Here is a 57671-nt window from a genome sequence, read left to right as displayed (position 1 = left end):
GGGCCATGCCCGCGGTGCCATCGAGCTGGAACACCGCAAAGTACTTACCGTCCTCGCCCGCCGCGACTTCCTGCGGCGTGCGGTACAGCCGCGCCTGGCAAGCATCGACGAAGCTGAGCTTGAGGGCATCGCTGCGGTGTTCGCGAATCTGCCCGGCAAAGCCGGTTCCCAGGGGTTGGGCGTTGAAGGCGCCACAGATCTGGTTGATCTGGTGGATCCACTGATCGAACCCATCCTGGCGCTGTGCGGTTGTAGAAATCATGTCGGGCCTCACGCAGGCTTATTTTTATTGTCTACGTCAATCAACAGGTTCTCCTGAACAGCGACTCTCCCTGACCGTCGACGGGCTATTTCAGCCCGCCAAACCGTCGATAAAAACTCTCGCCTACATCCGGTAGCGGTCCGTCGGCGGTTTCCAGTGCACTGTTCAGCCATTCCTCGGCCTTGGCGTAGATCAAACGGTAAATGTTGCGGCACAACTGCCGGGCTGCTCGCCCTTCCCAGTCGCCGGGCAACAACTCGTCCGGCAATTGCGGGTCGCGCAGCAGCAGTTTGCGGTATTCGTGAATAAGCAGGATCCGCGCCAGGAAGCAGTCGGCTGGCTGCAGGTTTTCCTGTTCGCGCAGGGCTTGCCACAGCGGCCGGAACAGCTGGATGAATTCGCTGTAGTGGGTCGCCAGCTCCTCGATGTTCCAGCTCTCGCGCACCTGCAGGCGCAGGGCCTTGGAGGCGAGTACGTCTTGAGCGGTGGTTTCGAAGACGATGGTTTCTTCCTGGGCGCCGAGGTCCAGCAGCGTCGCGTTGACATCCGTGCGATCGCTGCGCGGACAGGCCAGCACCACCGGCGAAATCGCACCAAAACCTTGCCATTCCAGTTCTTCGCGCACTTGCTTGCGCTTGTCCTGGGTCAGTTGCGACAGCATCACCAGGCACCAGGAACCATCCCAGGCCGGCATGCTGGTGCTGTAGACCCGTTTGAACGCCTTGTCGAAACGCCGGCGACCGGTGCCGGTCAGGCTGTAGTAACTACGACGCCCCACCTTCTCGGCGGTCAGCCAGCCTTCCTTGGTCAGGCGAAAAATCGAGGTACGGATCAGCCGCTCGTTGATGCCGATCGGTTCGAGCAACTGGATCAGGCTGCCCAGCCAGACGGTCCCGCCGTGGGGTTCGATGGCATCACCGTACAGGGTGATGATCAAGGAACTGGCACGGATCGGTGTCTGCTCTTGAAAGCGTGTAATCAGATGGTTCAAGGGTATCAGGGACGACATGGGCGTACCGGGCTGAAAAAAGAAAAGGAATATACCGAAAACCTGCCTGTTAATCGCAGCTCCCCTTGTGGGAGCGAGCCTGCTCGCGAAAGCGGTGTACCAGTCACCATCAATATTGGAGGTCAGACCGCATTCGCGAGCAGGCTCGCTCCCACAAAGGTTGTGTTCACAAGGTATTGCCTTTCGGTCGAAGGCCACGGTCGCTGATTCGCGGCCGATCCGGCTCCGGCTCCGCCAGCGGCTCGCACACCTGCATCTGTGTGAGGCAACGCTTGGCCAGCTCCTGATACTCACGAGTACCGGCCTGCTTCCACGCCACTTCCTGATCGCTAAGCATGCGTTTGACACTCGCCGGCGCGCCCATGACCAATGATTGCTCGGGGCATTCGAAGCCGGCCTTGACGAAGGCCGCCGCCGATACGAAGGACCGCGGGCCGATGCGTGCGTTGTCCATCACCACCGCATTCATCCCCACCAGCGCATCGGCGCCGATCCGGCAACCGTGCAGCACGGCACCGTGGCCGATGTGGCCATTGCGCTCGACCACGGTGTCGCTGTCGGGGAAACCATGCATCACGCAGGTGTCCTGAATGTTGGCACCCTCCTCCAGCACGATCCGCCCGAAATCACCGCGCAGGCTGGCCAGCGGCCCTACATAACAGTGGGGGCCGATGATCACGTCACCGATCAACACGGCGGACGGATGCACATAGGCGCTCGGGTCAACCACCGGGGTCAGGCCATCAAGGCTGTAGCAGGTCATGGCAGGTTCCTTGGCAAAGCGATGCATATATTGACTTATTTTGTATCACATCGCTTTTACCAGCACAAAGATTAAAAAGCGTATCACTTGATGGCGGCGTTCCAACGGGGTGCATTTCAACCGCCACAACCCTCGACAACACCAATAAAATCAATACTCATAGCGTAATAGCCTGCTTCATTCACACCACCTTTGGAAATCACAAATCCGACAATAGGACACATTAAATCGTTTTTTATGTTGATTTTACGTATCACGTTATAGGTATACTCCGGCAAAACCGGCCCCTGCGGTCGATCCAATAACAAGCCGGCCTCAGCGCCGAGCGTTCACCGTGAGGGCATCCGCCATGCCTCAAACCCTTGCCGTCGAATTCATCGAGCCTGGCGTACGCCTGATTACCCTGCAGCGCCCACAAGCGCTGAACGCCCTGAACACCCAGTTGCTGGGTGAGCTGGCGGATGAGTTGAGCATCGCCCAAGCCGACCCCGAGACCCGCGCCGTGGTCATGACCGGCAACCGCAAAGCCTTCGCCGCCGGTGCCGACATCAAGGAAATGGCCGAGCGCGACCTGGTCGGCATCCTCGATGACCCGCGCCAGGCCTCATGGCAAGCCATCACCCGCTTCAACAAACCGCTGATCGCCGCCGTCAACGGCTTCGCCCTCGGCGGTGGCTGCGAACTGGCCATGCACGCCGACATCATCATTGCCGGCGAAGACGCGCACTTCGGCCAGCCGGAAATCAACCTCGGGATCATGCCCGGCGCGGGCGGCACCCAACGCCTGCTGCGCGCCGTCGGCAAATCCATGGCCATGCAGATGGTCCTGACCGGCGAGCCGATCGACGCTCGACAGGCCCAGCGCGCCGGGCTGGTCAGCGAAGTCACCCAGCCTGAATTCACCGTCGATCGCGCTCTGCAGGTTGCCCGCCAGATCGCCGCCAAGGCACCGCTGGCGGTACGCCTGGCCAAGGAAGCGCTACTCAAGGCCATGGACACCGACCTCGCCAGCGGCCTGCGCTTCGAGCGCCATGCCTTCACCGTGCTGGCCGGCACCCGCGACCGCGACGAAGGCATTGCCGCCTTCCAGGAAAAACGCACACCGACTTTCACCGGCCAGTAACCCGGTTACCCGCCTTACGAATTCCACGAGAGCGCCAAGACCATGAACTTCGAACACATCCTGTTTTCCATCGAGGCCGGCGTCGCCCTGCTCAGCCTCAATCGCCCGGATCAGCTCAACAGCTTCAACACCCAGATGCATGGCGAAGTGAAGGAGGCGCTCAAGCAGGTGCGGCAAAACCCCGACGTGCGCGTGCTACTGCTGACCGGCGAAGGCCGTGGCTTCTGCGCAGGGCAAGACCTGAGCGACCGCAATGTCGCGCCGGGCAGTGCCGCGCCGGACCTGGGCGAGTCCATCGAGAAGTTCTACAACCCGCTGATCCGCCAACTGCGTGACTTGCCGATGCCGGTGATTTGCGCGGTCAACGGCGTGGCCGCTGGTGCTGGCGCCAACATCCCACTCGCTTGCGACCTGGTGCTGGCAGCGCGTTCGGCCAGCTTCATCCAGGCCTTCTGCAAGATCGGCCTGATCCCTGATTCCGGGGGAACCTGGACCCTGCCGCGCCTGGTCGGCATGGCCCGCGCCAAGGCACTGGCCCTGCTCGGCAATCGCCTGAGCGCTGAACAGGCCGAACAATGGGGGCTGATCTACCGCTGTGTGGAAGACGCCGAACTGCGCGATGAAGCATTGAAACTGGCACAACACCTGGCCACCCAGCCGACCTACGGCCTGGCGCTGATCAAACGCAGCCTGAACGCCAGCATGAGCAACAGCTTCGATGAACAGCTGGAGCTGGAGCGCGACCTGCAACGCCTGGCCGGGCGCAGCGAGGACTATCGCGAAGGCGTGGGCGCCTTCATGGAAAAACGCACCCCAAGCTTCAAGGGACGTTGAGTCATGAGCGCATTGAACACCTCTGCACGCATCGCCGTGATCGGCGCCGGCGCCATGGGCGCCGGCATTGCCCAGGTAGCCGCACAGGCCGGGCATCCGGTGTTGCTGCTGGACAAGCGCCCCGGCACTGCGGCCCAGGCCATTGAAGGCATCGACCGGCAACTGGGCAAACGGGTCGAGAACGGCAAGCTGTCCGCCGAGTCGCGCAGCGCAACCATCGCCCGTCTGCAGGCCGTGGAAGCCATCGAAACCCTGGCCGATTGCGATTTGATCATCGAGGCCATCGTCGAGAACCTCGAGGTCAAGCGCGCGCTGTTCCGCCAGCTGGAAGGCATCTGCAGCGCGCAATGCATCCTGGCGAGCAACACTTCGTCGCTGTCGATCACCAGCATTGCCGCGCAGCTGCAACGCCCGCAACGCCTGCTCGGCCTGCACTTCTTCAACCCGGCACCCGTCATGGCGCTGGTGGAAATCGTCTCGGGCCTGGCCAGCGATCCGGCTTTGGCCGAATGCCTGTACGACACCGCCAAGGCCTGGGGCAAAAAACCGGTGCACACCCGCTCCACGCCGGGTTTCATCGTCAACCGCGTGGCCCGGCCGTACTACGCCGAAAGCCTGCGCCTGCTGCAGGAAGGCGCCGCCGATTGCCCCACCCTGGATGCGCTGATGCGCGAGGCCGGCGGCTTTGCCATGGGCGCCTTCGAGCTCACCGACCTGATCGGCCATGACGTTAACTACGCCGTGACTTGCTCGGTGTTCGATGCCTACTACCAGGACACGCGCTTCCAGCCGTCGCTGATCCAGAAAGAGCTGGTAGACGGTGGACGACTGGGGCGCAAGAGCGGACAGGGTTTCTACGCTTACGCCCAAGGCGCCGAGCGCCCGCAAGCGGCTGAAATCAGCAGTGCGGCGACCGTCGATGTTTGCGTTGTCGAAGGTGACCTGGGGTTCGCCCAAGGCCTGCTCGTGCGTCTGCAAGAGCAAGGCGTTGAAGTCCTCCAGCGAGATGGCCGCGGTTTGCTGCGCGTGGGTGATGCCGTGCTGGCCCTGAGCGACGGACGCATGGCGTGTCAGCGAGCCCGGGAAGACGGGTTGCGTAACCTGATTCTGCTGGATCTGGCGTTCGACTATGCCAAGGCCCAACGTATCGCTATCAGCCATGCAACCGGCATTGATCCGCAGGCACTCGAACAAGGCGTTGCGCTGCTGCAACGGGCCGGGCTCAAGGTCAGCCTGCTCAGCGACAGCCCGGCCCTCGCCGTCCTGCGCACCGTGGCGATGCTCGCCAACGAGGCCGCCGACGCCTTGTTGCAAGGCGTGGCCTCGGCCGCCGACATCGATCTTGCGATGCGCGCCGGGGTCAATTATCCCCAAGGTCCGCTGGCCTGGGCCGATGCCGTGGGTCTGCCGCACATCCTCAAGACGCTGGACAACCTGCAAGCCGCTTATGGCGAAGAACGCTACCGGCCATCGCTGCTGCTGCGCCGCCGCGTAGCCGAAGGGAGAAACTTCCATGACTAACCACGAAGCGATGAACCTGGCCAGCGCCTGCGCGCAAGCGTTGTTCCAGCGCGACAACGCCAGCCAGGCCATGGGCATGCGCCTGCTGTCCGCCGGCCCCGGCACCGCTCGCGTGGGCATGACCGTGCGCGAAGACATGGTCCAGGGCCACGGCACCTGCCACGGCGGCTACCTGTTCGCCCTCGCCGACTCGGCCTTTGCCTTTGCCTGCAACAGCTACAACGAAGCCACCGTGGCCATCGGCTGCAGCATCGACTACATCGCCCCGGCGCGCCTGGGCGATACGCTCAACGCCGACTGCATCGAGCAAAGCCGCTCCGGGCGCACCGGCAACTACGACGTACGCATTGAAAACCAGCAGGGCCAGTTGATCGCCCTGTTCCACGGCAAGTCCTACAAAGTGCGCGGCCCGGTGCTGGCGCAGGAGACCCCCAATGAATGACGCCCTGATCATCGACGCCGTTCGCACCCCGATCGGCCGCTACGCCGGAGTGCTGAGCAGCGTGCGCGCCGACGACCTCGGCGCGGTGCCGCTGCGCGAACTGCTGCGCCGTCACCCGCAAGTGGACTGGAACACGGTGGACGATGTGATCTACGGCTGCGCCAACCAGGCCGGCGAAGACAACCGCAACGTCGCACGCATGTCGGCACTGCTGGCTGGGTTGCCGGTCAGCGTACCCGGCACCACCCTCAATCGCCTGTGCGGCTCCGGGCTGGATGCGGTCGGCACCGCGGCGCGGGCGATTCGCAGTGGCGAAACCGGGTTGATGCTGGTCGGCGGCGTTGAATCGATGTCCCGCGCCCCACTGGTGATGGGCAAGGCCGAACAGGCGTTTTCCCGTTCGGCCGAGACCTTCGACACCACCATCGGCTGGCGTTTCGTCAATCCGCTGATGAAAAAGACGTACGGAATCGACTCCATGCCGGAAACGGCAGAGAACGTTGCCGAACAGTTCAATATCTCCCGGGCCGATCAGGACGCCTTCGCCCTGCGCAGCCAACAACGCGCCGCCGCTGCCCAGGCCAACGGACGCCTGGCGAAAGAAATCGTCGCGGTGCAAATTCCCCAGCGCAAAGGCCCGGCCAAAGTGGTCGAGCACGACGAGCACCCACGCGGCGACACCACCCTTGAGCAGTTGGCCAAACTGGGCACGCCGTTCCGTGAATGCGGCAGCATCACCGCCGGCAATGCCTCGGGCGTCAACGACGGTGCCTGCGCGCTGCTGCTGGCCAGCCCCGAAGTGGCCAAGCGTCATGGCCTGACCGCTCGTGGCCGGGTGGTGGCGATGGCGACCGCGGGCGTCGAGCCGCGCATCATGGGTATCGGCCCGGTTCCGGCCACCCGCAAGGTGCTGGAGGTTGCAAACCTGAGCCTGGCGGACATGGACGTGATCGAGCTCAACGAAGCCTTTGCCGCCCAGGGCCTGGCCGTCCTGCGCGAACTGGGCCTGAGCGACACCGACCCGCGGGTCAACCCCAACGGCGGCGCCATCGCCTTGGGCCACCCGTTGGGCATGAGCGGCGCACGCCTGGTGACCACCGCCCTGCATGAACTGGAGGAGCGCAATGGCCGCTACGCCCTGTGCACCATGTGCATCGGCGTGGGCCAAGGGATCGCGCTGATCATCGAGCGTCTATCCCAATAAAGAATCGCGATTCCCGGGGAGCCGAGAGGTATCCTTGGGGCATGCACTCAAAGCCCCTGCATGCAGGGGCTGGAACACAAAAACAATTCGAGTGAACACATGAACATGCCAATTGCCCAAGCCGTGCTAGATCCCGTGCTGGACCCGCTGGAAACCGCCAGCATCGACGAGCTGCGCCAGCATCAGCTGGAGCGCCTGCGCTGGAGCCTGAACCACGCCTACAACAATGTGCCGCTATACCGTCAGCGTTTCGATGCCCTGGGCGTGCACCCGGACGACATCAAGTCCCTCGACGACCTGGCGAAATTCCCCTTCACCACCAAGTCCGACCTGCGCGACAACTACCCCTACGGCATGTTTGCCGTGCCGATGCATGACATCGTGCGCCTGCACGCGTCCAGCGGCACCACCGGCAAGCCGACCGTGGTCGGCTACACCCAGAACGACATCGACACCTGGGCCAACGTGGTGGCGCGCTCGATCCGCGCGGCGGGTGGCCGGCGTGGCGACAAGGTGCACATTTCCTACGGCTACGGACTGTTCACCGGCGGCCTCGGTGCACACTACGGTGCCGAACGCCTGGGTTGCACGGTGATCCCGATGTCCGGCGGCCAGACCGAAAAACAAGTGCAGCTGATCAAGGACTTCCAGCCGGACATCATCATGGTCACGCCGTCCTACATGCTCAACATCGCCGACGAGATCGAGCGCCAGGGAATCGACCCGCACAAACTGGCCCTGCGCCTGGGCATCTTCGGTGCCGAGCCATGGACCGCCGAGCTGCGCAGTGCCATCGAGCAGCGCCTGGGCATCACCGCGCTCGACATCTACGGCCTCTCGGAAATCATGGGGCCCGGTGTCGCCATGGAATGCGCCGAGACCAAGGACGGCCCGACCATCTGGGAAGACCACTTCTACCCGGAAATCATCGACCCGGTCACCGGCGAAGTGCTGCCGGACGGGCAGATGGGCGAACTTGTGTTCACGTCCCTGAGCAAAGAAGCGCTGCCGATGATCCGCTACCGCACCCGCGACCTGACGCGCCTGCTGCCGGGCACTGCGCGGCCGATGCGGCGGATCGACAAGATCACCGGACGCAGCGATGACATGCTGATCATCCGCGGGGTCAACGTGTTCCCCACGCAGATCGAGGAGCAGGTACTGAAAGTCAAACAGCTTTCCGAGTGCTATGAGATCCATCTGTATCGCAATGGCAACCTGGACAGCGTTGATGTGCACGTGGAGCTCAAGGCCGAGCACCAGCACCTGAGCGAAGAACAGCAGAAGGCTGTTTGCGGGGAGCTCGGCAAACACATCAAGACGTACATCGGGATCAGTTCGCGAATCGTCCTGCAGCCTTTCCATTCGATCAAGCGATCCGAGGGCAAGGCCTGCCACGTCGTGGACAAACGCCCTAAAGCATGACTGCTGCACCCCTTTGAGCCCCGCTGATGCGGGGCTTTTTTTTGCCCCTTCACCGCCCTGCATGCACCTGTGGGAGCGAGCCTCTGTGGCGAGGGGATTTATCCCCGTTGGTCGCGCAGCGGCCCAGGAGAATGGGACTGCTGCGCAGTCCAACGGGGATAAATCCCCTCGCCACAAAAGCTGCCCCGAAACCACCACTCATCCCAAAGCGATACAAAAACAAATACGACACGTCATTTTCTGTTTGATATTAGTTTCTGTATCGCTTATAAAGTTCTCCATGCCCTCGAACAGATTCACGGCGGGAGACCCCCATGTACGCACAGCTCGTAGAAACAGGCGTAAAGCGCATCAAAGACCTCTCGGAGATGTCCGATGAGGAGCGTGCCTTCCAGGAAAAAATCGATTCAGAAATCAAGATCGAAGCCAAGAACTGGATGCCAGATGCCTACCGGCAAACCCTGATCCGGCAGATTTCCCAGCACGCCCACTCGGAAATCGTCGGCATGCTCCCGGAAGGCAACTGGGTCACCCGTGCGCCAAGCCTCAAACGCAAATTGCAATTGATGGCCAAGATCCAGGACGAAGCCGGTCACGGCCTGTACCTGTACAGCGCCATGGAAACCCTGGGGGCCGACCGAGATGAAGAGATCGCCAAGCTGCACAGCGGCAAGGCCAAGTACTCGAGCATCTTCAATTACCCGACGCTGAACTGGGCCGACATGGGCGCGGTGGGCTGGCTGGTGGATGGCGCGGCGATCGTCAACCAGGTGGTGCTGCAGCGCACCTCCTACGGCCCCTACTCCCGGGCGATGATCCGTATCTGCAAGGAAGAGAGCTTCCACCAGCGCCAGGGCTACGAAATCCTCCTGACCATGATGCGTCACGGCACTCAGGCGCAAAAGGACATGGTCCAGGACGCGATCAACCGCCTGTGGTGGCCGTCGCTGATGATGTTCGGCCCAAGCGACGAACACTCGCCAAACAGCGCGCAATCCATGGCCTGGAAAATCAAGCGCCAGAGCAACGACGAACTGCGCCAGCGCTTCATCGACCAGACCATCCCGCAGCTGGAACTGCTGGGCTGCACCTGCCCCGACCCGGACTTGAAGTGGAACGCCGAACGCGGCCACTACGATTTCGGCGAGATCCAGTGGGACGAATTCTACGAAGTGCTCAAGGGCAACGGCCCGTGCAACACCGAACGCGTCGCTACCCGCCGCAAGGCGATTGAAGACGGCGCGTGGGTTCGTGAAGCCGCCGTCGCCCACGCCCGCAAAAAACAAAACAAGAACGCCGCCTGATTGATCTTCGGCGGCTTCCATGCCGCCAAAAGATCGCAGGCTGCGCCAGCTCCTACAGGAGCCGGTGATCCCATGTAGGAGCTGCCGAAGGCTGCGATCTTTTGATCTTCAGCCCCGTCAGCAAAAAACCGAACAGATGTGGAGTAACTGAAATGTCCGAATGGACCCTCTTCGAAGTCTTCGTGCGCAGCAAGCACGGCCTCAACCACAAGCACGTCGGCAGCGTGCATGCCGCCGACACCACCATGGCGATCGAGAACGCCCGCGAGCTGTACACCCGTCGTAGCGAAGGCGTGAGCCTGTGGGTCGTACCCTCAAAGCTGATCACCGCGTCGTCGCCGGATGAGAAAGACCCGCTTTTCGATCCATCGGACGACAAGGTTTACCGCCATGCCAGCTTCTACGAGCTGCCAGCCGAAGTCGGGCACATGTGAGGTCGACCATGAATAACAAGACCGATCTGATCGAATACCTGCTGCGCCTGGGCGACAGCGCCCTGATCCAGGGCCAGCGCCTGTGCCAGTGGTGCGGCAAGGCCCCGGCGCTGGAAGAAGAGCTGGCACTGATGAACGTCGGCCTCGACTTGGTGGGCCAGGCGCGCAACTGGCTGGACTATGCCGCCGAGTTGCTGGACGACGGCCGCGACGCCGACGACCTGGCGTTCCGCCGCGACGAGCGCGCCTATCGCAACCTGCTGCTGGTGGAACAACCTAACGGCGATTACGCGGTAACCATCCTCAAGCAGTTCCTGTATGACGCCTGGCACCTGCCGGTCCTCCAGGGCCTGAGCCAGTCCAGCGATGACCGCATTGCCGGGATCGCCGCCAAAGCGGTGAAGGAAGTCACCTATCACCTGCGCCGCTCCGGCGAGTGGGTCGAGCGCCTGGGCGACGGCACCGAGGAAAGCCACCAGCGCATGCTCGCGGCGATTCCCGAGGTCTGGCGGTTTACCGTTGAATTGATCGCCGCCGATGACAGCGAACAGCGCCTGTGCGAAGCCGGCATCACCCCGGACATCGCCAGCGTGGCGGCGCAGTGGCAAGCCAAGGTCAACGACATTTTCGCCAGCGCCACCCTGCCCGTGCCGGCAGCACCGAGCTATTTCTACCTGAATGCGCGCAAGGGCCTGCACACCGAGCACCTGGGCATTCTGCTGGCCGAAATGCAGTTCCTGCCACGAGCGTACCCCGATGCAACCTGGTGAATTGATCGCCAGCGACCAGGGCGCCCGGCCGGTACAACCGAGCGACTTAACCGCCGCCTGGGTGATCCTGGCCGAGGTCATGGACCCGGAAGTGCCAGTGGTCAGCGTGGTGGACCTGGGGATCGTCCGCGATCTCGACTGGCAGGCCGGGCATTTGCACGTGGTGGTCACCCCGACCTACTCCGGCTGCCCCGCCACCGAAGTGATTGAGGGTGATATCCGCCAGGCGCTGGAACAGGCCGGCTTCCAGGCACCGAACCTGGAACGCCGGTTGACCCCGGCCTGGACTACCGACTGGATCACCGACAGCGGCCGCGAACGCCTGCGCGCCTACGGCATAGCACCACCTGAAGGCAGCACCAGCAAACGCAGCCTGCTCGGTGAGAGTCCGGTGATCGCCTGCCCGCAATGCGGCAGCGTCCACACCGAAGTGCTCAGCGAGTTTGGCTCCACCGCGTGCAAGGCGCTGTATCGCTGCATCGAGTGCCGGGAACCGTTCGACTATTTCAAGTGCATCTGAGCGGCGTGTGCCGTCCAGCTGGAGAACAACAATGAGCAAATTTCACAGCCTGACCATCAAGGATGTGCGCACCGAGACCCGTGACGCGGTGTCCATCGCCTTCGAGATTCCGCAGCACCTGCAGGACAGCTTTCATTACACCCAGGGCCAGCACCTGGTGATGCGCACCCAGCTGGACGGCGAGGAAGTGCGCCGCTCCTACTCGATCTGCACCGGCGTCAACGACGGTGAACTGCGGGTTGCTATCAAGCGCGTGGCAGGCGGTCGTTTTTCCGCGTTTGCCAACGAACAGCTCAAGGCCGGGCACAGCCTCGACGTCATGCCTCCCGCCGGGCATTTCAGCGTGGAGCTCGATCCTGCGCGCCACGGCAACTACCTGGCCGTCGCCGCCGGCAGCGGTATCACGCCGATCCTGTCGATCATCAAGACCACCCTGGAAACCGAGCCCCACAGCCGCGTCACCCTGCTCTACGGCAACCGCTCCAGCTCCGGTGCACTGTTTCGCGAACAGCTTGAAGACTTGAAGAATCGCTACCTGCAACGCCTGAACCTGATCTTCGTGTTCAGCCGCGAGCAGCAGGATGTCGACCTGTACAACGGCCGGATCAACGCCGAGAAATGCGAGCAGCTGTTCAGCCGCTGGCTCGATGTCAAAGCCCTCGATGCCGCCTTCATCTGCGGCCCGCAGGACATGACCGAGACTGTGCGCGACAGCCTCAAGGCCAAGGGCATGGCGCCTGAGCGCATTCATTTCGAACTGTTCGCCGCCGCTGGCAGCCAGCAGAAACGCCAGGCCCGCGAAGCCGCCCGCCAGGTCGATGCAGCGGTCAGCCAGATCACTGTGATCAGCGATGGCCGTGCCCTGGCCTTCGACCTGCCGCGCAACAGCCAGAGCATCCTCGATGCCGGCAACGCCCAGGGCGCCGAACTGCCCTACTCGTGCAAGGCCGGCGTGTGCTCGACGTGCAAGTGCAAGGTCATCGAAGGCGAAGTGGAAATGGACAGCAACCACGCCCTGGAAGACTACGAAGTGGCCGCCGGCTATGTGCTGTCGTGCCAGGCCTTCCCGATCAGCGACAAGGTGGTGCTGGATTTCGATCAGCTCTGAAGATCACCACAACCCTTGTAGGAGCCGGCTTGCTGGCGATGAGGCCCTTGAGATCACCAGTGAACATCACGCCGCCATCGCCAGCAAGCCGGCTCCTACAGGGGAAAAACCGTGTTCACCCAAAAAAACAAAAAAAGGACGCTACCCATGACACCCCAAGACATAGAACTCATCCACCAGCACCCCGACTTCCTCCAGCTGGTACGCCGCAAGCAGGCGCTGTACTGGTCCCTGTCGCTGATCATGCTGGTGATCTATTTCGGCTTTGTCCTGCTGGTGGCGTTCTCCCCCTCCACACTCGGCCAGTCCCTGAGCGGCGGCGTGACCACCGTGGGCATGCTGGTGGGCGTGGTGATCGTGGTGCTGGCCTTTGCCTTGACCGGTTTCTATGTCTATCGCGCCAACAACGTGATCGATCCGCTGAATGAAAAGCTCAAGCAGGAGTGCGCCCGATGAGCCGTCCTCTCGCGTTGTTCCTGCTGCCGCTGGCACTGATCACCGATCTTGCGGTGGCCGCCGAGGGCGCTTCCCGTCCACTGAACTGGAACGCCATCGGCATGTTCATGCTGTTCGTCCTGTTCACCCTCGGCGTAACGCGCTGGGCCGCGTTGCGCACCCGCTCGGCCAGTGACTTCTACACCGCTGGCGGCGGCATGACCGGCTTCCAGAACGGCCTGGCGATTGCCGGCGACATGATCTCGGCAGCGTCATTCCTCGGCATTTCCGCGATGATGTTCCTCAATGGGTACGACGGCTTGCTCTATGCATTGGGCGTCCTGGCCGGCTGGCCGATCATCCTGTTCCTGATCGCCGAACGCCTGCGCAACCTCGGTAAATACACCTTCGCCGACGTGGTCTCCTATCGCCTGGAACAGACGCCCGTGCGCCTGACTTCGGCCTTCGGCACCCTGACTGTGGCGCTGATGTACCTGGTGGCGCAGATGGTCGGCGCCGGCAAGCTGATCGAATTGCTGTTCGGCATCGACTACCTCTACGCGGTGATGCTGGTCGGCGTGCTGATGGTGTTCTATGTCACCTTCGGCGGCATGCTCGCCACCACCTGGGTGCAGATCATCAAGGCGGTGATGCTGCTGTTCGGTACCAGTTTCATGGCGTTCATGGTACTCAAGCATTTCGGTTTCAGCACCGAAGCGATGTTCGCCGGTGCCACCGCCGTACACGCCAAGGGCAGCGCGATCATGGCCCCCGGCGCCTTGCTGTCCAATCCGGTCGATGCCATTTCCCTGGGGCTGGGCATGATCTTCGGCACCGCCGGCCTGCCGCATATCCTGATGCGTTTCTTCACCGTCAGCGATGCCAGGGAAGCGCGTAAAAGCGTGTTCTACGCCACCGGTTTCATCGGCTACTTCTACTTGCTGCTGATCATCGTCGGCTTCGGCGCGATCGTCATGGTCGGCACCGATCCGGCGTACCGCGATTCCAGCGGCGCGATCATCGGCGGCGGCAACATGGTCGCCGTGCATTTGGCCCAGGCGGTCGGCGGCAACCTGTTCCTCGGTTTCATTTCGGCGGTCGCCTTCGCCACCATCCTCGCGGTGGTTGCCGGGCTGGCGCTGTCCGGCGCCTCGGCGGTGTCCCACGACCTGTATGCCTGCGTGATGCGCAAGGGCCAGGCCAGCGAGCAGCAGGAAATGCGCGTATCGCGAATCGCCACCCTGTGCATCGGTGTGCTGGCGATCATCCTTGGCCTGCTGTTCGAATCGCAAAACATCGCCTTCCTGTCCGGGCTGGTTCTGGCCATCGCGGCCTCGGTGAATTTCCCGGTGCTGTTCCTTTCGATGTACTGGAAAGGCCTGACTACCCGTGGCGCGGTCAGCGGCAGCCTGATGGGGCTGGTGTCGGCAATCGTCTTGCTGGTGTTGAGCCCGGCGGTATGGGTCAACGTGCTGCATCACGACCAGGCACTGTTCCCCTATTCCAACCCGGCACTGTTTTCCATGAGCCTGGCCTTTTTCAGCGCCTGGCTGTTTTCCGTCACCGACCGTTCGCCACGTGCCGCCCTTGAGCGCGGCCGTTACCTGGCGCAGTTCATTCGATCCATGACCGGCATCGGCGCTTCGGGCGCCAGCCAACACTAATTCTTGACTTGATGACCAAACCCGGAGCATTTGCAATGTCCCACGCCCCTACCCTGCAAAGTTTCATCGCCGGCCGCTGGATCGGCCAACAAGGCGCGCAAATCCTGCGCAGTGCCATCGACGGCCATGAAATCGCACGCACCCATGAAGAGCGTCCGGACTTCGCCGAAGCCATCGAACACGGTCGCCGCCAAGGCATCAGTGGCCTGATGGCGCTGGACTTCCAGCAACGCGCCCAGCGTCTCAAGGCCCTGGCCCTGTACCTGGCCGAACGCAAGGAACAGCTCTACGCGATTTCCCACCACAGCGGCGCGACCCGTGCCGATAGCTGGATCGACATCGAAGGCGGCAACAGCACGCTGTTCACCTACGCCAGCCTTGGCTCGCGTGAACTGCCATCGGGCAACGTCGTCCACGAAGGCCCGGCGCTGCAACTGAGCAAGATGGGCACCTTCGCCGGCACCCACATCCTGGTGCCACGCGGCGGTGTCGCGGTGCACATCAACGCCTTCAACTTCCCGATCTGGGGCATGCTGGAAAAATTCGCCCCGAGCTTCCTCGCCGGCATGCCGTGCATCGTCAAGCCAGCCAGCGCCACCAGCTACCTGACCGAAGCCGTGGTGCGCCTGATGGACGAATCCGGGCTGCTCCCGGCGGGCAGCCTGCAATTGATCATCGGTGGTACCGGCGACCTGCTCGACCGCCTGCAAGGCCAGGACGTGGTGACCTTCACCGGTTCCGCCGACACCGCGGCCAAGCTGCGGGTCAACCCGAACCTGATCCGCAACTCGGTGCCGTTCACCGCCGAAGCCGACTCGCTGAACTGCGCGATCCTCGCCCCGGACGTCACCCCGGACGATGAAGAGTTCGAGCTGTTCATCAAGGAAGTCGCCCGTGAAATGACCACCAAGGCCGGGCAGAAATGCACCGCCATCCGTCGCGCCATCGTGCCGGCCAAGCACATCGATGCAGTCGCCACGCGCTTGCGTGATCGCCTGGCCAAAGTGGTGGTCGGCGACCCGTCGGTGGAAGGCGTGCGCATGGGTGCGCTGGCGTCCCACGATCAGCAGAAAGACGTGGCCGAGCGCCTGGAAATGCTGTTGCAGAGCAGCGACCTGCTGTTCGGCGCCCGCGACGGTTTCGAACCGCGCGGCGCGAACGTCGACAAGGGCGCGTTCTTCGCCCCGACCCTGTTGCAGGCCCGCGATCCGCACGCCGAAGGTGGCGCCCACGACATCGAAGCGTTCGGGCCGGTCAGCACCCTGATGGCTTATGACGATCTGGACGAAGCACTGGCCCTGGCCGCACGCGGCAAGGGCAGCCTGGTGGCCAGCCTGGTGACCAAGGACCCGCAAATCGCCGCCAAAGCAATTCCGGTGGCCGCTGCCCTGCACGGTCGTCTGCTGGTACTGGACCGCAACTGCGCCGGTGAATCCACCGGCCACGGCTCGCCCCTGCCGCAACTCAAGCACGGCGGCCCGGGTCGTGCCGGTGGCGGCGAAGAACTCGGTGGCCTGCGCGCGGTGAAACACTACCTGCAACGCGCGGCGGTACAAGGCTCGCCGACCATGCTGGCGGCGGTCACCGGTGAATACGTGCGCGGCGCCAAGGTCATCGAAACCGAAGTGCACCCATTCCGTCGCTACTTCCAGGACCTGCAGATCGGCGAGTCGCTGCTGACCCACCGTCGCACCGTCACCGAGGCGGACCTGGTGAACTTCGGTTGCCTGTCGGGCGACCACTTCTACATGCACTTCGACGACATCGCGGCCAAGGAATCGCAATTCGGCAAGCGTATCGCCCACGGTTACTTCGTGCTGTCGGCGGCGGCCGGGCTCTTTGTATCCCCTGGCGTCGGCCCGGTACTGGCCAACTACGGCCTGGACACCCTGCGTTTCATCAACCCGGTGGGCATCGGCGACACCATCCAGGCGCGCCTGACCTGCAAACGCAAGATCGACCAGGGCAAGAAGAGCCCGCAAGGCGTTCCGCAAGGGGTCGTGGCGTGGGATGTGGAAGTGACCAACCAGCTCGGCGAGCTGGTGGCCAGTTATGACATTCTGACCCTCGTGGTAAAACGCGAGGATTGATCAGGCCTCTTGGTTGACCACAGCTCTTGTGGTCAACCTGGATGAAATGTGGGAGCGGGCTTGCTCGCGAAAGCGGAGCACCAGTCAATGAAAATGTCGACTGACACACCGCTTTCGCGAGCAAGCCCGCTCCCACAGTTGGTTCTGTGTTCGGCTGAAATACTCAATGCCCGCGCAACCACTCGATAAACAACGCAAACAACTCCGACTGCGAGCCCACCCCCAGCTTCAGATACAGGTTCTTGCGGTGCATGCGCACGGTTTCCGGTGAGATGTTCATCTGGCTGGCAGTGGATTTCACCGAGTGCCCCCGCAGCACCATGTGCGCCACTTCGCGCTCGCGTTCGGTGAGCAGGTCGCAACCGAATTGCTCGAACGCCGCTTGCACCCGGTGCTTGAGATCATCGCTCAGGCCTTGATCGTCATCGCCCTGGTTCTCGCTCCTGCGCAGCAGGCCACGCCGGCTGAATTCGCTGATGAATTCTCGCACCAGTGGTTCGACGGCGCGCAGCAGGTTCAGTTGATCGACCCGCAGGCATTCACCGCCGAAACCTTGATAGAGGCTGACGGAGATCTTGGTGTCATTGCCGGTATCGACGATGTAATAGCTGTCTTCCGAACAACCTGCATTCAGGTAGTAAGCCTTGTAATAGTCACTGTCGAAGAAGTTGTCCGGGGCAATTTCTTCCAGGTGATAGAAGCCTTGCGCCAAACCCTGCTCCACCGCCAGGCAGAAGGGATCGAGCAAGTACCCACCGGCAAAATAGCGCTCAAGAATCGAGACCTGATACTCCTGGGCAATCCCGCGCTGATACAGCAGCTGGGGCGCGCGGTCCTTGCGCTCCAGGCTGATCATCATCGACTCGATGGACACCAGCTGCGCCAACGCCGTCGCCAGGTATTGCAAGGCATCAGGCTCATCGATATGGGCGAATGCCTCGCGCATTCCCCCATGCCATTTATGCAGTGCCCCGAAGGGCATTGCGATCAGCGTTTCGTCGTTTGGTTGGCTCATGACCCGCAGTCTAGCGGGTGAACAGGGTCTTGGTAACAGCCTGACCGATGAAGTCATTGGCCGGCGTACTGGCCGCTTGCTTCAAGCTCGGCCGCCACTTCCAGGATGCACTCGCGCAGGATGTCGACGATCTCATCGACCTGTGCATAAGTCAGGATCAGCGGCGGCGACATCACGTTAAGGTGCATGATCGGCCGCACCAATAGCCCCCTCGCTTGTGCCCGCACATGGATTTTCTCACCAATGTTGATCGCGTCGGCGAACAACGCCTTGGTGCGTTTGTCGGCGACGAACTCCACGCACGCCATCAATTTCAGGCAACGCACATCACCCACCAGGGGCAGATCGCGCAACGTGGCCAGGCGCTGCTCCAGGTAGCCGCCAACATCCTCGACGTGGGCCAGCAGGTTTTCCCGCTCGATGATTTCGATGTTCTTCAACGCCGCCGTGCAGCACACCGGATGGCCACTGTAGGTGAAGCCATGGGTGAAGCAGCGGCCCTGGCCCGGCTCGGCAATGACCTTCCAGATGCGGTCGGAAAAGATGCACGCGCCCAGTGGCAGGTAAGCCGAAGTCAGGCCCTTGGCGGTGGTGATGATGTCGGGCTGGACGTCGAACACATCCTTGGAGGCAAAGAACTTGCCCAGGCGGCCGAAGGAAGTGACCACTTCGTCGGCGACGAACAGGATGTCGTAGCGCTGGCAGACTTCCCACATGCGCTTGAGGTAACCCTTGGGTGGAATGATCACCCCGCCTGAGCCCATCACCGGCTCGGCAAAGAAACCGGCGACCTTGTCTGCGCCGATCGACAGGATCTTGTCCTCAAACTCCTCGACCAGGAACTCGAGGAACTGCGCCTCGTCCATGCCCTCCGGCGCGCGGTAGGGATTGGGGTTGGACACGTGGTGAATCAGCGGGTTGGCGTAATCGAATTCCGGCACCCGGTCGGCCGCTTTATTGCCAATCGACATGGTCAGGGTGGTGGAGCCGTGGTACGCGTTGAAACGGGCGATGACATGTTTCTTTTCCGGCAGGCCGCGGCAATTCTGGTAGTACTGGATCAGCCGGTACGCGGTGTCCACGGCGGTTGAGCCGCCGGTGGTGAGGAACACGTGGTCGAGGTCACCGGGCGCCAGGCTGGCGAGTTTTTCGCACAACTCGATGGCCACGTTGTTGGACATGTCGGAAAACGGGTTGGAATAGGCCAGCTGTCGCACCTGATCGGCAATGGCCTGGGCCATTTCCTCACGTCCCAGGCCAATATTGGTGCACCACATGCCGCCCACGGCATCGAGAAAACGGTTGCCCTGGGTGTCGTAGATATAGGCGCCATCACCGGCGACGATGTTCAAGGAGCCTTGTTCGGCATGTTCGTCGAACATGTGATAACCGTGCATATGGTGGGCCTTGTCGGCCTTGACCAGCCGGGACTCGTCCGCTGGGGAAAAAACGCTGCGTGTTGGCGTCGCCATAAATAAACCTCTAACCGGATTGACTAACGAACGAACGAATCAGATGCCGCTTTTCACCGTGCTCCAGACACGGGTCATGGCGCGCATGTCCTTGGCGTCCTGGGTCTTCTGCGGGAACAGGCGCTCGCGGGTGGCGTCATCGGGGTAAATCGCCGGGTTATTGCGCACGTCGGCATTCAACAAAGGCGTGGCCGCCGCGTTGCTGTTGGCGTAATGGATGTAGTCGGTGACGTCCGCCATCACCTGCGGTTGCATCAGGTATTCAAGGAATTTGTGCGCATTGGCGACATGGGGTGCGTCCGCCGGGATGTACATGTTGTCGAACCAGATCAACGAGCCTTCCTTGGGGATGAAGTAGGACAGGTTGATGTTCAACTTGGCTTCTTCAGCGCGGGCCATGGCCGTCGCGTAGTCGCCGGACCAGGTCATGGCCATGCACACATCGCCGTTGGGCAGGCTGGTCAGGTAATTGACCGAGTCGAACTTGCGGATGTACGGCCGCACGGACAACAGCAGTTCCTGCGCCGCCTTCAGGTCATCCGGCTTGGCGCTGCGCGGATCGCGGCCCAGGTACTTGAGCGCCAGGGGAATCACTTCGGTGGGCGCATCGACCAGGGTCACACCGCAGTCGGCGAAGCGCGCGACGATCTTCGGATCGAAAATCATCGCCAGCGAGCCGATCGGCGCATCCGGCATGCGCTCCTTGATCTTGTCGACGTTGTAGGTGATGCCGTTGCTGCCCCAGGTATAAGGTGCCGAGTAGGTTGGGCCCGGATCGAATCCTTGCAGGTCGTGCAAGACTTTCGGGTCCAGGTTGCTCCAGCCCGGCAGTAGATTCTTGTCCAGTGGCTGGAACACCTTGGCCTGGATCAGTGGCGGCGCGAGGGATGCGTTCAGCACGATCAGGTCGTAACCGGAGTGGCCGGTGAGCAACTTGGCCTGCACCGTTTCATAGGCATCGAAAGTGTCGTAGATCACCTTGATACCGGTGGCCTTTTCAAAATCGGCCAGGGTTTTCTCACCGATGTAGTCCGCCCAGTTGTATAGCCGCAGCGTATTGGCGCCGTCCGGCTCCCCAGCGTGGGCACTCAGGGTCAGCGGTACAACAAACAGACTGGAAATCACCTTAAGCAGTGTCTTGCCCATAGCAAATGCACCTTATCCAGCGAGTTCGGCTCTGGATGAGCGGATGAACCTACTATTGGTGGATTCGCCAGGCGGCACCATACCCCGAATGGGTGTGTGGGCGGTTTTGCCGACGCCATATGGCAAAAAGCATCAGCTCGGTTGACCCGTTTTGTCATAGCTGCGGGGTTCGCCTGCCGCTTAAAGTGACCGTCGAACCGACTCTGCAAGAGCCCGCAATGACCGACCTGATCAAACAAGACTATCGCGATGGCGTGCTGACACTGACCATCGATCGTCCCGACAAGCTCAACGCCCTGACCAACGCCATGTACACGCGCTTGGCCGACCTGCTGTTTGCAGCTGACGAGAACGACGAAATCGGGGTGGTCATCGTGACCGGTGGCCCGAACTGTTTCACCAGTGGCAACGACCTGGTGGATTTCCTGCAAGAGCCGCCAACGCACCTGGACAGCCCGGCATTTCGCCTGATGCGCGCCGTGACCCACCTGCAAAAGCCATTGATCGCGGCGGTGTGCGGAGCCGCCATCGGCATCGGCACCACCCTGCTGCTGCATTGCGACCAGGTGCTGGTGACCCGTAATGCCAAGCTGCGCACGCCGTTCGTCAATCTGGGCCTGTGCCCCGAGTTCGGCGCCAGCCTGCTCCTACCACGCCGACTGGGCCAGGCCCGCGCGGCACGTCTGCTGTTGTTGGGCGACAGCCTTGATGGCAGCGAAGCGGTGGCCTGGGGCCTGGCCAACGAAGCCTTCGATGACGGCGAGCAGTGCCTGGCCGCGGCGGCAAAAATTGCCCAGCGCTTCCTGGCGATGCCCCAGCAAGCCTTGCGCCAATCCCGGCAACTGATGACCCAGGCCGGCATGGCCGAACTGCAAGCCACCCTGCGCGAAGAAAACCTGCTGTTCATCCAGCGCCTCAACACCGTTGAGGCAAAAACGGCCTTGAACGCCCTGCTCAATCGCAGTACAGATAAGAATCCAGCAAAAGGAACACAGCCATGAACACCCCGGAAATTTACGTCGTCAGCGCCGCCCGTACCGCCATTGGCACCTTCGGCGGTTCACTCAAGGACGTGCCACCGGCCGATCTCGCGACCACCGCCGTGAAAGCCGCCCTGCAAAAGGCCGCCGTTGACCCGGCGCTGGTCGGTCATCTGGTGATGGGCCATGTGATCCCGACCGAAACCCGTGACGCCTACATCTCCCGCGTTGCCGCCATGAACGCCGGCATCCCGAAGGAAACCCCGGCCTACAACGTCAACCGCCTGTGCGGTTCGGGTTTGCAAGCGATCATCAGCGCCGCGCAGACCCTGCTGCTGGGCGACGCCGACATCGCCATCGGCGCCGGTGCCGAGTCCATGAGCCGTGGCCCGTACCTGCTGCCATCCGCCCGTTGGGGCGCGCGCATGGGCAACGTCCAGGCCGTCGACTACATGCTCGGCATCCTGCATGACCCGTTCCAGAACATCCACATGGGCATCACCGCGGAGAACGTTGCCGCACGCAACGGCATCACCCGCGAAATGCAGGATGCCCTGGCCCTGGAAGACCAGAAACGCGCAGCCCACGCGATTGCCAACGGCTACTTCGTTGATCAGATCGCGACCGTGGAAATCCCGGATCGCAAGGGCACCAAGCTGTTCAACGTCGACGAGCATCCACGCGCCACGTCCCTGGAACAACTGGCTGCAATGAAGCCGGCGTTCAAGAAGGACGGCTCGGTCACCGCCGGCAACGCCTCCGGTCTCAACGACGGTGCTGCCGCACTGGTCATGGCCACCGGCGCTGCGGTCCAGGTCAACAACCTGCGCCCACTGGCCCGCCTGGTCAGCTACGCCCACGCCGGCCTCGAACCGGAACTGATGGGCCTGGGCCCGATCCCGGCCACGCGCCTGGCGCTCAAGCGCGCCGGCCTGACCGTCGCCGACATGGACGTGATCGAAGCCAACATTGCGTTCGCCGCACAGGCCTGTGCCGTCAGCCAGGAGCTGGACCTGGACCCGGCCAAGGTCAACCCGAACGGCTCGGGCATCGCCCTGGGTCACCCGGTGGGCGCGACCGGCGCGATCATCGCCACCAAGGCCATCCACGAACTGCAACGCATCAACGGCCGTTACGCACTGGTGACCATGTGTATCGGCGGTGGCCAGGGCATCGCGGCGATTTTCGAACGCGCCTGACCCCTCCCCTGCAGGACCTGTTGGATCTGAAGGACCTGTAGGAGCTGTCGAGTGAAACGAGGCTGCGATCTTTTGACCTGAACAATCAAGGTCAAAAGATCGCAGCCTGCGGCAGCTCCTACAGGGTTGTGTCTTTCCAAGCACCGATAGTTCAAGAATGCGCATGCATCTTGCAAACGTCCCCTATCCGCCACTGTTTCATTCATTTTCTCCTCGATAACTACCTGACAGCCGGCAGCAAAAATCATTTGCGACAAAATATGACATGCGTCATATTACGTTCGTAATTTAACGGCTTCCACAGGTAATCCTCCATGACCAGCATGCCCACCGTAGAGCCCGACCTTGCTGTCCCGGTGAACACTCGCAAGCCTCTGCTCAAACGCCTGCTGCTGCCGACACTGGGCATCGCCGCGTTGGTACTTGCTGGTATGTACGCCGCACACTGGTGGACCGCCGGCCGGTTCATCGAGGAAACCGACGACGCCTATATCGGTGCTGACGTGACGGTGATCGGGCCGAAGGTGGCGGGTTATATCGATCAAGTGCTGGTCACCGACAACCAGCAGGTCAAGGCCGGCGATGTGCTTGTCCGCCTCGATTCGCGCGACTATCGCGCCAACCTGGCCAAGGCCGAGGGTGCGGTGGCCGCTGAAGAAGCCCTGCTCGCCAACCTCGACGCCACCGAACAGCTGCAACAGGCCGTGATCGGCCAGGCCCGTGCCGGTATCGATGCCGCCGGTGCCGAAACCGCCCGTTCGCGCGATGACGATGCACGCTACAAAAAACTGGTCAGTACCAACGCCGTCTCGGTGGAAAGCGCGCAACGGGCCAACGCTACGTTCAAGACCGCCCAGGCCCAAAGCAACCGCGCCCAGGCTGAGTTGCTGGCGGCGCAACGGCAGTTGAACGTGATCGCCACGCAAAAACAACAAGCCCGCGCGGCCTTGATTCAGGCCCGCGCCGAGCGCGACCTGGCGCAGCTGAACGTCGGCTACACCGAACTTCGCGCACCGGTGGATGGGGTGATCGGTAATCGACGGGCACGGGTTGGCGCTTATGCCCAGGCCGGTTCGCAGTTGCTGTCGGTGGTACCGACCAGCGGCCTGTGGGTCGATGCCAATTTCAAGGAAGATCAACTGGCGCGCATGGTGCCGGGGCAGCGAGTAATCATTCACGCCGACGTGCTTTCGGGCCAGGAATTCCATGGTCATCTGGACAGCCTGGCACCGGCCAGCGGTTCGCAATTCAGCGTGCTGCCACCGGAAAATGCCACCGGCAACTTCACCAAGATCGTCCAGCGGGTACCGGTGCGCATCCATCTCGACCCGGCCGACAGCGTGCTCGGCCACCTGCGCCCCGGCCTGTCGGTCACCGCCGAAGTGGACACCCGCAAGGAGCCTGAAACGCCAGCCGTGGCCAGCGCGCCATGAGCCGCGCCCTCGCCGCCCCGGCACTACCGTTCGATGCCGCGAGCATGGCCACGGCGACCAAGGTTTTCGCCTTCGCCAGCATGTGCATCGGTATGTTCATTGCGTTGCTGGATATCCAGATCGTCTCGGCGTCGTTGCGTGACATCGGCGGAGGGCTTTCCGCCGGCACCGATGAAACCGCCTGGGTACAGACCAGTTACCTGATCGCCGAAATCATCGTGATCCCCCTCTCCGGCTGGCTGTCCCGGGTGTTCTCCACGCGCTGGTTGTTCTGCGCCTCAGCGGTGGGTTTTACCGTGACCAGCCTGTTATGCGGCGTGGCCTGGAACATCCAGAGCATGATCGCCTTCCGCGCCTTGCAAGGGTTTCTCGGCGGCTCGATGATTCCGATGGTGTTTACCACGGCGTTCGTTTTCTTCACCGGCAAGCAGCGGGTGATTGCCGCCGCAACCATTGGCGCGGTGGCGTCCCTGGCGCCGACCCTGGGGCCGGTGATCGGTGGCTGGATCACCGATGTATCGTCCTGGCACTGGCTGTTCTACATCAACCTGGTGCCGGGGATTTTCGTCGCCATAGCGGTGCCGATGCTGGTGAAGATCGACCAGCCTGAACTATCACTGCTCAAAGGCGCCGACTATTTAAGCATGGTGTTCCTGGCGCTGTTCCTCGGCTGCCTGGAATACACCCTCGAGGAAGGTCCGCGCTGGAACTGGTTCAGCGACCGCACGATCCTGACCACGGCGTGGATCAGCGGTCTGGCCGGCCTGGCATTCATTGGGCGCACCTTGCACGTGGCCAACCCGATCGTCGACCTGCGGGCCTTGAAAGACCGCAACTTCGCCCTCGGTTGTTTCTTCTCCTTCGTCACCGGCATCGGCCTGTTCGCGACCATTTACCTGACACCGCTGTTCCTTGGCCGCGTCCGTGGCTATGGCGCGCTGGACATTGGCCTCGCGGTTTTCTCCACCGGCGTGTTCCAGATCATGGCGATTCCGCTGTACGCCTTTCTGGCTAACCGCGTCGACCTGCGCTGGATCATGATGACCGGCCTTGGCTTGTTCGCCTTGTCGATGTGGGATTTCAGCCCGATCACCCATGACTGGGGAGCCAAGGAATTGATGCTGCCGCAAGCGTTGCGCGGGATTGCCCAGCAATTGGCGGTGCCGCCTGCGGTGACATTGACCCTCGGCGGCCTGGCGCCAGCGCGGCTGAAACATGCGTCGGGGCTGTTCAACCTGATGCGAAACCTGGGCGGCGCCATCGGCATCGCCGCCTGCGCGACCATCCTCAATGACCGCACCAACCTGCATTTCACACGGCTGGCGGAGAACCTCAACAGTACCAACGAAGCGCTCAATCAGTGGCTGTCCCAGGTCGGCCACAACTTCGCCACCCTCGGCCAGAGCGGCGACGTGGGCGTCACCGCCAGCCTGCGCCAGCTCTGGCTGCTGACTTACCGCGAGGCGCAAACACAAACCTACGGCGACGCCTTCCTGATGATCATGGTGTGCTTCATCGTCGCCACGGCGATGGTGCCCTTGATGCGCAAGGTGCAACCTCCGGCAGCGCCGAGTGCGGATGCGCATTGATGGACTACGATAGCAGCGTATTTATCACATCAATGAAAATCGCAGTAAATCAAATGAAAGCGTTCAGATCAGGAGGGAATGATTATTTGATTGAACCCCAAGATACCAAGCTCAATGTTCACTGTGAACTCTGATTGATCAGGCGCACGCACTACATAATCAAGGGTGGCGGAGAATTCCTGTTTGGCGCGATTAAAAATCAAATCAATGAACCCACTGACCCCACGCCAATTTTCAACTGCCTCGCCACCATAACGGTGAATACCGAATGCCCTTGCATAGCCGTCATGTTTACCGGTTTGAATATTAGCGGGTAGTTCAAAAATTACGACCTGACCGGAAACTGGCGTATTTCCTGTATGAGCCTCAAATCGCAAAAGTCCTGAATGATCGATCATCATTATTTTATTGGGTACCAAGGGGCCCAACGGACCAAGCTCTCCGTTGCACCAGCCACTTGCATTAATAATCTTGTCTGTTTCAATCATGGTATTTCCCTATTATTCATCTGTCTCACCGGTATTCGGAGAGTGAGAAAAAGCATAGCGCCTTGCATCACTCCTAACACCTGTTACATCTGACAGGTTTAACCTGAAATAGACAAACGCACGACTGACAATGAACAATTCACTCATTGCCGAACTGCATTTTCATGGTCTTGATCCAGATAGAATAATTGGGTTAATCCCTCACTGTATTGTTGATATCCCTGCAATGCGAAACACCACTGGCAGAGACATCAACAATGAACGCCAATCAATCAGGCCTGAGGCGTCTTGCGAAAGCCCACCGCCAGGCGGTTCCAGCTGTTGATGGTGTTGATTGCAACGGTCAGGTCGACCATTTCCTTGGGGGTGAATTGGGCGGCGACCACTTCGTAGTCTTCATCGGGCGCATGGGTCAGGCTGAGCTGGGTCAGCGATTCGGTCCAGAGCAGTGCGGCGCGTTCGCGCTCGGTGAAAAAGGGTGCTTCGCGCCAGGCCGTCACGGCAAACAGGCGGCGCGGGGTTTCGCCGCCCTTGATCGCGTCGGCAGTGTGCATGTCGATGCAGAAGGCGCAGCCATTGATTTGCGAAGCGCGCAGCTTGACCAGTTCGATCAGGGGCTTTTCCAGTGGCAGTTTGGAAACGGCGGTTTCCAGGGCGATCATGGCTTTGAGGGCGTCAGGGGAAGCGGTGTAGAAATCGACACGTTGTTGCATGGCATGCTCCTGGGCAAGTGGGTGTGTCACTACGTTAGCTCCGTGGCCTGTATGCACAAATAGCCAATCCGGCAGAAGTCGAGGAGGCCAATGACCCGCTTAGCGACCATGCCCCCCGTCACACCCGACTGCGTAACCACTGCAAAAACCCTTTCTTCGGCACCACGGGGGGTACATCGGCGATCAGTGACTGTGCCTTGTTCAGTCGGAAATCCAGCAAAGTCTTCATCGCATCGTTGATGTCCTGGCGGGCATCCAGGCAAGGCTTGAGGTACTGCTTTTCGATGCGATAAAGCGTGCAGGGGGTTTTCGCGGCGAATTGGGCGGGCAACGCACTGTCGGTGAGAATACCGGCCTCACCGATCACCTCCCCCGGCCCCATGCGTCCGGATTCGATGGGCGTGCCGTGACGGTTCAGCGTGACCGAAACCACCCCGGACTCGATGATGAACAAGTGATCACTGACCTGCCCCGCCTCCAGTATCGTCTCGCCGGTGCGGAACGATTGCAGGGACATGTTCTGGCTGAAGGTTTCTTTCTCATCGTGGCGCAGGCTGGAGAACAGCGGCGAGGTATCGAGCAGCGCCCGTGGCCGTGTGAGGTCGCTCGCCGGGTTGGCCTCGACGCTCGACAGCAAATGGATCCCGGAGGCGCGCAAATGCCGGTACGCCAGATCGAACAGTTGATTACGTACCGAGCGCTTCTCGCTCATCGAGGCGACAAACCCGCTGATTTCGTATTCGTTGCCGGCAGCACTGGAGCTTTTGAGCGCTACTTTGCCGCCGGGCGAAGTCAACAAGGTTCGGCAGCCCTGCATCGCTCGCTCAAGGGCATCGATCACGATTTGCGGACGGACATGGGGGCTGACCTGCAGGCTGATCGAAAGGCCGAACATATCGCTGGGACGGCTGAAGTTGGTGATCTTGGCCTTGGCCGCCAACGAGTTGGGAATCACGATCATGCTGCCTTGGGAAGTCTGCAGGCGCGTGGCCCGCCAATCGATATCGATGACCCGGCCTTCGGTGCCGTCGATGGCGATCCAGTCATCCAGTTGATAGGGCTTGGTGGTGTTCAGCACGATCCCGGAGAACACGTCGCTAAGGGTGCTTTGCAAGGCCAGGCCAACGATGATCGCCAATGCACCGGAGGTAGCCAGCACACCTTTGACCGGTAGATTGAGCACGTAAGCCAAGGCTGCGATGACCGCGACCAGGAAAATCACGGCTCCGAGCAGGTCCTGCAACAGTCGCCCGGTGTGCCCTACCCGCTGCATCATGCCCGCACCGATCAGCACGGTCAGGGTGCGCGCAGCGAACAGCCACCAGCCGATCTGCAAACCGGTGGCCGCCAGGTGCAACGGCACGTTGTCATCCCAGGGCGCGGGTTCCAGCGGGTTCATGCCTTCGTTGAACAGTACCAGGCTGAACAGTGAGAAAATCGCCACCCGCACCAGCAGTTTCACGTTGTGGCCACGGGTACCGATCAAGCGCCACAACACCAGATCGGTCAGGATCAGGAGCAAGGCGCAAACCAGCGGGTGTTCGGTCAGTAACGACAGCATCTAGCAGCTCCGGCACGGGTGATTAACGCAAATATCGCACACATTGTAGGAGCTGCCGCAGGCTGCGATCTTTTGATCTTCGGCGATTTGCAAATCATGCAAAATCAAGATCAAAAGATCGCAGCCTGCGGCAGCTCCTACAGGGGGCGATATGTCCGGGTTACTTGGTCAGGGTGTTGTAGCCCGATGTCGTTGCGCCGGTCGCGGTACAGCTCACAGGCCAGGCCGAACGGGTCCGCGTGTGTTATCGATGCCGAAAAAGTCGGCGTGGGTACCCCGGTTAGCGCTGCGAATCCAGCGCTTCATGTTCGTTCGCCACTTGTTGAGCCTTGAGGTAGCTCTCGATCAACAATTGTAGATCTGGAGTGGTTGCCCGAGGCATCAACCGTGCATCTGGCCGAAGCGACCGGATTGGAAGTCGGCGAACGCCTGGTGGATTTCCTGCTCGGTGTTCATCACGAACGGACCGTGGCCGACGATCGGCTCGTCGATCGGTTCGCCACTGAGCAGAAGCACCACAGCGTCTTCGCTGGCTTGGAGGGTCATCTGATCGCCCTTGCGGTCGAACAACGCCAACTGCCCTTGACGCACCGACTCCAGGCCGTTGACTTCAATCGTGCCGCGCAAAACCACCAGTGCGGTGTTGCGTCCTTCATGCAGATCCAGCGTAAGCAACTTGCCGGCATTCAGGCGCAGGTCCCAGACGTCGATTGGGGTAAAGGTGCGCGACGGCCCTTTGTGGCCTTCAAATTCACCGGCGATCAAGCGCAAGCTGCCGGCGTCGTTCTTCAGGGCAATGCTCGGGATGTCGCCATCGACAATGGTCTGGTAACCGGCATCGGCCATTTTGTCCTTGGCCGGCAGGTTGACCCACAACTGCACCATTTCCAGGGTGCCGCCGCTCTTGGCGAAAGCTTCGGAGTGAAACTCTTCATGGAGAATCCCCGAGGCGGCGGTCATCCATTGCACGTCACCGGGGCCGATCTTGCCGCCACTGCCGGTGGAGTCGCGATGTTCCAGTTCGCCCTTATAGACGATCGTCACGGTTTCGAAACCACGGTGTGGATGCTGACCAACGCCGCGTCGCGCGGTGGTCGGGGTGAATTCAGCGGGGCCGGCGTGATCCAGCAGCAGGAACGGGCTGATGTGCTTGCCCAGGTTGTCGTAGGAAAACAGCGTGCGGACCGGAAAACCATCGCCAACCCAATGGGCTCGTGGGCTGGTGTAGATACCGATGATATTTTTCATGGTGTCTCCTGATGAGGTGGGTGAAGCCATGGACAGAGCTTAAAACCGTGACCTTTGCTGCGCTAGACTGCAAAAATCAGCTTTAGCGTTCTATCTGGAGAACGATGGTGGAAGACCTCAACAGCGCCGCCGAACTGATCGAACGTAACCGTTCCGAACCCGATGGTTACCGATGACCTGTTGGCCTTGCGCCACGCGGCGGTAGCTGGCATCGGCATTGCCCACCTGCCCGGGCATTCAGATAGCCCGCGTTATCGTTAACGTCCATCGCGACGGTGCGACGATTCGACATGCTCGCTCCTACAGGGGAATGCATTCCAGACCACGCGCCATCGATTCTTGATTTCCAGTAAACATTGCTTTGCCCATCCAGCGGTTTTTCTCACGGATGCGGGCGCGGATACTCGCGTCCATTCCCACTGCAACCTCTGGAGTCTTCATGTCCATCCCCGCTTTCGGCCTGGGTACGTTTCGCTTGCAAGGCCAGGTGGTCATCGATTCGGTGAACACCGCCCTGGAACTGGGTTACCGGGTCATCGATACCGCGCAGATCTACGAAAACGAAGCCGAAGTCGGCCAGGCTATCGCTGCCAGCGGCATTGCCCGCGAAGACCTGTTCATCACCAGCAAGATCTGGGTCGCCAATTTTGCCAAGGATCGCCTGATCGACAGCCTCCGGGAGAGCCTGCACAAACTGCAGACTGACTATCTGGACTTGACCCTGATCCACTGGCCGTCGCCGCAAGACCAGGTGTCGGTCGAAGAGTTCATGGGCGCCTTGCTTGAAGCCAGGGACTTGGGCCTGACCCGGCAGATCGGTGTCTCCAACTTCACGGTCGACCTGATGAAACAGGCGATAACCGCTGTCGGCGCGCAGAACATCGCCACTAACCAGATCGAATTGCACCCCTACCTGCAAAATCGCCAGGTCGTCGAGTTCGCGCAAAGCCAGGGTATCCAAATCACCTCGTACATGACCCTGGCTTACGGTGAAGTGCTCAAGGATCCGGTGATTACGCAGATTGCCGATCGTCTGCAAGCGACCCCGGCACAAGTCACCCTGGCCTGGGCCCTGCAACTGGGTCATGGCGTGATTCCTTCGTCGACCAAACGCGCCAATCTCGCCGGCAACCTCAAGGCTAGCGCCATCACGTTGAACGATGCCGACATGGCATTGATCGCCAGTCTGGATCGCGGCTATCGACTGACCAGCCCCAAGGGCCTGGCGCCGGCCTGGGATCAAGCAGCCGGGTTCAAGCCTCAGCCCTGACCAAGGGTTTTTTCCAGGCGCGTCATCGCCTTGTGCAACTGATCGACGGCTGCGTCGATCAATGCGGCATCGCGCTCGGCACAAGCACGCTCCAGTTGCTCGCAACACGCCACCAGTGCCTGTGCCCGGACCATTTGCGCCCCACCCCTGATGCGGTGCGCCAGGTCTTTCAAGCCATGGCGATTACCGCTGGCATGTTCTTGCAGAAGACGCTCACGATCTTCGCGGTTGGTCACGGCCAGATCGTGCAGCAGTTGCACGATCAATTCACTGTCTGCCCCGGTGTAGCGTTGCAACCCGGTTAAATCGATTTCAGTGATGGGGGGCGCTTCGGGCACGCCTGCCGATTCGACGGGAAATCTGCTGCTCAACCATGCGCTCAGGTCGACCAATCGAATGGGTTTGAACAGACAATCGTCCATGCCCGCTTCAATGCAACGCATTTTTTCCTCGGGTTGCGCGCTGGCAGTGAAGCCTAGAATCAACGTCGGCGGCCCCACCTGGAAACGCTCCTCATCGCGGATCGCCCCCGCCAGTTCATAACCGCTGACCACCGGCATGTTGCAGTCGGTGACGACCAGATCGCAGACGTGTTTGCGCCATTGCTCGAAGCCTTGCTGGCCGTCCTCTGCGAGCAGAACCTGGTGCCCGAGGTAACTCAGTTGCCGCGAAAGCAGCAACCGATTGGCCGGGTAATCGTCCACCACCAGAATCGTCAGCGGGCGGGTCCTTGCCGGCGGTTCGCCCGGCGCCATTTCACCGGCGGGCAACGTCTCCAATGCCAGCAGTTCCAGGCTGATGTCCAAACGGGTACCGCGCCCCAGGACACTGGCGAGTTGCAATCGCCCTCCCATCATTTCGCACAGCGTGCGGCTGATCACCAGCCCCAGGCCGGAGCCCTGCCGGCCGGATACCTGGCGATTCCCGACCTGCACGAACGGACTGAACAAGCGTTGCTGGTCAAAGTCGCTGATACCACTGCCGCTGTCCTCGATACACACATTGACCGTGACACGGTCCGGCGATACGGGCACAACCTGCAACTTCAGGCTAACTTCGCCTTTGTGAGTGAACTTGATGGCATTGCTCAGCAGGTTGGACAGCACCTGCTTGAAACGCGTGGGGTCGATCAACACATCGCGGTCGCTGTGCTCATCCAGCTCGATGCGCCACAGCAGGTTCTTCTGCCGGGCCAGGCCTTCGAAGACCCGACACACCGACACCACCAGCGCGTGCAGATTGGTGCGCTCTGGCATCAGGGACAAATGTCCGGATTCGATTCGGGCAATGTCCAGGATGTCGCCGATCAACGCCAGCAACTGTTGCCCGGCACTTGACGCCACCTCGATGGCCGCGCGGTCGGTGATGCCCTTGTCGGCGGATTTGAGTGCCAGTTCAAGCATGCCGATCAAGGCATTCATCGGCGTGCGGATTTCATGGCTCATGGTCGCCAGGAACGTGGTCTTGGCGCGATTCGCATCGTCGGCGGTGTCCTTGGCCTCCTGCAATCGGGCAAGCCATTGCTGGCGCTGGCGGATCTGCCGGCGCTGCCAGGCTATCCACACCAGGGCAAGGAGAAGCAAGGCGCCCGCGGCAGCGAATGCCTGGAAAATCGTCTGTCGATGACGCAGCCAGTAACTCTGCTCCACCATCAGGTCATTGCGCCAGGGCATTATCAGGTCGTCGATTTCTTCGGGAGGGATACTGAACAAGGCCTTGTCCAGGATCGAATGCAACTCGGTGTCGTCGCGACCGGTCGCCAGGGTACTGCGCGCGGGATCGATGCCCACGGTACTGGTGACCTGGAGGCGGTCACGGTACTGCCGGGAAATCAGGTAACGGGCACTGATCAATGAGTTGATGCCACCTTGTGCCTTGCCTTGGGCAACCATTTCCATGGCATCGGCCGACAGCGGCGCGTCCACACAACGGATCGACGGGAAGTATTGGCGAATGAACTCGCCAGCGATATTGCCCTGGGTCAGCGCCAGGGTTTTCCCGGCCAGATCATCCAGGGTCCTGGGGCTGTCCGGCGCCAGGCGCGTTACCAGCACGGAAGGGCTGGTCAGGAACGGCCGGGTAAACAGCAAGTCTTCCTCACGCCGGGAACTCAGGCCGATGCCGGCCAACACATCAACCTGGCCGCTCTTGATCGCCTGCAGCATCTCGGCGACTGAGCGCATGCCCCGGATGTCGAATTGCAAGCCGGTGCGCAGGCTGATTTTCGCCAACACATCGACCCCGATGCCGCGAAACTTGCCTTCACTGTCCACGAACGTTATCGGCGGGATGTTCTCGTTGATCGCCACACTCACGCGCGGGTGACGGTCGAGCCAACGTTGCTCGGCCACGCTCAATTGCAGCGACTGCGTGCCCGGCATGGACACCCCGCTCGCACCCCAGCGGCGCAGTATGTTCATTTGTTCGTTGGCCGTTATCGCCGTCAGGGCCTTGTTGACAACGCGCAGCAGCGCCGGGTTGTCGCGGGCCATGGCAAAGGCGAAGCGCCCCGGTTCCATGGGCGAGAAGTCAGCCAGTTGGACGTTGTTCAGGTAGTTTTTGCTGATCAGGTAATGGGCGCTGATCGCATCGCCCAGATAGACATCCGCCTGGCCAAAGGCGACTGCGCCGACCGCTGCCAGTGTCGAGGGGAAAAGCTGGACCTGCGCTTCAGGATAAAACTGCTGCACGCTTTGTTCAGGCAAGTAGTGGTAGAGCGTTGCCAGGCGCTTTTCAGCCAGCGTCGGGTCCAGTGCCTGGTGCGAGTCAACTCGGGTCACCAATACCGGCTGATCCACCGCATAGGCGTGGGACATTTGTAATTGGCGGTCCTGGGACTCGTAGCTGTTGGACGTTCCCAGAAGGTCTGCCGCCCCTTGTTTGACGGCTCGAACGGCGTCTTCGCGGGCGGGATAGCGTTGGACTTCGATCTCCACCTGAAGCAGTTGGCGCAGCAGATCGGCATAGTCGGCCGTCACCCCCTCAAGCGTGTGATCGGTGGTGATGTCAAAAGGTGGATAATCCGGGGCTGAGACGGCAAGCACCAAACGGGCTTTCTGCTGCAACCAGCGCGAGTCGGCCACCGATAACGGCAGCACCTGGCCTTCCGCGCTGGAACGGCCCAACAACGCCAATGTCTGCGGCTGCGCAAAGACACTCGATGCCCCCAGGCAAAGAGCCAACAGCAGGTATCGAATAGCGTTCATTCAGACCAAAGCATGACGCTGGGCAAGGTCACGCAGATGCACCGACGACTTCACGTTGAGCTTTTCAGTCAAGCGGGTTTTGTAGGTGCTCACGGTCTTGTGGCTCACGTGCAGGATTTCGGCGATTTCCTTGTTGCTCATACCCTGGGCCAGATACTGGAAAATCGACAACTCGCGGTCCGAGAGGCTGTCGATCATGTGTTTTTCACTTCGTAGCGCCTGGCTCACGGACACCGAGCTCGAGGGCAATCGGGTGAAAAAGGTGTAGCCGGCCATCACGGCACGCACGGCTTTGTGCAGATGCTGCAGATCGTTGGTCTTGGGGACGTAGGCCACGGCACCCGCGCGCATGCAACGATCCTGGAAAAACGCTGGCTCCTGGGCGGTGAACACCACCACCCGGCAGTACACCTCTTCCATCTGGATCCGTGCCAGTACCTCAAGACCGTCGAGTTTCGGGAGTTTGAGGTCCAGCACCAGCAGTTCAGGCTTATGTTCGCGGATCATCGACAAGACTTCGTTACCGCTTGCCGCTTCAAAGATGTGCTTGTATCCCTCCAGCTTGAGTACGATTTTGACTGCACCGCGAATCACCGGATGATCGTCCACAATCAACGCGCACTTCATGGCAACTCCCTATGCATAAACACAACATTCGGACACTGATGGTCCATGGGCAAGAGCCCGCACGGGACACAGTAGCTGCGCCTGAACTCTTGCACATATAACTCGATTGAACTACCTGACAGAAATGACAGTCCCGACGAACGGTCGGGGCCGATCGACGATTGCCATAAAACGCTGGATCGTCGCCAGGTCCGGCACCAAGGCGTGGCTCACCTGCACCTTGTGCCGCTCACAGGCCGCAATGACAGGGAGTCGTGCGCGCTGACCATCGAAGATCAGAGCGTGCGCAAGCTGCTCGTTGTCGAGACAGAAATCCAGCAGGTCCAGCTTGCCATGCGCAAGGCCAGCATTGATGACCAGCAGATCGAATGGCGCGCAGCCATATTCGACCAGGTTCAGAAGCTCGTCGAGGCTTTGCACCGGCGCCACGCGAAAGTAATCGAGCTGGTTGAACAACCGCTCTATTTTCATCCGGTTGAAGTGTTGTTCGTCGGCGATCAGGATGCGAAAGGACTTGCTGGGCAACGTGCCCCCCCGGGTCAGATTGATGAGGGGGCAAGGCTACGGAAGACCTACGACGCATTCTGTAGGAAAAATCCGAAATATCACCCGAAAAGTCTGACGCGAGGCGCGGGTTTGCGACGAAGGCGACCTCACAGCCGCCGAAGATTTCAGCTGGCAGTCGCCAGGAGCAGATCCGCCATCGATCGATGCCCGCGCTGCTTGCCATGGTCATACAGCGAACCGGCGATCTCGTGCGCACGAATCGGCAGGATCGACAGCAGTGTGTCGCTCAAGCCATGGCTGGCCTGGCAGAAGCCCTGCATATAGATGCCGGCCTTGCAGCGCTCATCGGTGATCAATTTGTAGTTACGATCCACCTCGAAATCACCCAGGTACTGTTCCAGCGGGGCCAGCAGCTTGCGGTGCATCTGCCGCTCGTAACCGGTGGCCAGCACCACCGCGTCATAGAGACGGACCGCGACTTCGCCAGTGGCGTTGTTGCGCAGGGCCAGCTCGATGCCAAGCTCGGTGGCGCTGGCGCTTTCAAGGGTGGTCAGGGTACGGAACGCATGGCGAGCAATGCCCGAGACTTTCTGCCGGTAGAAAATTCCGTAGATGCGTTCGATCAGGTCAATGTCCACCACCGAATAGTTGGTGTTGTGGTATTCGTTGACCAGGCGCTCACGCTCGCTGCTGTCCTGCTGGAACACCAGGTCGGTGAACTCCGGCGAGAACACTTCATTGACGAACGGGCTGTCGTCCGCCGGTTTCAGGGCAGAACCGCGCAGGATCATGTCGACCTGCACCGACGGGAAGCTGTCGTTGAGGTCGATGAAGGCTTCCGCCGCGCTCTGCCCGCCACCGATGATGGCAATACTCATCGGCTGGTTGTTCACGCACGGCTGCCTGGCCATCTGCGCCAGGTACTGCGAATGGTGGAACACGCGATTGTCGCCCTTTAGTCCCTTGAACGCCTCGGGGATGCGCGGCGTGCCGCCCGCGCTGACCACCACCGAACGGGTGGTTCGAAGCTGTCGATGTCCAGCGCTATCGCGAGAAATCACCCGCAGCGCTTCGACTTGCTGGTTGTGCAGTACCGGTTCGATAGCCAGCACTTCTTCGCCATAACGGCTCTGTTTCTCGAATTGCGCAGCCACCCAACGCAGGTAGTCGTTGTACTCCATGCGGCAGGGATAGAACGTGCCCAGGTTGATGAAGTCCACCAGGCGACCGTGAGCCTTGAGGTAATTGACGAACGAGTAAGGACTGGTCGGGTTGCGCAGGGTCACCAGGTCCTTGAGGAAGGAAATCTGCAGCTCGCTTTGGGTCGACAGGGTGTTGCCATGCCAGCTGTAGTTGGCCTGCTTGTCGAGAAACAGTACATCCAGCTCGCCCTGGGTCGGCCCGCGTTCTTGCAGGGCGATGGCCAGGGCCAGGTTCGAAGGGCCGAAACCGACGCCGATCAGGTCGTGAACGATGGGCGATGCAATTGCCTGTGTCATTTCCAGTGTCCTCTGGATGAACCCCGAGCGGCGGGGAGATAAGCCTAAGTGACCTGGCCGGCCTTGAGCACGACGGCAGGTCGTCTGTTGATTAGGAACGAGGACAGTGAAATAAAATTTAACAAGAACGGATCAACGCGAGGATCAATGCGCATCCCATTGGCGCATCCGCACGCGGCAATGCTTCATGGCGTTGACGATGTGCTTTTCTACCAGAGCCTTGGAGATGCCCAGGTGTTCGGCGATCTGCGGGTGTGACAGGCCTTCGATCTTGCGCAGCAGGAAACTCTCGCGGCACAGTCGGGGCAATTCCGCCAGGGCGCGCTGGAGCATGTCCAGGCGCTGGCCGTGATCGAGGCTGCTCAAGGGTGAGGGGCTGAAATAGCGCTCTTCGTTGTCGAGCACCTCCAGCGACTCGACCTGGCGCAATGCATTGCGTCGGTGATCGTCGATCACCAGGTTCAATGCCGTGCGATACAGGAACGCCCGGGGCTGCTCGATCGGCGTATCACTGGAGCGTTCCAGGACTCGCAGGTAAGCGTCATGCACCACATCTTCAGCCACCTGGCGGTTGCCCAGCTTGGCGTTGAGGAAACACACCAGCTCTCGATAGTAGTTTTCCAACATGACTCCCGTCCGCACGGGTGCGGTTTCTGTCCTTGAAGCAACCTGTCGGCCACAGTGGCACGGTAGTGGCAATTTGAGATGCGTAATTTATAGTAATTCTCATGTAGATTTAAAGTCTTGCTTTGTCTTGCCCGACAAATAGTAGGAGCTGCCGAAGGCTGCGATCTTTTGATCTTCTGCTTTTAGGCTCTTGCTCTTGGGCAAACGGGGATGCGCTAAAGATCAAAAGATCGCAGCCTTCGGCAGCTCCTACAGGTGTTACGCCATATGTCCGGGGCTAAATTCCCCAGCAGTTTCCTCGTTTACTGGACAGCTCCCCGTCCCTATTCAGCTGTTTTGAACGACGGGCCAAAATCCTTTGGCCGGAACCCCGCATGAATCGTCCCCGTCACACCCGACGCGCCCTGCTGGTAGCACTCAGCCTGATCCCTCTTATCGCCGTCGCCGCCTGGCAACTCATCCCGCCCGGGCGCGACCGGTTCGCCACCGTGCAGGTGACCCGCGCCGACATCGAAAGCAGCGTCACGGCCTTGGGTACCCTGCAGCCCAGGCGTTACGTGGACGTCGGCGCCCAGGCGTCCGGGCAAATTCAAACGATCCACGTGGAAGTCGGTGACATGGTCAAGGAAGGCCAACTGTTGGTGGAAATCGATCCCTCCACGCAACAGGCCAAACTCGATGCCGGGCGTTTCTCCATCGAAAACCTCAAGGCGCAGCTTCAGGAGCAACGCGCGCAACACGACCTCGCCCAACAGAAATTCCAGCGCCAGCAACACCTCAAGGCCGGCAACGCCACCCGCGAAGAAGACGTGCAGACTGCGCAGGCCGAACTGCGCACCACCCAGGCGCGCATCGACATGATCCAGGCGCAGATCCGCCAGGCCCGGGCCAGCCTGCGCAGCGATCAGGCCGAGCTCGGCTACACCCGGATCTATGCGCCCATGTCCGGCACGGTGGTCGCACTGGATGCCCGCGAAGGCCAGACCCTCAACGCCCAGCAACAGACACCGCTGATTCTGCGCATCGCCAAACTGTCGCCGATGACCGTCTGGGCCGAGGTCTCCGAAGCCGACATCGGCCACGTCAAACCCGGCATGAGCGCCTGGTTCACTACCCTCAGCGGCGGCACCCGGCGCTGGAAAAGCACCGTGCGGCAGATCCTGCCCGTGCCGCCCAAACCCCTCGACCAGACCAGCCAGGGCGGCGGCAGTCCTGCCAGCTCAAGCAAAAACGGCAGCGCTCGGGTGGTGCTGTACACCGTGCTGCTGGATGTCGATAACGCCGACAACGCGCTGATGGCGGAAATGACCACCCAGGTATTTTTCGTCGCAGGCCAGGCGCAAAACGCCCTGACCGCGCCGATCGCCGCCCTGCAGGCCGGCGTGCAAGCCGACAGCCAGACCGCACAAGTGGTGGCCAGCAATGGCCGCATCGAACAACGCAACGTGCGCACCGGCATCAGCGACCGCCTGCGGGTGCAGATCCTCGACGGCCTTCAGGAAGGCGATCACTTGTTGATCGGCCCGGCCGACGGGAGCGGCGGTTGAATGCACACGCCCCTGATCGACCTTTCAGACATCCGCAAAGCCTACGGCGGTGGCGACACCCCTGAAGTCCATGTATTGCGCGGCATCGACCTGTCGATCCATGCCGGGGAATTCGTGGCGATCGTCGGCGCCTCCGGTTCCGGCAAGTCGACTCTGATGAACATCCTCGGCTGCCTCGACCGTCCGACTTCGGGCGAATACCGCTTCGCCGGAGAAAACGTCGCTGCCCTGGACAGTGACGAGCTGGCCTGGCTGCGCCGCGAAGCCTTTGGTTTCGTATTCCAGGGTTATCACCTTATTCCGTCCGGTTCGGCCCAGGAAAACGTCGAGATGCCGGCGATCTACGCTGGCACTCCGGCCGCCGAACGCCATGCCCGCGCCGCCGCCCTGCTCGAGCGCCTCGGCCTGGCCACGCGCACCGGCAATCGTCCACACCAGCTCTCCGGTGGCCAGCAGCAACGGGTGTCCATTGCCCGCGCCTTGATGAACGGCGGCCATATCATCCTCGCCGACGAACCCACCGGCGCCCTCGACAGTCACAGCGGCAAGGAAGTCATGGCGCTGCTCGACGAGCTGGCGAGCCAGGGCCACGTGGTGATCCTCATCACCCATGATCGCGAAGTGGCGGCGCGGGCCAAGCGCATCATCGAGATTCGCGACGGCCTGATCAGCAGCGACAGCGCCCGGGACAATTGCGCCGCGCAAACCTCTGCCAATCCAGGTGCATTGCAAGCAGTGGACCTGCGCAAGCGCCTGACTGAAGGCGCGCGACCCAGCGGTGCCTGGAAAGGCGAATTGGTCGACGCGGTGCAAGCCGCCTGGCGGGTGATGTGGATCAACAGGTTCCGCACCGCGCTGACCCTGCTGGGGATCATTATCGGCGTGGCGTCGGTGGTGGTGATGCTCGCCGTCGGCGAAGGCAGCAAGCGCCAGGTCATGGCCCAGATGGGCGCGTTCGGTTCCAACATCATTTACCTCAGTGGCTCGTCCCCAAACCCGCGCACACCGCTGGGTATCGTCACCCTGGACGAAGTCAAGGCAGTGGCGAACCTGCCCCAGGTGATGCGCATCATGCCGGTCAACGGCCAGGAAGCCGGAGTACGCTTCGGCAACCTCGACCACCTGAGCTACGTTGGCGGCAACGACACCAACTTCCCGGCGATCTTCAACTGGCCGGTGGTGCAAGGCAGCTACTTTACCGAGGCCGATGAACGAAATGCCGCGGCGGTCGCGGTGATCGGCCACAAGGTGCGAACCAAACTGCTCAAGGACGTGGCCAATCCCATCGGCCAGTACATCCTGATCGAAAACGTGCCGTTCCAGGTGGTCGGCGTGCTGGCGGAGAAAGGCGCCAGCTCCGGCGACTCCGACAGCGACGACCGCATCGCCATCCCCTACTCCGCCGCCAGCGTGCGATTGTTCGGCACCCACATCCCGGAATACATCGCGATCGCCGCCGCCGATGCGCGCAGGGTCAAGGAGACGGAACAGGCCATCGAGCAGTTGATGCTGCGCCTGCACAACGGCAAGAAGGATTTCGAGCTGACCAACAACGCGGCGATGATCCAAGCCGAAGCGCGCACGCAAAACACCCTGTCGCTGATGCTCGGTTCGATTGCCGCGATCTCGCTGCTGGTGGGCGGCATCGGCGTGATGAACATCATGCTCATGACCGTGCGCGAACGGACCCGCGAGATCGGCATCCGCATGGCCACCGGTGCCCGCCAGCGCGACATCCTGCGCCAGTTCCTCACCGAAGCGGTGATGCTTTCGGTGGTCGGGGGCCTGGCCGGGATCGCCCTGGCGCTGATCGTCGGCGGCGTGCTGACCCTCAGCGAAATCGCTGTCGCGTTCTCCTTGATAGCGGTGCTGGGCGCCTTCGGCTGCGCCCTGGTCACCGGTGTTGTCTTCGGCTTCATGCCGGCCCGCAAAGCGGCCCGACTCGACCCGGTCACGGCCCTTAACAGTGAATGATCTTTCCATGAAGCCGCAACTGAGTTTGCTGACCCTCTGCCTGTTGCTCGGCGCCTGCGCCAGTCCCGCCCAGCGTCCGGACAGCGGCATTACGCCGCCGGCCGCCTGGCAATCACCCCACACCTCGGCTGCCAGCCGCGACAACCAGCAATGGTGGAACCGCTTTGGCAGCCCACAACTGGGACGCCTGATCAAACAGGCCCGAGTCGGCAGCTACGACCTGGCCGCGGCCATTGCACGGGTGCGCCAGGCAAAAGCCGAAACCGTGGTCGCCGGTGGTTCGCAGTTACCAGGAGTCCAGGCGGGGGCGAACGCCAACCGGCAGAAGTTGCTGCGCGGCAATGGCTACAGCCAACTGGATGCCGACAGCGACAACAGCGCCGTGGACTATTTCAACGCCAACCTGACCGCCACTTACGAAATCGATTTCTGGGGTGGCCAGCGCGCTTCCCGCGACAGCGCGCAATTCGCGTTGCAGGCCAGCGAGTTCGATCAGGCGACGGTGGAGCTGACGTTGCTCAGCGGGGTCGCCAACACCTATGCGCAAACCCTTTCGCTGCAGGAGCAGGGCCGTATTGCCGAGCTGAACCTGGCAAACGCGCAGAACGTGTTGAAACTGGTACAGACTCGCTTCGATTCCGGGTCCGCGACCGCACTGGAACTGGCCCAGCAAAAAAGCCTGGTGGCCGCGCAGCAACGCCAATTGCCGCTGGTGCAGCAACAGGCCAGGGAGGCGCAGATCAGCCTCGCCACCCTGCTTGGCCGCCCGCTGCAGGAACTGGTGCTGGGCCGGGAACATTTCGATCAATTGTCTTGGCCCGCCATTGACGCGGGCGTACCCAGCGAACTGCTCAGCCGGCGCCCGGACATCGCCCGGGCCGAAGCGCAACTGGCCGCTGCCCAGGCCGACGTCACCGTCGCCCGCGCCGCCATGTTGCCGACCCTGACCCTGAGCGCGGAAATCGGCTCCGGTGCCGACCGTGCCGGTGACATCCTGCGCAGCCCCTTTTATAACCTCACCGCCGGGTTGCTGGTGCCGGTGTTCAACAACGGGCGCCTGGGCGCCGAGCGCGACAAGGCCACAGCGCGCCAGGAAGAGCTGCTGGAAGCCTATCGTGGTGCGATCATCAACGGTTTCGCCGACGTGGAAAAAGCCCTCAACAGTATTCGTGGGCTGGACGCACAACGGCAGTGGCAAAGCGAGGAACTGAACCAGGCGCAGACCGCGTTCAACATCGCACAAAGCCGCTATGAAGCGGGCGCCGAGGATTTACTGACGGTGCTGGAAACCCAGCGCACGTTGTATGCGGCGCAGGATTTGAATGTGCAGCTAAGGCTGTCACGGATGCAGGCGAGCATAGCGTTGTACAAGGCACTGGGTGGGGGGTGGCAGGTTCTATAAATACGGCGCCTGTCAGGCCGTCTTCGCGAGCAAGCCTGCACCCACAATGGACCTGTGTTTGCAGGACCAATGTGGGAGCGGGCTTGCTCGCGAAGAACGATAACACGGTCGTCAGGCCTGACTTTGCTTGGCCTTCAAATTCCGCGCATACCAAGGCCGCTGCGGTACCTTCCTGAACAAATTCACCAACTTCTGCTCATCCTCGCCAAAGGTAATCCGCAACGCCAGCTTCATGGTCTCCGGGTCCATCTCCACCGACTTGCCCACCTGCAACCCCGGCATGGTGCTGCAACCATGGGTGCCCGGCCCCAGCCACGGGTCGTCGATCTCGACCCAACGCCCCGGCGCGAACCACTGCACGCCATTGACCTCAAGCCGACTCACCTGCCCCGGATGAAAGCGCTCATGGGCGCGGAACCAGTCTTCCAGGCGATCGTCGATCCAGCCATGGAAGTGCCAGAACACCGGGTTTACATGGGACGAGAACGGATCGCCGAGGAAGTCGTTTTCCGGCGCATACCAGCGCGCGGAAAAGTCCGCCGGATCCCGGGCGAACGGCACTGGCTGGCCGTTGGAAGGATCGCGCGGCACCGAGGCCCAACGCATGTGCAACCAGTCATGCAAGCCCAATTCGACCTCTGAGCCAAACTGCCCCAGGGTCAGCTTCGACAGGTAACGCGGGTCGCGGTATTGCGACTCCCAGACCTGGAAATTGCTGTGGTAGGTCTCGGCAGTCTTGATGTCGCTGACCCATTGCGAGTACTCGTCATCGTCTTCGGCCAGCCAGGTGGGCGGCAGCGCCGTGCCGTCGTGGTTGTCGAAATACCGGGCGAAGCCGATGCGGTCCCGGACCAGCTCCGGTTGCGGCAAGGGGAACTGCGTCCACGACGGCAAGTGCTGCATCGAACGCGCCGTGCCGAGCATGTGCCGGTGCATGAAGAAAAAGTCCACGCCCGAGCCGTTGCGATCCTTGCGTGTGCCACGGGCGTCACGTTCCTTGTCCCGGGGTCCGGGTTGCCAGCCAATGCCGCGCAAGGCGTCGCGCTTGTCTTCGGGCAAGGTGTGCCATTTATCCCGGGACGCGTGCCACAGTTGATGGAACAAGCGATGCTCCGGGGACGTCAGCCAGGCCAGCAGCGGTGGATTCAGAGCCGTGCGCTCGCGGGCTTCGGGGAACACCTTCTTGACTGCGACAAAGCGATTGTCCTGGGTCGTCATCATCAAGGGGCGATCCAGATCCAGCACGCGACCACTGAGGCTGCCGCTGCCGGCATTGCCGAAACCGGCCCAGACTTCATCCAGCGCCATGCTGAACTCGTAGTCACAGCTGCCTCGGGCGCTGAGCAGGCGCCAACTCAGCTGCGCCGGCTTGACCCCGGCCACATCGCCCAGCACCTGATATCGCGGTGCTTCGTTTGAACGCAAGCGCTCGGCGGTGTCGAGAAAACCCACCAGGCCACGACCCTTGTGGCCGATGTCGAGAAACAGCTCCAGCCCGTCCAATGGCAAGCCTTCAAGCCCGGCATCACGTCCTTTGAAACGGATCTGCCAAACACCACGAAGTGTATCCGCCAGGCGTTGGCCGGTGACATCCGCCACCTCGAACGACGCTTCGCCGGGGGTGATCGTCGGGTCCGGCTTCGTCCATTGGCGATGCCCATAAAAAGCCGCGGGCACAGCCGCGCCGGTCAGCGCCAGGCCTGCCATGAACCATCGTCGAGAAATCGTCATTGCCCTACCTGTGTCAGCCATGAAGCAGGCTTTATCCAAGCTAGAACGTTTGTTCCCTTCCAAAATTTATGGTGCAGCCAAAAGATCGCAGCCTGCGGCAGCTCCTACATGAAATGCCTGCCCCTGTAGGAGCTGCCGCAGGCTGCGATCTTTTCAGGAGCACCTAAATTCCTTGGTCGATCACTCGTTCCTCCCAGATAGCAAAGGCTCCCTGACTGAGATGGCAATGACAAAACCACGTTCGAAAAAGGCTCTTTTCATCGGCCTGCCGCTGGCCCTGGCGATCTGCGCGGGTGCAGGCTTTGCGGCCTGGGATTACGGGTTCAAGGACAATCCCGGCTACCCGGTCAACGTGATGAAGCAGGCCGAAGAACTGCATGAGCGCCTTCTCTCGTTCGACAGCCACATCACCGTACCCATGGACTTCGGCACCGCCGGAAATGAAGCCGACAAGGACGGCAGCGGCCAGTTCGACCTGGTCAAGACCGGGCGCGGACGCCTGTCCGGTGCGGCCCTGACAATTTTCGGCTGGCCGGAAATCTGGAACGGTCCCAACGCGCCGCATCGTCCCACCGCAGGCTTCGTCGAAGAGGCTCGCTTCGAGCAGGAAACCCGCTACAAAATCATCAGCGCCCTGGTGCGCGACTTCCCCAACCAGGCCGCCATCGCTTACACCCCCGACGATTTCCGGCGCCTGCATGGCGAAGGCAAGTTCGCGATCTTCCTGAGCATGCTCAATGCCTACCCGCTGGGCAACGACCTCAATGCCCTGGATCAATGGGCGGCGCGGGGCATGCGCATGTTCGGCTTCAGTTATGTGGGCAACAACGCGTGGGCCGATTCATCCAGGCCGCTGCCATTTTTCAACGATTCCCGGGATGCCCTCGGCGGTCTCTCGGACATCGGCAAGCAGGCGTTGCAGCGCCTCAACGACCTCGGCGTGATCATCGATGTGTCGCAGATGTCGACCAAGGCCCTGGAGCAAGTGGCCCGGTTGAGCCGCACGCCGATGGTGGCCTCACACTCCGCCCCGCGCGCCCTGGTGGACATTCCGCGCAACCTCAGCGACCACGAAATGCAGTTGATCAAGGACAGCGGCGGCGTGGTGCAGATCGTCGGCTTCCCGACCTACATCCGCCCACTGAGCCAGGCCACCCAGGACAAGCTCAACGCCCTGCGTGCGCGTTTCGACCTGCAACCCCTGCAAGGCCTGGAGATGGCGTTGATGCCGGGCGATCCGATCATCACCGTGTGGTCGGAACAACGGTTCGGCGAATACGCCAGCCAGCTCTACGCCATCGTCGACGAAGAGCCCAAGGCCACGCTCAAGGACTACGGCGACGCGATTGACTACGCGGTGAAAAAAATCGGCATCGATCACGTCGGCATCAGTTCCGACTTCAACGATGGCGGCGGCCTGGATGGCTGGAAGGATGTCAGCGAGGCACGCAACGTCACCGCCGAACTGATCAGCCGTGGCTACAGCGAGGCCGACATCGCCAAACTCTGGGGCGGCAATTTCCTGCGGGTCTGGGACCAGGTCGAGAAATCCGCCAGACCCGTCGCCAAGAACTGATGCCATTTTTGCCAAGCGAAACCCAAGCCATGACCAACCGACGCTCATTCCTCAAGCAGGCCGGCATACTCGCAGCCAGCCTGCCCCTGGCTGCTGGCGTGAACCTGCCAGCGATAGCCGGCAATCCGCCGCCTTTGCCCAAGGGCAAATGGGCGCAGTTACGCCAGCTGTTCAATCAGGACCCGAACTACCTGCATTTCGCCAACTTCCTCGTCACCTCGCACCCAATGCCGGTGCGCAACGCGATCGAGATGCACCGCGCCAACATCGATCGCAACCCGGGCCGGGCCATGGACTGGGACCTGCAGGAAACCGAGAAACGCGAACACAACGTGAGGGTCTGGGCCGGACGCTACCTGAATGCCAAACCCGAGCAGATTGCGCTGACCGGCAGCACCACTGAAGGCCTGGCGATGATCTATGGCGGGATTCATGTAAGGCCGGATCAGGAAATCCTGGTCAGCGAACACGAACACTATTCCACGAATTACACACTGGAATTTCGTCAGCAACGCCAGGGCACGAAAGTACGCAAGCTCGAGCTGTTCCAGAACAGCCGCGACATTTCCGTGGACGAAGTGCTGGGCTCGATTGCCCAAGGCATCCGCCCGCAAACCCGTGTGCTGGGCATGACCTGGGTGCAATCGGGCAGCGGTGTGAAACTGCCGATCGGCGAAATTGGCAAGCTGGTCGAAGAGTACAACCGCAAGCGCGACGAAAAGGACCGCATCCTGTATGTGGTCGACGGCGTGCACGGCTTTGGCGTCGAGGACCTCGACTTTCCCGACATGCACTGCGACTTCTTCATTGCCGGGACGCACAAATGGATGTTCGGCCCGCGTGGCACGGGGATCATTTGCGCCCGCTCCGCCGAGGTCCGGGACGTCACGCCGATCATTCCGACCTTCAGTGAATCCACCGATTTCGCGACCATCATGACCCCCGGTGGCTACCACAGTTTCGAACATCGCTGGGCTGCGGACGAAGCGTTCAAGCTGCACCTGGATCTGGGCAAGGCCGAGGTCCAGGCGCGCATTCATCAACTCAACAGCTATGCCAAGGATCGTCTGCTGGAGCAGCCGCGGATCGAACTGGTCACGCCAAGGAGCCCGCAACTGTCCGCCGGTTTCACCTTCTTCCGGGTCAAGGACCAGGACTGCGAAAAGGTCGCCAGCGGGCTGATGCAGAACCGCGTGGTCTGCGACTCGGTGGACCGCGACGCTGGCCCGGTGATCCGCATCGCTCCGGGCTTGCTCAACAGTGAACACGAAATCGACCGCTTCATGGCCCTACTGAACGAAACCGCCTGAAACCACCATTCACTGTAGGAGCGAGCATGCTCGCTCCTACAGGGTTCGCTCTTCTTTATCGAGATAGAAAATGACCCGTCACATGTTAGCCCTCGCCCTAACCGCCCTAATCGCCGGCCTGCTCCCCTGCGCCGCACAGGCCGCCACCCCACCGCCAGCGGGCAAGGTATTCAAGGACTGCAAGAATTGTCCGGAAATGGTCGTGCTGCCCGCCGGCACCTTCACCATGGGCACCCCGGATGACGAAGTCGGCCGCGAGCCCGATGAGGGTCCGATGCATGAGGTGACCTTCGCCAAACCCTTCGCCATGAGCCGCTACCAGGTCACTGCCGGTGAATGGGATAGCTATATCAAGGAAAGCGGCGTGACCATCGCCAACGGCGATACCCGGCCAGGTCGCGAGTGCATCGCCAGCAAGCCGCGTTACCCGCAGGGCCCGCGCCAGCCGGCGGTGTGCATGAACTTCGACGACGTGAAGCACTACGTCGCCTGGCTGTCGAAGAAAACCGGACAGCGATACAGCATGGTCAGCGAAGCCCAGCGTGAATACACCGCTCGCGGCGGCACCCAAGGCCCGTTTCCCTTTCCGTTCGATGATGGCAAGGGCTACAGCATCGCCAAGCACGCCAACACCTACGGCCCGGCGGACGGCTACAGCTACAGCTCGCCGGTGGGCAGCTACCCACCGAACGCCTTCGGTATGTATGACATGCACGGCAACGTCTATGAATGGGTCGAAGACTGCGAACACCCGAACTACGTCGGCGCCCCTACCGACGGCAGCGCCTGGCTGGAACCCGACTGCGAAGCGGTGCGCATCCGCGGCAACGACTGGGGCGAAGCCCCGGTGTTCTCCCGCTCCGGAAACCGCAACAGCCAGTACCCTCAGGAGCGTGGGGACTGGATAGGCTTTCGCATCGTACGCGAGCTCTAAGCCCGTCTGGGTCAACGTGTAATCGTTCTTCGCGAGCAAGCCCGCTCCCACATTTGATCGCATTCCGCCTGATGAAATACGGTCGAATGTGGGAGCGGGCTTGCTCGCGAAGGCGTCTTATCAATCGCAGAACATTTCGACTGACAACCCGCTGTCACCACCAGTCACCACCCTCTAAATTAACCCCTCGACCAGACGTTCTACTGGGTATCTGCCTTCCGACCCAAGGAACCGTCTTCCATGACCCAGCCTACCCGAGGCGCCATCGGCGAATTGTTTGCCCTGCTCAAACCCTTTCGACTCATCGTCGCCGCATCCATAATCCTGGGCATGGTCGGCGGCCTGAGCGTCACGGTATTGCTGGCGACCATCAACAATGCCCTGCATTCGGACAGCGGCCTGACCCAGGGCGTGGTCGCGCTGTTCGCCGGCCTGTGCCTGCTGGCGCTGGCCAGCTCGATCTGCTCCGACATCGGCACCAACTACGTCGGCCAGCACATCATCGCCAAGCTGCGCAAACAACTGGGGGAGAAGGTGCTGTCGGCGCCGATCGAGCAGATCGAGCGTTACCGCAGCCATCGCCTGATCCCGGTGCTGACCCACGACGTCGACACCATCAGCGACTTCGCCTTCGCCTTCGCACCGCTGGCGATTTCCCTGACCGTCACCCTGGGATGCATGGGCTACCTGGCGATCCTGTCGTGGCCGATGTTCCTGATCATGGTGGCCGCGATCCTGATCGGCAGCGCGATCCAGGCCTACGCCCAGAGCAAGGGCGTGCAAGGTTTCATGGCCGCCCGCGACGCTGAAGACGAGCTGCAAAAGCACTACAACGCCATTGCCCAAGGCGCCAAGGAACTGCGCATCCACCGCCCTCGCCGCCAGCGCATGTTCAGCTCGGGCATCAAGGGCACCGCCGAATTCATCTGCAACACCCAGGTGCGTTCGATCAACACCTTTGTCATCGCCAAGACCTTCGGCTCAATGCTGTTCTTTGTGGTCATCGGCCTGGCCCTGGCCCTGCAAACGTCCTGGCCGAGCCCCGACAAGACCGTCATGAGCGGCTTCGTGCTGGTGCTGCTGTACATGAAAGGCCCGCTGGAGCATTTGATCGGCACCCTGCCGATCGTCAGTCGTGCGCAGATCGCCTTTCGCCGCATCGCTGAACTGTCCGAACAGTTTTCCACCCCGGAACCGCACCTGCTGCTCAGCGACCAAGACAAGGTCAAACAGGCCGTGCACGAACTGCAACTGGCGGACGTGCGCTACGCCTTCCCGGCGGTCGAGGGGGCGGCGCCGTTTCAGCTGGGCCCGGTCAATCTGTCGATCAAACAGGGCGACATCACCTTCATCGTCGGCGAGAACGGCTGCGGCAAGACCACCCTGATCAAATTGCTGCTGGGCCTGTACACGCCGCAACAGGGGCAGATCCGGGTCAACGGCGAGGCCATCGACGCGCACAACCGCGATGACTACCGGCAGTTGTTCACCACCATCTTTGCCGACTATTACCTGTTCGATGACGTGGTCCAGAGCGATACGCAGATTCCCGAAGACGCCAACAAATACCTGCAACGCCTGGAGATCGCGCACAAGGTCAGCGTCAAGGACGGCAACTTCACCACCACCGATCTTTCAACCGGGCAGCGCAAGCGCCTGGCGCTAATCAATGCCTGGCTGGAAGAGCGGCCGGTGCTGGTGTTCGACGAGTGGGCGGCCGACCAGGACCCGACCTTCCGACGGATTTTCTACACCGAGCTGCTGCCGGACCTCAAGCGCCTGGGCAAGACCATCATCGTGATCTCCCATGATGACCGTTATTTCGATGTCGCCGACCAACTGGTGCGCATGGAAAGCGGCCGGGTCGTCACCGAGCTGGTGCCGGCCTGATCACAGGTCTCATCAACGCTCCCACAGGTTTTGCTTTTTTCAGGATTTCTTTTCCGGTTTCACAATCGCATCTCGTCTTAATAATCATTCCCATTAACAAAAACTCTGCACGACACTTTTTCAGGAGCACAGGCAAGTAATGCGATCTCTTCCACGCCGTACCCCTCTCGCGCTGGCCGTACAGCGCCCGTCACTGCACAAAACGCTGTTGAGCAGCGTCCTGCTGACCGCCACGTTGCTGGGGAGCACGATGGCCAACGCAGCGCCTGTAAAAGTGAGTATTGCCGTGCAGCCGCTGTCCAGCGCGCTTACCCAACTGGGCATGCAGACCAATCTGCAAATCCTCTACAGCCCTGACCAGGTGGCCGGCATCAAGTCCCGCGCGGTGTCCGGCTCACTGGAGCCTTCCGCGGCCCTGGCCGAGATGCTCAAGGGCACCGGCATTTCGTTCCAGATCAATGGCAACAGCGTGACGCTGGTGTCGGGTGGCTCGTCGAGCCTGCAACTGGGCGCCACCACCATTTCCGGCAAGGCCCTGGGCCTGACCACCGAAGGCACCGACTCCTACACCACGGGTGCGACCACCACTGCCACCAAGTTGCCGCTGACCCTTCGCGAAACGCCGCAGTCGGTGACCGTGGTGACCCGTCAGCAGATGGATGATCGCGGCGTCCAGAGCGTCGGCGATGCGCTGAAGAATACCCCCGGTATCACGTCCCAGAAGTACGACAGCGACCGTACCGAGTTTTCCGCACGGGGCTTTGCCATCACCAACTTTCAGTACGATGGCGTCAACATCCCCTACGACGGCGTGTACGGTGAAAACCCGAACAACACCGACGACGCTGCCAGCCTCGATCACATCGAAGTCATCAAAGGCGCGACTGGCCTGATGACCGGTGCCGGTGACCCGGCCGCCACCGTCAACCTGGTGCGCAAGAAACCGACCAGGGACTTCAAGGCTTCGGTCAGCGGCACTGTCGGTTCCTGGGACAACTACCGCACCGAAGGTGACATCTCCGGCTCACTGACCGAATCCGGCAACGTGCGCGGGCGCTTTGTCGGTGCCATGCAGGACAAAGATTCGTACATCGACCACTACAGCCAGAAGAGAGACCTGTACTACGGTGTTCTGGAAGCCGACCTGACCGACGATACCCTGCTGACCCTGGGCGTCGACAAGTCTAGCACCACCCCTCGCGGCAGTTCCTGGACGGGTAACACGGTCTACTACGCCGACGGCGGCAAGACCGACTTCTCCCGCGGCTTCAACCCGGGCGCCGACTGGAGCCGTCGCGACTTCGACAGCACCACCTACTTTGCATCCCTGGAACAAGCGCTCGCCAACGACTGGAAATTCAAGGCCAGCTTCGACCAGAAAACCACCGATCACGATACCCAACTGGCCTCGGCCAGCGGTGGTTACCCGAACCGCGACACCGGCGAAGGCATGTTCTTTTATCAGGGGCACTGGGAAGGCCATCGCGTGCAGAACACCGCTGACGTAAACGTCTCCGGCCCGTTCACCCTGGGCGGTCGCGAGCATGAAATGGTGGCCGGTTTCATGGCCGCCCACTCCCGTCAGACTGGCGCAACCTATGGTGCCCCCACCGACTCCGATGGATCGGTACCGGGAAACATCTTTGACTGGACAGGCCATATCGCGAAACCGGACTTCCCGAAAAACGGCAAGTACGAGCGCACCCAAAGCCAGAACGGCGCGTACCTGGCCACCCGCCTGCGCCCGACCGACGACCTGTCGTTCATCCTCGGCGGCCGTGTCAGTACCTACAAGTACAACGAGGGCTACACCTACTACCCTGGCGCCGGCCTGGCCGACACCCACGCCAGCTACAAGGAGCACGGCGTCGTCACGCCTTACGCCGGTGTGGTCTATGACCTGGACGATACCTACTCGGTCTACGCCAGCTACACCAGCATCTATCAGCCACAAATCAACAAGGATGCCGATGGCAAGACCCTGGACCCGGTTGAAGGTGACAGCTACGAAACCGGTCTGAAAGCGGCCTACTTCGAAGGCAAACTCAACGCCAGCCTAGCCTTCTTCCGCATCGAGCAGGACAACGTGGCCGAGTCGATCGGCACCAATGAGATTACCGGTGACGGCATTTACAAAGCCGTCGACGGTGCCACCACCAATGGCGTGGAACTGGAACTGGCCGGCGAACTGGCCCAGGACTGGAACGTATCGGCCGGCTACACCTATGCCCGTACCCGCGACAAGGATCACCAACGCATCTACGGTTTCCCGCTGGCCACCAGCAAACCGGAACACGTGGTGCGCACCTTCACCACTTACCGCCTGCCCGGCGCATTGGACCAGTTCACCGTCGGTGGTGGCGTCAGCTGGCAGAGTGCGTTTTACGGCCAGAGCTTCAGCCCTACCGATGGCAGCACTTCGCTTAAGCAAGGCGGCTACACCCTCGTCGACCTGATGACCCGTTATCAATACGACGACCACCTGAGCTTCACCGTCAACGCCTACAACGTCTTCGACAAGCGCTACCTGACGGGCCTGGGCAACTTCGGCACCACCTTCTACGGAGAGCCGCGCAACATGCAGATCACCGCGAAGTACGACTTCTGAGGCTGAGCTGAACTAAAAAATGCCCGTATTGAGAGATGCGGGCATTTTTGTATGGGCCGATATTTGCGGTGCATGTGATGCCGCCTTCGCGAGCAGGCTCGCTCCCACAGGGGGATCTTCGGTGTGCACAAAATCCGCGTTCATCTCGGCCAATTGTGGGAGCGAGCCTGCTCGCGAAGGCGGCCCTCGCCCCAACATTGATTATTCAGGCGGATCGATCCGGTCCAACGCCCGGTTCACCGCCAACTCCCCCAACATGATCACCTGCGCAATCCCCAACAACGAATGACGACCTGTCCCTTCCATATGATCCGCCAGATCCAACGCCATGACATTGGCCGAAGCCAGCGATTCACAGGCATGCGCCAGCAGGGTTTCGACATCGAGCTCAGGGTTGACGAAAGACATGCTGCAGAGCTTGCGTGGGGTGGACTGGATGTCGGCGGCCGAGGGGATGCGGTCGTTGGGGTTGTTTGGGTCAGAATTTTCCAATGTTGGATCGGGGTCCGGCGGATTCGGTGTCACCTTGAACATATTTGCAAACTCCCTGGATGGAGCCGCTACCACCTAGCTACTAAACGAAGGGTGGCGGCTGTGCGCAGGTTAGTAGACCGGGGGAGTTAGCATTAACCGGCGCGCCGAAGCGCCCTGCGCACAGCCACCATCAAGTTCAGGCATATGAATACCTGACTGAAGGGAGCGCTATGCACCTAACTAACAACCCTCGGGCTACTAAACCCGATCACTGACAATCAGTGACCCGATCCAAGTTACCGAGCGACCCCAAGGCGCACAAGCCGGCGGATTCTGGAGTAACTGTAGGCAACGACGCAAGGTGCTGTGGCTTTCATGAAGTAACTGGGTGGGGCTATTAAATAGACTTGAACCCCTCCACGGGAGAGCTGTGAAAAGAGATCAATCCGCGCTCGATCTGCCCCGTCCAAAGTCGCTGTTCCCCTCCCCTTCGAAAAGACCGTAAAAAATCCTACATCAAAAGCGCTACGACACAGAGACCAATCCTACACGCGCCGTAGATGTTTCCTATATCCCCGCCTGTTTACTTTTTGAGAGGTTTTCATCCCATCAAGGAGTCTATGCAGATGAAGGAGCCAAGTGCATGCGAATGAGGAAACTCAGCGGGCTGTGGTTGCTAGGTGGATTGGCACTGATATTGTTTGGTTGCACTTCTTCGGACCATGAAATGGCCGGAGGAAACATCCAGGCAATAAATCACACAGTGCATGCCATCAACTGGTTGTCGGTCAATGGCTACCGGGCTCATGGCGGAGGGGGTAGTTCGTGCTGCATTATTATGCCAACCAAATGGCGCCCTGACTTGAAGGCTAATATTGAATGGGAAGTTGACCCTAATCCTTCTGTAAAACTTCCATCAGTAACATCATCAGCATTTCGTGAAGCTTATGCAAAACATGCAGCAAGCTACACAATATATAGTAACACAGTAGATATTCCGGAGTGGCCCGACACAGAATCTTGTGATCTGAAGGTGCATTTTTTAACTTGCAATCGTGTGAAGGTAACTACCGCGTGCGCGGTATATGGCCGACCGAATTATCCAATCAAGGAACCTATGCAGATGAAAGAGCCAACCGTATGTCAAAAATGAATGATAAATCCAAAGCTAATGCTTGGGCGCCACCAGCCTTCCCTTTAGAGGGGCGTCTTCCGGTGGATGTTCGGATCGTCACAAAAAATTATCAAAAACACACTTATGAGGAGGATCGCTTCCAGCGGACACCTGATGCTCAAGGGCTGTGCTCACAAGCTTTCTGTTGTTGCCATAGCCTGCACATCAGCCTGTTTTTCGATGGTACGAATAACAATGACAACAACGACACCAAGAACAATCACCCGAGCAACATCGCCAAGCTGTTCCATGCTTCGCTTCAAGACATTGAGGCTAATAAGAACGGTTACTTTTCCTACTATATGCCCGGTGTGGGCACGCCCTTCCCTGAAATTGGCGAATTGGACTACAGCGAAGACGGACTGAAATATGCCACCGGCGGTGAAGACCGCATCAACTGGGCTCTGGTTTCCGTCTTTGACGCTTTGCATACGGCGCTTAACGGAACTCCACTTTCTCAGGATCGTCGTAAGAAAGCCGTCGACTCTATGAGCACGTGGAAAGCCCCACTGATGTTTCGCGCCGGCCCCAGCAAGCGGCGGCGGGTGATGAAAGAAGTGCTCGGTACCTTGCTAGACCGCGTGGAGCGGGCCACACCCAAGGTATTGGGCGTCAAGCTGTACATATACGGGTTCTCCCGCGGCGCAGCAGAAGCCCGGACCTTCGTCACCTGGCTCAGCCAGTTGTTCGAAACCCCGGAGGGGGCGGAACTACCGTCACAGAGCCTGATCGGCCTGCCGGTGAGCGTCGAATTCCTTGGCGTACTGGACACCGTGGCCTCAGTGGGCATCGCTAACGTAGCGCCATTTTTTGCCGGGCACATGGACTGGGCCGACGACAGTCAGTTGCTGCCAGACGTAAAAGCCTTTCCGAAGCTCGTCAAATGTTGCCGGCATTTCGTTGCGGCTTTCGAACAGCGCGCATGTTTTCCGCTCGATTCGATCCGCAACGAGGATGGCCAATACCCAGCCGATACCTATGAAGTGGTGTACCCCGGCGTGCACTCCGATGTCGGGGGAGGCTACCCGCAGCATGATCAGGGCAAGGCCCGTGGCGGTACGGACGAACTTTTGTCGCAGATTGTCCTACACGATCTTTACGCCGAAGCCTTTGCTGCGGGGGCACCGTTGCAGGTTCCGGAGGCAGCACTACCGAAAAGTTTGTTGCCGTATAAGGGATGGCGTGAGATGGGGCCGCAAACATCGTCTGAGTTTGTGATCAATCAAGAACTAATTGGGCGCTTCAATGCCTGGCGTGAAACCCTCCCCGGCATAGCCACCGAAGTCCCTTCCAGAACCTCACCTTCGGAGTATCAGCCACAACAACTGAGTGCCACAGTGGAGGACACCCTGGCCGATCAACTTGGCTGGATCACCGGCTGGCGCATTGGCCGTTATGCCAACGACTCACTGCAAAATAACGACAGCTATAAACTCCAGCCTTTCTTCACTCAGGCGACAGAGGCAACGGCCGAGGAAGCCGAGAAAGGGCGTGAGAACTATAAGAAACAGCAAGATATCGCCCTGGGAAATCGCCTGAAATCACCACAAGCGGCAACGAATCATCCCGGCCCGCCGATCTATGAGCCACAGATCGACAAGACCCAGCTCAGCCAGGCCGCCGCCGAATTCAAGCGCGACTACCGGGGCCTCAAACGCGAGCAGACCCACTGGAGCGCCGAGATCACCGATGTGCTGTTGCGCGACACGATCTACCTGCTCAATGAGAACGACGAGGCACGGGATCACGCGGCTATTCGTGAAGCGGGCGAGCGACGTGCCAAGCAACTGTTTAGTGACGACTGGGGTACGCCGAGCAAGGATCCAGTCATGGCCCTGTTGGTGGCGCTGTTCGATGACCAGGTGCACGACTCACGCGCATGGTTCATGCATGACAAGCTGAAATCCCGGGAGCTGTGGGCCGGTTACTTCTTCTACCGCATGACCTACTTCGGCAATGACAATAGCCGCGAGCTGTCGCCGGTGGTGGTGGCTGGGCGGGTATTGGGCGTGGCGATGCTGGCCGGGGCCACGGTGTATGGCATCAAGCGCGGCGGTGCACTGGGTGGGGTCGGCGGGTTGGTGGCGGGAATTGGTGGAACAACCATCGGCTACCAGATCATCGACAAGGCCAGCGGCCTGGCCCTGCCGTTCCTGCCCGGTGCCGAGCAACTTTTGCAACCTACCGCCCACATTGGCGAGTTGGTGACCGGCCTGAAATGGCAGATTGCTTCAGAAGACTACGCGCAGCGCATTGATAGCGTCACCGCCATGTTGCGCGCATCGGGCAACTTGTTCGAGCTGACCTGAGGGGTTCTTACCAGAGGAGATGTTCGGCAAATCCAAAACCCAGGTTGCAAACAGTTCATTTGTGGGAGCGAGCCTGCTCGCGAAGGCGATAGACGCCCCACCAAAAGTCCTTGCGCCGAACACAAAAAGGCCGCCATCCCTTTTTTGGAGATGGCGGCCTTTTTCATTTCAGATCACAACCACGATCGCACCCACCCCGCCACTTGCGCATGAATCCCTTCCACCTCCCCCAACAACCCCGCCATCCGCAAAAAGTCATGAGTCATACCCGGCTGCTCCAGCAACGTCACCTCATTCCCCGCCGCCCGCAAGCGCTCGGCGTAGGCCAAGCCTTCATCATGCAATGGATCATAGCCAGCCAGGTAGACCAGCGCCGGCGCCAAACCCGACAGGTCTTCGGCCAGCAGTGGCGAGCAGCGCCAGTCGGCCAGGTCCGCAGGCGTGCGTGCGTAGTGGGCATAGAACCAGTCCAGAGTCGGGGTTTCCAGCAAGTATCCCTCGGCGAAATCCCGGTGTGAGGCACGGTGGGTGGTGGCGTCGGTCACGGGGTACACCAGCAGTTGGGCCTTGGGTTTCAGCGCCAGTTCCGCAGGCTCGCGTACGGCGATGATCGACAACACCGTGGCCAGTGTCGCGCCGACGCTGTCACCGGCCAGCGCCACGCGGGTGGCGTCCAGGCCACGGGCGGCGCCCTCGCGCACCAGCCAGTTGCCGGCGTCGCAGGCGTCTTGTACCGGGGTTGGGAATTTCCATTCGGGGGCCAGGCGATAATCCACGGTCAACACGGCAAAACCACCCTGGGCTGCGAGGCGACGACATAGGGCGTCGTGGGAATCGAGGCTGCCGACCACGTAGCCACCGCCGTGGAAGTACAGCATCACCGGTTGCAGGCCGTCGACGGGTTGGCCGTCGCGATACAGGCGTGCCGCGAGGCTTTGGCCGTCGCGGGCGGGGATGGTGAAGTGGTCGCAGGCGATGTGGTCCAGTGGTACATCGAGGAAGCTGGAAGAGGCCTCGAAGTCGATCCGTGCCTGTTCTGGGGTCTGTTCGTGCATTGGGCGGCTTTTGCCGGTGAGGCGGCCGAACTCGGCGAGTTCGAGGAAGGCTTCAAGTTCTGGCAGTAGGGCCATGGGGGGAATCCTTTTGCACAATAAGATCAATAATCGGTTCGAAGCGAGGGCGAATACCCTGTGGGAGCGGGCTTGCTCGCGAATGCGGAGTGTCAGTGAACATTCATGTCGCTGACACTCCGCA

48 protein-coding genes and 1 pseudogene (1 of these 49 running past the window's edge) are annotated in these 57671 nt (G+C 61.0%); 29 read left to right on the top strand and 20 right to left on the bottom strand.

Annotated elements, in window-relative coordinates:
• From feaR to QLG10_RS13230, 4 genes are all read right to left on the bottom strand, one after another.
• Nucleotides 1-262 carry the start of a transcriptional regulator FeaR gene (feaR, locus tag QLG10_RS13245; RefSeq protein WP_282487495.1) on the bottom strand. The gene continues 653 nt to the left of window position 1, outside the view, so 262 of the gene's 915 nt are visible here — the first part of the coding sequence; its start codon is at nucleotides 260-262; the stop codon falls past the left edge of the window.
• 85 nt (nucleotides 263-347) lie between these two features.
• Complete coding sequence (paaX, locus tag QLG10_RS13240; protein ID WP_020795541.1) at nucleotides 348-1271, bottom strand: phenylacetic acid degradation operon negative regulatory protein PaaX; 924 nt, start codon at nucleotides 1269-1271, stop codon at nucleotides 348-350.
• 166 nt (nucleotides 1272-1437) lie between these two features.
• Nucleotides 1438-2034: a phenylacetic acid degradation protein PaaY gene (paaY, locus tag QLG10_RS13235; RefSeq protein ID WP_110749278.1), complete on the bottom strand. Its 597-nt coding sequence runs from the start codon at nucleotides 2032-2034 to the stop codon at nucleotides 1438-1440.
• A 116-nt stretch (nucleotides 2035-2150) separates the two neighbouring features.
• Nucleotides 2151-2291, bottom strand: coding sequence for a hypothetical protein (locus QLG10_RS13230; RefSeq protein ID WP_188264608.1), 141 nt, complete (start codon nucleotides 2289-2291; stop codon nucleotides 2151-2153).
• 92 nt (nucleotides 2292-2383) lie between these two features.
• On the opposite strand from QLG10_RS13230, the gene paaF reads away from it, so the two are divergent.
• The 14 genes from paaF to paaZ all read left to right on the top strand — a co-directional run bounded on the left by paaF (nucleotide 2384) and on the right by paaZ (nucleotide 16908).
• A complete protein-coding gene (gene paaF / locus QLG10_RS13225) occupies nucleotides 2384-3157 on the top strand; it encodes a 2,3-dehydroadipyl-CoA hydratase PaaF (protein WP_282487494.1) in 774 nt (257 codons plus the stop codon).
• A 42-nt stretch (nucleotides 3158-3199) separates the two neighbouring features.
• Nucleotides 3200-3991: a 2-(1,2-epoxy-1,2-dihydrophenyl)acetyl-CoA isomerase PaaG gene (paaG, locus tag QLG10_RS13220; protein ID WP_083349515.1), complete on the top strand. Its 792-nt coding sequence runs from the start codon at nucleotides 3200-3202 to the stop codon at nucleotides 3989-3991.
• A gap of 3 nt (nucleotides 3992-3994) precedes the next feature.
• Nucleotides 3995-5512 carry a 3-hydroxyacyl-CoA dehydrogenase PaaH gene (gene paaH / locus QLG10_RS13215; protein ID WP_282487493.1) on the top strand — a complete coding sequence of 506 codons (1518 nt, stop codon included), beginning with the start codon at nucleotides 3995-3997 and terminating at the stop codon, nucleotides 5510-5512.
• Entirely contained in the window at nucleotides 5505-5954 is a 450-nt protein-coding gene (paaI, locus tag QLG10_RS13210; RefSeq protein ID WP_110749284.1) for a hydroxyphenylacetyl-CoA thioesterase PaaI, read from the top strand. The genes paaH and paaI overlap by 8 nt, the downstream gene beginning before the upstream one ends.
• Nucleotides 5947-7158, top strand: coding sequence for a 3-oxoadipyl-CoA thiolase (pcaF, locus tag QLG10_RS13205; protein ID WP_282487492.1), 1212 nt, complete (start codon nucleotides 5947-5949; stop codon nucleotides 7156-7158). Before paaI ends, pcaF begins: the two co-directional genes overlap by 8 nt.
• A 99-nt stretch (nucleotides 7159-7257) precedes the next feature.
• The gene (gene paaK, locus QLG10_RS13200) at nucleotides 7258-8583 is read left to right on the top strand and encodes a phenylacetate--CoA ligase PaaK (protein WP_110749402.1); all 1326 of its coding nucleotides are present in this window, start codon (nucleotides 7258-7260) and stop codon (nucleotides 8581-8583) included.
• A 314-nt stretch (nucleotides 8584-8897) separates the two neighbouring features.
• On the top strand, nucleotides 8898-9887 hold the full coding sequence (gene paaA / locus QLG10_RS13195) for a 1,2-phenylacetyl-CoA epoxidase subunit PaaA (protein ID WP_110749287.1): 990 nt from the start codon (nucleotides 8898-8900) through the stop codon (nucleotides 9885-9887).
• A gap of 152 nt (nucleotides 9888-10039) precedes the next feature.
• Nucleotides 10040-10321, top strand: coding sequence for a 1,2-phenylacetyl-CoA epoxidase subunit PaaB (paaB, locus tag QLG10_RS13190; RefSeq protein WP_020795551.1), 282 nt, complete (start codon nucleotides 10040-10042; stop codon nucleotides 10319-10321).
• 8 nt (nucleotides 10322-10329) lie between these two features.
• Nucleotides 10330-11091, top strand: coding sequence for a 1,2-phenylacetyl-CoA epoxidase subunit PaaC (paaC, locus tag QLG10_RS13185; RefSeq protein WP_282487491.1), 762 nt, complete (start codon nucleotides 10330-10332; stop codon nucleotides 11089-11091).
• Nucleotides 11078-11611, top strand: a complete 534-nt coding sequence (gene paaD, locus QLG10_RS13180; protein ID WP_282487490.1) for a 1,2-phenylacetyl-CoA epoxidase subunit PaaD — start codon at nucleotides 11078-11080, stop codon at nucleotides 11609-11611. Before paaC ends, paaD begins: the two co-directional genes overlap by 14 nt.
• 31 nt (nucleotides 11612-11642) lie before the next feature.
• Nucleotides 11643-12719 (top strand): 1,2-phenylacetyl-CoA epoxidase subunit PaaE, encoded by a 1077-nt coding sequence (paaE, locus tag QLG10_RS13175; protein WP_110749293.1) that lies wholly within the window; start codon nucleotides 11643-11645, stop codon nucleotides 12717-12719.
• Between the two features lie 147 nt (nucleotides 12720-12866).
• Complete coding sequence (locus tag QLG10_RS13170; RefSeq protein ID WP_110749295.1) at nucleotides 12867-13175, top strand: DUF485 domain-containing protein; 309 nt, start codon at nucleotides 12867-12869, stop codon at nucleotides 13173-13175.
• Nucleotides 13172-14818 carry a cation acetate symporter gene (locus QLG10_RS13165; protein WP_282487489.1) on the top strand — a complete coding sequence of 549 codons (1647 nt, stop codon included), beginning with the start codon at nucleotides 13172-13174 and terminating at the stop codon, nucleotides 14816-14818. Before QLG10_RS13170 ends, QLG10_RS13165 begins: the two co-directional genes overlap by 4 nt.
• Before the next feature lie 35 nt (nucleotides 14819-14853).
• Complete coding sequence (gene paaZ, locus QLG10_RS13160; protein ID WP_282487488.1) at nucleotides 14854-16908, top strand: phenylacetic acid degradation bifunctional protein PaaZ; 2055 nt, start codon at nucleotides 14854-14856, stop codon at nucleotides 16906-16908.
• A gap of 163 nt (nucleotides 16909-17071) precedes the next feature.
• Here paaZ and QLG10_RS13155 read toward each other — a convergent pair whose 3' ends face one another.
• The 3 genes from QLG10_RS13155 to QLG10_RS13145 are packed head-to-tail and all read right to left on the bottom strand — an operon-like array spanning nucleotide 17072 to nucleotide 20541.
• Nucleotides 17072-17980 (bottom strand): helix-turn-helix transcriptional regulator, encoded by a 909-nt coding sequence (locus QLG10_RS13155; RefSeq protein ID WP_110749300.1) that lies wholly within the window; start codon nucleotides 17978-17980, stop codon nucleotides 17072-17074.
• A complete protein-coding gene (locus QLG10_RS13150) occupies nucleotides 17977-19395 on the bottom strand; it encodes an aminotransferase (protein WP_282487487.1) in 1419 nt (472 codons plus the stop codon). Before QLG10_RS13150 ends, QLG10_RS13155 begins: the two co-directional genes overlap by 4 nt.
• 39 nt (nucleotides 19396-19434) lie before the next feature.
• On the bottom strand, nucleotides 19435-20541 hold the full coding sequence (locus QLG10_RS13145) for a polyamine ABC transporter substrate-binding protein (RefSeq protein WP_110749304.1): 1107 nt from the start codon (nucleotides 20539-20541) through the stop codon (nucleotides 19435-19437).
• A 218-nt stretch (nucleotides 20542-20759) separates the two neighbouring features.
• Here QLG10_RS13145 and QLG10_RS13140 point away from each other — a divergent pair, with 218 nt between their 5' ends.
• The 4 genes from QLG10_RS13140 to QLG10_RS13125 all read left to right on the top strand — a co-directional run bounded on the left by QLG10_RS13140 (nucleotide 20760) and on the right by QLG10_RS13125 (nucleotide 25742).
• The gene (locus tag QLG10_RS13140) at nucleotides 20760-21542 is read left to right on the top strand and encodes an enoyl-CoA hydratase-related protein (protein WP_110749306.1); all 783 of its coding nucleotides are present in this window, start codon (nucleotides 20760-20762) and stop codon (nucleotides 21540-21542) included.
• A complete protein-coding gene (locus QLG10_RS13135; protein ID WP_110749308.1) occupies nucleotides 21539-22720 on the top strand; it encodes an acetyl-CoA C-acyltransferase family protein in 1182 nt (393 codons plus the stop codon). The genes QLG10_RS13140 and QLG10_RS13135 overlap by 4 nt, the downstream gene beginning before the upstream one ends.
• Before the next feature lie 314 nt (nucleotides 22721-23034).
• Nucleotides 23035-24153 carry an HlyD family secretion protein gene (locus tag QLG10_RS13130; protein WP_282487486.1) on the top strand — a complete coding sequence of 373 codons (1119 nt, stop codon included), beginning with the start codon at nucleotides 23035-23037 and terminating at the stop codon, nucleotides 24151-24153.
• A complete protein-coding gene (locus tag QLG10_RS13125; protein WP_282487485.1) occupies nucleotides 24150-25742 on the top strand; it encodes a DHA2 family efflux MFS transporter permease subunit in 1593 nt (530 codons plus the stop codon). Before QLG10_RS13130 ends, QLG10_RS13125 begins: the two co-directional genes overlap by 4 nt.
• A gap of 68 nt (nucleotides 25743-25810) precedes the next feature.
• On the opposite strand, the gene QLG10_RS13120 is transcribed toward QLG10_RS13125, so the two are convergent.
• The 5 genes and pseudogenes from QLG10_RS13120 to QLG10_RS13100 form a co-directional block, all read right to left on the bottom strand.
• Entirely contained in the window at nucleotides 25811-26230 is a 420-nt protein-coding gene (locus QLG10_RS13120; protein ID WP_110749314.1) for a hypothetical protein, read from the bottom strand.
• 272 nt (nucleotides 26231-26502) lie between these two features.
• Nucleotides 26503-26943, bottom strand: a complete 441-nt coding sequence (locus QLG10_RS13115; RefSeq protein WP_110749316.1) for a carboxymuconolactone decarboxylase family protein — start codon at nucleotides 26941-26943, stop codon at nucleotides 26503-26505.
• Nucleotides 26944-27061: 118 nt separating this feature from the next.
• The gene (locus QLG10_RS13110; protein ID WP_110749318.1) at nucleotides 27062-28504 is read right to left on the bottom strand and encodes a mechanosensitive ion channel domain-containing protein; all 1443 of its coding nucleotides are present in this window, start codon (nucleotides 28502-28504) and stop codon (nucleotides 27062-27064) included.
• Nucleotides 28505-28784: 280 nt separating this feature from the next.
• A pseudogene (locus QLG10_RS13105) lies at nucleotides 28785-28859 on the bottom strand (hydrolase); the annotation flags it as partial.
• A 26-nt stretch (nucleotides 28860-28885) separates the two neighbouring features.
• Entirely contained in the window at nucleotides 28886-29752 is an 867-nt protein-coding gene (locus QLG10_RS13100) for a pirin family protein (RefSeq protein WP_188264621.1), read from the bottom strand.
• 439 nt (nucleotides 29753-30191) lie between these two features.
• Here QLG10_RS13100 and dkgB point away from each other — a divergent pair, with 439 nt between their 5' ends.
• On the top strand, nucleotides 30192-31022 hold the full coding sequence (dkgB, locus tag QLG10_RS13095; protein ID WP_282487484.1) for a 2,5-didehydrogluconate reductase DkgB: 831 nt from the start codon (nucleotides 30192-30194) through the stop codon (nucleotides 31020-31022).
• Here the strand turns inward: dkgB and QLG10_RS13090 are convergent.
• The 5 genes from QLG10_RS13090 to QLG10_RS13070 form a co-directional block, all read right to left on the bottom strand.
• Nucleotides 31013-34228, bottom strand: a complete 3216-nt coding sequence (locus QLG10_RS13090; protein WP_282487483.1) for a transporter substrate-binding domain-containing protein — start codon at nucleotides 34226-34228, stop codon at nucleotides 31013-31015. The two genes, dkgB and QLG10_RS13090, sit on opposite strands and share 10 nt — an antisense overlap.
• On the bottom strand, nucleotides 34229-34855 hold the full coding sequence (locus QLG10_RS13085; protein WP_110749326.1) for a response regulator transcription factor: 627 nt from the start codon (nucleotides 34853-34855) through the stop codon (nucleotides 34229-34231).
• 111 nt (nucleotides 34856-34966) lie between these two features.
• Nucleotides 34967-35380 (bottom strand): response regulator, encoded by a 414-nt coding sequence (locus QLG10_RS13080; protein WP_110749328.1) that lies wholly within the window; start codon nucleotides 35378-35380, stop codon nucleotides 34967-34969.
• Between the two features lie 146 nt (nucleotides 35381-35526).
• On the bottom strand, nucleotides 35527-36861 hold the full coding sequence (locus QLG10_RS13075) for a SidA/IucD/PvdA family monooxygenase (RefSeq protein ID WP_282487482.1): 1335 nt from the start codon (nucleotides 36859-36861) through the stop codon (nucleotides 35527-35529).
• Between the two features lie 144 nt (nucleotides 36862-37005).
• Nucleotides 37006-37488 carry a sigma-70 family RNA polymerase sigma factor gene (locus tag QLG10_RS13070; RefSeq protein ID WP_008056197.1) on the bottom strand — a complete coding sequence of 161 codons (483 nt, stop codon included), beginning with the start codon at nucleotides 37486-37488 and terminating at the stop codon, nucleotides 37006-37008.
• 374 nt (nucleotides 37489-37862) lie between these two features.
• Between QLG10_RS13070 and QLG10_RS13065 the strand changes: the two genes are divergently transcribed.
• Genes QLG10_RS13065 through QLG10_RS13055 form a run of 3 tightly spaced genes read left to right on the top strand, consistent with a single transcriptional unit; the run spans nucleotide 37863 to nucleotide 42411 of the window.
• Nucleotides 37863-39035: an efflux RND transporter periplasmic adaptor subunit gene (locus tag QLG10_RS13065; RefSeq protein ID WP_282487481.1), complete on the top strand. Its 1173-nt coding sequence runs from the start codon at nucleotides 37863-37865 to the stop codon at nucleotides 39033-39035.
• Complete coding sequence (locus tag QLG10_RS13060; RefSeq protein ID WP_282487480.1) at nucleotides 39036-41009, top strand: MacB family efflux pump subunit; 1974 nt, start codon at nucleotides 39036-39038, stop codon at nucleotides 41007-41009.
• Between the two features lie 7 nt (nucleotides 41010-41016).
• On the top strand, nucleotides 41017-42411 hold the full coding sequence (locus QLG10_RS13055; RefSeq protein ID WP_110749335.1) for an efflux transporter outer membrane subunit: 1395 nt from the start codon (nucleotides 41017-41019) through the stop codon (nucleotides 42409-42411).
• Nucleotides 42412-42522: 111 nt separating this feature from the next.
• Here the strand turns inward: QLG10_RS13055 and QLG10_RS13050 are convergent, their stop codons facing one another.
• A complete protein-coding gene (locus tag QLG10_RS13050) occupies nucleotides 42523-44142 on the bottom strand; it encodes a PvdJ/PvdD/PvdP-like protein (RefSeq protein ID WP_282487479.1) in 1620 nt (539 codons plus the stop codon).
• A 226-nt stretch (nucleotides 44143-44368) separates the two neighbouring features.
• Between QLG10_RS13050 and pvdM the strand changes: the two genes are divergently transcribed.
• The 5 genes from pvdM (at nucleotide 44369) to QLG10_RS13025 (ending at nucleotide 52460) form a co-directional block, all read left to right on the top strand.
• Nucleotides 44369-45718, top strand: a complete 1350-nt coding sequence (pvdM, locus tag QLG10_RS13045; protein ID WP_282487478.1) for a pyoverdine-tailoring dipeptidase-like protein PvdM — start codon at nucleotides 44369-44371, stop codon at nucleotides 45716-45718.
• 29 nt (nucleotides 45719-45747) lie between these two features.
• Nucleotides 45748-47028 (top strand): aminotransferase class V-fold PLP-dependent enzyme, encoded by a 1281-nt coding sequence (locus QLG10_RS13040; protein WP_248679205.1) that lies wholly within the window; start codon nucleotides 45748-45750, stop codon nucleotides 47026-47028.
• Nucleotides 47029-47098: 70 nt separating this feature from the next.
• Nucleotides 47099-47962: a formylglycine-generating enzyme family protein gene (locus tag QLG10_RS13035; protein WP_282487477.1), complete on the top strand. Its 864-nt coding sequence runs from the start codon at nucleotides 47099-47101 to the stop codon at nucleotides 47960-47962.
• Between the two features lie 240 nt (nucleotides 47963-48202).
• Nucleotides 48203-49852: a cyclic peptide export ABC transporter gene (locus QLG10_RS13030; protein ID WP_282487476.1), complete on the top strand. Its 1650-nt coding sequence runs from the start codon at nucleotides 48203-48205 to the stop codon at nucleotides 49850-49852.
• Nucleotides 49853-49991: 139 nt separating this feature from the next.
• Nucleotides 49992-52460 carry a TonB-dependent siderophore receptor gene (locus QLG10_RS13025; protein ID WP_282487475.1) on the top strand — a complete coding sequence of 823 codons (2469 nt, stop codon included), beginning with the start codon at nucleotides 49992-49994 and terminating at the stop codon, nucleotides 52458-52460.
• 201 nt (nucleotides 52461-52661) lie between these two features.
• Here QLG10_RS13025 and QLG10_RS13020 read toward each other — a convergent pair whose 3' ends face one another.
• Nucleotides 52662-52994, bottom strand: a complete 333-nt coding sequence (locus QLG10_RS13020; RefSeq protein ID WP_110749349.1) for a DUF6124 family protein — start codon at nucleotides 52992-52994, stop codon at nucleotides 52662-52664.
• A gap of 589 nt (nucleotides 52995-53583) precedes the next feature.
• Between QLG10_RS13020 and QLG10_RS13015 the strand changes: the two genes are divergently transcribed.
• On the top strand, nucleotides 53584-54087 hold the full coding sequence (locus tag QLG10_RS13015) for a DUF3304 domain-containing protein (RefSeq protein ID WP_110749404.1): 504 nt from the start codon (nucleotides 53584-53586) through the stop codon (nucleotides 54085-54087).
• On the top strand, nucleotides 54075-56417 hold the full coding sequence (locus QLG10_RS13010; RefSeq protein ID WP_282487474.1) for a DUF2235 domain-containing protein: 2343 nt from the start codon (nucleotides 54075-54077) through the stop codon (nucleotides 56415-56417). Before QLG10_RS13015 ends, QLG10_RS13010 begins: the two co-directional genes overlap by 13 nt.
• A 173-nt stretch (nucleotides 56418-56590) precedes the next feature.
• Here QLG10_RS13010 and QLG10_RS13005 read toward each other — a convergent pair whose 3' ends face one another.
• A complete protein-coding gene (locus QLG10_RS13005; RefSeq protein ID WP_282487473.1) occupies nucleotides 56591-57547 on the bottom strand; it encodes an alpha/beta hydrolase in 957 nt (318 codons plus the stop codon).
• Between the last annotated feature and the right edge of the window lie 124 nt (nucleotides 57548-57671).

The sequence above is a fragment of the Pseudomonas sp. V98_8 genome (assembly GCF_029967975.1).
In the GTDB taxonomy this organism is placed as follows: domain Bacteria; phylum Pseudomonadota; class Gammaproteobacteria; order Pseudomonadales; family Pseudomonadaceae; genus Aquipseudomonas; species Aquipseudomonas umsongensis.
The sequence above is the reverse complement of the archived record's forward strand: the minus strand, read 5'-3'. Positions and strand labels throughout refer to the sequence as shown.

Bases quoted from the DNA above. Each gene is read 5' to 3' on its own strand.
- paaX (WP_020795541.1), bottom strand. From the start codon at position 1,271: ATGTCGTCCCTGATACCCTTGAACCATCTGATTACACGCTTTCAAGAG.
- paaY (WP_110749278.1), bottom strand. From the start codon at position 2,034: ATGACCTGCTACAGCCTTGATGGCCTGACCCCGGTGGTTGACCCGAGC.
- paaF (WP_282487494.1), top strand. From the start codon at position 2,384: ATGCCTCAAACCCTTGCCGTCGAATTCATCGAGCCTGGCGTACGCCTG.
- paaG (WP_083349515.1), top strand. From the start codon at position 3,200: ATGAACTTCGAACACATCCTGTTTTCCATCGAGGCCGGCGTCGCCCTG.
- paaH (WP_282487493.1), top strand. From the start codon at position 3,995: ATGAGCGCATTGAACACCTCTGCACGCATCGCCGTGATCGGCGCCGGC.
- paaI (WP_110749284.1), top strand. From the start codon at position 5,505: ATGACTAACCACGAAGCGATGAACCTGGCCAGCGCCTGCGCGCAAGCG.
- pcaF (WP_282487492.1), top strand. From the start codon at position 5,947: ATGAATGACGCCCTGATCATCGACGCCGTTCGCACCCCGATCGGCCGC.
- paaK (WP_110749402.1), top strand. From the start codon at position 7,258: ATGAACATGCCAATTGCCCAAGCCGTGCTAGATCCCGTGCTGGACCCG.
- paaA (WP_110749287.1), top strand. From the start codon at position 8,898: ATGTACGCACAGCTCGTAGAAACAGGCGTAAAGCGCATCAAAGACCTC.
- paaB (WP_020795551.1), top strand. From the start codon at position 10,040: ATGTCCGAATGGACCCTCTTCGAAGTCTTCGTGCGCAGCAAGCACGGC.
- paaC (WP_282487491.1), top strand. From the start codon at position 10,330: ATGAATAACAAGACCGATCTGATCGAATACCTGCTGCGCCTGGGCGAC.
- paaD (WP_282487490.1), top strand. From the start codon at position 11,078: ATGCAACCTGGTGAATTGATCGCCAGCGACCAGGGCGCCCGGCCGGTA.
- paaE (WP_110749293.1), top strand. From the start codon at position 11,643: ATGAGCAAATTTCACAGCCTGACCATCAAGGATGTGCGCACCGAGACC.
- QLG10_RS13170 (WP_110749295.1), top strand. From the start codon at position 12,867: ATGACACCCCAAGACATAGAACTCATCCACCAGCACCCCGACTTCCTC.
- QLG10_RS13165 (WP_282487489.1), top strand. From the start codon at position 13,172: ATGAGCCGTCCTCTCGCGTTGTTCCTGCTGCCGCTGGCACTGATCACC.
- paaZ (WP_282487488.1), top strand. From the start codon at position 14,854: ATGTCCCACGCCCCTACCCTGCAAAGTTTCATCGCCGGCCGCTGGATC.
- QLG10_RS13155 (WP_110749300.1), bottom strand. From the start codon at position 17,980: ATGACTTCATCGGTCAGGCTGTTACCAAGACCCTGTTCACCCGCTAGA.
- QLG10_RS13150 (WP_282487487.1), bottom strand. From the start codon at position 19,395: ATGGCGACGCCAACACGCAGCGTTTTTTCCCCAGCGGACGAGTCCCGG.
- QLG10_RS13145 (WP_110749304.1), bottom strand. From the start codon at position 20,541: ATGGGCAAGACACTGCTTAAGGTGATTTCCAGTCTGTTTGTTGTACCG.
- QLG10_RS13140 (WP_110749306.1), top strand. From the start codon at position 20,760: ATGACCGACCTGATCAAACAAGACTATCGCGATGGCGTGCTGACACTG.
- QLG10_RS13135 (WP_110749308.1), top strand. From the start codon at position 21,539: ATGAACACCCCGGAAATTTACGTCGTCAGCGCCGCCCGTACCGCCATT.
- QLG10_RS13130 (WP_282487486.1), top strand. From the start codon at position 23,035: ATGACCAGCATGCCCACCGTAGAGCCCGACCTTGCTGTCCCGGTGAAC.
- QLG10_RS13125 (WP_282487485.1), top strand. From the start codon at position 24,150: ATGAGCCGCGCCCTCGCCGCCCCGGCACTACCGTTCGATGCCGCGAGC.
- QLG10_RS13120 (WP_110749314.1), bottom strand. From the start codon at position 26,230: ATGATTGAAACAGACAAGATTATTAATGCAAGTGGCTGGTGCAACGGA.
- QLG10_RS13115 (WP_110749316.1), bottom strand. From the start codon at position 26,943: ATGCAACAACGTGTCGATTTCTACACCGCTTCCCCTGACGCCCTCAAA.
- QLG10_RS13110 (WP_110749318.1), bottom strand. From the start codon at position 28,504: ATGCTGTCGTTACTGACCGAACACCCGCTGGTTTGCGCCTTGCTCCTG.
- QLG10_RS13100 (WP_188264621.1), bottom strand. From the start codon at position 29,752: ATGAAAAATATCATCGGTATCTACACCAGCCCACGAGCCCATTGGGTT.
- dkgB (WP_282487484.1), top strand. From the start codon at position 30,192: ATGTCCATCCCCGCTTTCGGCCTGGGTACGTTTCGCTTGCAAGGCCAG.
- QLG10_RS13090 (WP_282487483.1), bottom strand. From the start codon at position 34,228: ATGAACGCTATTCGATACCTGCTGTTGGCTCTTTGCCTGGGGGCATCG.
- QLG10_RS13085 (WP_110749326.1), bottom strand. From the start codon at position 34,855: ATGAAGTGCGCGTTGATTGTGGACGATCATCCGGTGATTCGCGGTGCA.
- QLG10_RS13075 (WP_282487482.1), bottom strand. From the start codon at position 36,861: ATGACACAGGCAATTGCATCGCCCATCGTTCACGACCTGATCGGCGTC.
- QLG10_RS13070 (WP_008056197.1), bottom strand. From the start codon at position 37,488: ATGTTGGAAAACTACTATCGAGAGCTGGTGTGTTTCCTCAACGCCAAG.
- QLG10_RS13065 (WP_282487481.1), top strand. From the start codon at position 37,863: ATGAATCGTCCCCGTCACACCCGACGCGCCCTGCTGGTAGCACTCAGC.
- QLG10_RS13060 (WP_282487480.1), top strand. From the start codon at position 39,036: ATGCACACGCCCCTGATCGACCTTTCAGACATCCGCAAAGCCTACGGC.
- QLG10_RS13055 (WP_110749335.1), top strand. From the start codon at position 41,017: ATGAAGCCGCAACTGAGTTTGCTGACCCTCTGCCTGTTGCTCGGCGCC.
- QLG10_RS13050 (WP_282487479.1), bottom strand. From the start codon at position 44,142: ATGACGATTTCTCGACGATGGTTCATGGCAGGCCTGGCGCTGACCGGC.
- pvdM (WP_282487478.1), top strand. From the start codon at position 44,369: ATGACAAAACCACGTTCGAAAAAGGCTCTTTTCATCGGCCTGCCGCTG.
- QLG10_RS13040 (WP_248679205.1), top strand. From the start codon at position 45,748: ATGACCAACCGACGCTCATTCCTCAAGCAGGCCGGCATACTCGCAGCC.
- QLG10_RS13035 (WP_282487477.1), top strand. From the start codon at position 47,099: ATGACCCGTCACATGTTAGCCCTCGCCCTAACCGCCCTAATCGCCGGC.
- QLG10_RS13030 (WP_282487476.1), top strand. From the start codon at position 48,203: ATGACCCAGCCTACCCGAGGCGCCATCGGCGAATTGTTTGCCCTGCTC.
- QLG10_RS13025 (WP_282487475.1), top strand. From the start codon at position 49,992: ATGCGATCTCTTCCACGCCGTACCCCTCTCGCGCTGGCCGTACAGCGC.
- QLG10_RS13020 (WP_110749349.1), bottom strand. From the start codon at position 52,994: ATGTTCAAGGTGACACCGAATCCGCCGGACCCCGATCCAACATTGGAA.
- QLG10_RS13015 (WP_110749404.1), top strand. From the start codon at position 53,584: ATGAGGAAACTCAGCGGGCTGTGGTTGCTAGGTGGATTGGCACTGATA.
- QLG10_RS13010 (WP_282487474.1), top strand. From the start codon at position 54,075: ATGTCAAAAATGAATGATAAATCCAAAGCTAATGCTTGGGCGCCACCA.
- QLG10_RS13005 (WP_282487473.1), bottom strand. From the start codon at position 57,547: ATGGCCCTACTGCCAGAACTTGAAGCCTTCCTCGAACTCGCCGAGTTC.